Here is a 45,083-nt window from a genome sequence, read left to right as displayed (position 1 = left end):
AAATTGGCATTGAACATAGTGCACGCTGTTGAGTTCTCAAGGAACGGACGCACCCGAGTTGAACCCGACCCAAAGCCGAGCCAGCCCCCAGGGCAACCTGTCAAACATACCACCAAACCAGCCCGCCGAAAACACGACGACCACCACAACTCCGAAGAGCCACGATCAACTAGAAGGGGTATCTCATCCTAGACTTGAAATCACCGAGTCGCAATGCTGCGCCTTCGAGGTTATTTGGCTAGAACCACCACCACTCGACCAGACCCGCTCTCCCGCGCTTCCCGGCCGCCGCAGCGACAAGAGAAAATCTACGCGCACACCACCACAACCAGCAAATCCACCACACAACCCGGGCGTGTCGCGAACCGCGAACACGCACCCAGCACCGACGACATCCCCGATGAAACGCGGAATCCGGCCGACTGGGGTCGACCGGATCCGAGAACGTCGCGCTGGGCTCAGTTCACCTCGTCGGGGTGCGAGCTCACCCGGCCCTCGCGTTCGAGCGCGGTGATCGCCTGCATCTCGGCCTCGCCGAGTTCGAAGTCGAAGACGTCGAAGTTCTCGGCCATGCGGGCACGCGTCGACGACTTCGGGAACACGATGTGCCCGCGCTGGAGGTGCCAGCGGATCACGACCTGCGCGGGCGACCTGCCGTGGGCGGCCGCCGCGTCGGCGACCTCGGGCAGCTCGAAGAGCGGGTACTTGCCCTGGCCGAGCGGGCCCCACGCCTCGATCGCAATGCCGTGCTCCTCGGCGAAGGCGGTGGTCGCCGGCTGCTGGTGCGCCGGGTGCAGCTCGATCTGGTCGACGGCCGGCACGACGTCGCTCTCGCCGAGCAGCCGCTCGAGATGCGGAACGAGGAAGTTCGAGACGCCGATCGACCGCACCCGGCCCGAGTCGCGCAGCTCCTCGAACGCGTGCCAGGTCTCGACGTACCGATCGCGGGCGGGCGACGGCCAGTGGATCAGGTAGAGGTCGACGTAGTCGAGCCCGAGGCGCTCGAGGCTCGCGTCGAAGGCGTCGTGCACCGATTGCGTGCCCTGGTCGTCGTTCCAGAGCTTCGTGGTCACGTAGAGCTGCTCGCGAGGGATGCCCGAGGCGGCGACGGCCCGGCCGACCCCCTCCTCGTTGCCGTAGATGCGGGCCGTGTCGAGGTGGCGGTAGCCGACCTCGAGCGCGTCGGACACGATCCGCTCGGTCTCGGCCGGATCGACCTTGAACACCCCGAATCCGAGCTGCGGGATCGAGTGGCCGTCGTTGAGCTGGATGCGGGGAACCGTCATGCCCGCCATCCCATCATGCGGTCCCGCCGGGCGACAGGGTGGTTCGCTCCCCGCGAATCGCACGAGCGAGAAGTCGACGCGGAGGGGCGCCGACGATCGCGCCGTCCTACGATGGAGGGCTGATGACTTCGCCGCTCCCGATCCCCGCGATCACCTACCCCGCCGAACTGCCCGTCTCCGCGCAGCGCGAGGAGATCGCGCGCGCCCTCGAGTCGCACCAGGTCGTCATCGTGGCGGGCGCCACGGGATCGGGCAAGACCACCCAGCTGCCGAAGATCTGCCTCGAGCTCGGGCGCTCCTCCATCGCGCACACCCAACCCCGTCGTATCGCCGCGCGCACGATCGCCGAGCGCATCTCCGAGGAGCTCGAGGTCGAGCTCGGCGGGCTCGTCGGCTACCAGGTCCGCTTCACCGACCAGGTGAGCGACGCGACCCGCATCAAGGTGATGACCGACGGCATCCTGCTCAACGAGATCCACCGCGACCGCGAGCTGCGTCGCTACGACACGATCATCATCGACGAGGCGCACGAACGCAGCCTCAACATCGACTTCCTGCTCGGCTACCTGAAGCGGCTCCTCCCCCGCCGCCCCGACCTCAAGGTGATCGTCACGAGCGCGACGATCGACCCCGAGAGTTTCGCGAGACATTTCGAGGATGCCTCCGGCACCCCCGCGCCCGTCATCGAGGTCTCGGGGCGCACGTACCCCGTCGAGGTGCGCTACCGCCCCCTCATCGCGGAGGCGTCGGGCGACACCGGCGAGGACGCCGACGACGAGGGCGCCGCCGCGGAGGACAAGGACGTGCAACGGGGCATCCTCGATGCGCTCGACGAGCTCGACCGCGAGTCGCGCGGCGACGTGCTCGTCTTCCTCTCGGGCGAGGGCGAGATCCGCGACGCCGAGCAGGCGGTGCGCGGGCACTACGCGACCGCCGGCGGCGGTCGCGGCGGTGAGACCGAAGTGCTGCCGCTCTACGGCCGGCTCTCCTCGGCCGACCAGCACCGGGTGTTCGAGCCGTCGAAGGTCGCCGGGCTCCGCCGCCGCGTCGTGCTCGCCACGAACGTCGCCGAGACGAGCCTCACCGTGCCGGGCATCCGCTACGTCGTCGACGCGGGCACCGCGCGGATCAGCCGCTACTCGGTGCGCTCGAAGGTGCAGCGCCTGCCGATCGAGGCGATCTCGCAGGCCTCGGCGAACCAGCGCTCGGGCCGCTCGGGCCGCACGAGCGACGGCATCGCGATCCGCCTGTACTCCGAAGAGGACTTCGCGCGCCGCCCCGAGTTCACCGACCCCGAGATCCTGCGCACGAACCTCGCGGCGGTCATCCTGCAGATGGCCTCGCTCGGTCTCGGCCCGATCGAGGAGTTCCCGTTCCTCACCCCGCCCGACAGCCGCGGCATCCGCGACGGCGTCGAACTGCTGCGCGAGCTGGGGGCGCTGGAGGGTCTCGAGACGCGTCCTTCTTCGTCGGGTGCTCCTCGACCAGCGGATGTGGGGCCGAAGCTCACGAAGGTCGGCCGCCAGCTCTCGCGCCTGCCCATCGAGCCGCGCTTCGCGCGCATGGTGCTCGAGTCGAAGGCGCAGGACGTCTCGCGCGAGGTGCTCGCGATCGTCGCCGGACTGACGGTGCAGGATCCGCGCGAGCGCCCGCTCGACCGTCGCGAGCAGGCCGACGGCTTCCACGCGCGCTTCGTCGACCCGACGAGCGATTTCCTCACCCTCCTGAACCTCTGGAACCACCTCGAGGAGAAGCAGCGCGAGCTCTCGGGCAGCGCCTTCCGCCGCATGTGCAAGTCGGAGTTCCTGAACTACCTGCGGGTCCGCGAGTGGCAGGACCTCTACCGCCAGCTCGTGCGACTCGCGAAGCCCCTCGGGCTGCAGGTCGCGCGCGAGGCATCCGAACCGGCAGCGCCCGCTGGAGCGAAAGGCGACGGGATCCACAAGGCTCTGCTCTCGGGACTGCTCTCGCAGCTCGGGCTCCGCGACGACTCGAAGACGAGCAGCGGGCGCGGCGGTGCCGGGGCGGGGCGCGACGCAGAACGTCGCGGCCGCCGCCAGCAGTCCGAGTTCGTCGGCGCCCGCAACGCGCGGTTCGTCGTCTTCCCGGGGTCGGCGCTCGCGAAGAAGCCGCCGGCCGCGCTCATGAGCGCCGAGCTCGTCGAGACCAGCCGGCTCTTCGCCCGCACCAACGCGGCGATCGACCCCGCGTGGGCCGAACCGCTCGCGGGTTCGCTCGTGAAGCGCAGCCACAGCGAGCCGCACTGGGAGAAACGCCAGGGCTCGGCCGTCGCGTACGAGAAGGTCACGCTCTACGGGGTGCCGATCGTCGAGCGCCGGCGCATCCAGCTCGCCCGCATCGACGCGCCCTACGCACGCGAACTCTTCATCCGCCACGCCCTCGTCGAAGGCGACTGGCCGAACGAGATCCGGCGCGACCCGCTGTTCGAATTCGACCGTCGCAACCGCCGCCTGCGCGCCGAGCTCGAAGCGGTCGAGGAGCGCAGCCGCCGTCGCGACATCCTGTTCGACGACGAGGCCGTCTTCGACTTCTACGACGCGCGGATCCCGGCCGACGTGACCTCGACGAGGCTCTTCGAGACCTGGTGGCGCGAGGCGAAGAAGCAGCGCCAGGGCCTGCTCACGATGACCGCAGAGACGCTCGCGCCCGACGATGCGCCGGCGATCGACGATGGGGCGTTCCCGCCCACCTGGCAGCAGGACGATCAGACGCTGACCCTCCGCTACCGCTTCGAGCCCGGGGCATCCGACGACGGGGTGACCGTGCAGGTGCCGCTGGTGCTGCTCGCGCGCCTCCGGCCCGAGGGCTTCGACCGGCAGGTGCCCGGGCTGCGCACCGAGCTCGTGACCGCGATGATCAAGGCGTTGCCGAAGATGATCCGGCGCAACGTCGTGCCCGCGGCCGACTGGGCGGCGAAGATCGTCGCCGAGCTCGACGGCCAGGATGCCACGGCGCAGACCTCGTTCGCCGACGAGGTCGCCGGCGTGATCAGGCGACTGACCCACACGCCCGTCACGGGCGCCGACTTCGCGACGGATCGCATCCCGCCGCACCTGCAGATGTCGTTCCGGGTGGTCGAGGGGCGCGGCAAGCAGCTCGGGGTGGGCAAGGACCTGCGGGCGCTCCAGGCGCAGTTCTCCGACCGCGCGCGAGATGCCGTCGCCGGCACCTTCGCGGCGGGCGGCGGCGCGGGCGCGCAACGGCGACGCGGGCCGAGGGCCGTGGATGTCGCGGGCGGACCGGGCCCCGTGACCCCCTCGGCACTCGGCGGCCCGGGACTCGGCAGCGGACTCGAGCGCACCGGGCTCACGAAGTGGGACTTCCCCGAGCTGCCGCGCCACGTCGACACCGACGTCGGTGGCAACCGGGTGCGCGCCTACCCCGCCCTCGTCGACGACGGCGAGACCGTGAGCATCCGTCTGCTCGCGACGCCCGAGGACCAGGCCGCGACGATGCCCGGCGGCATCCGGCGCCTGCTCATGCTCGCGACGCCCTCGCCCGTGAAGTACGTGGAGCAGCACCTCACCGGCAACGAGAAGCTCGTGCTCGCGACGAGCCCGTACCCGAACACCGCCGCGCTGTTCGCCGACTGCCTCGTCGCGTGCGTCGACGACGTGCTGTACCGGGTGAAGGACGACGGAATGCTCTTCACGAAGCTCGAATTCGACACCGTGCGCGACCGGATCTCGGGCGTCGTCATGAACACGATGTTCGAGACCGTCTCGCTCGTCGCGAGCACGCTCGTGGCGCTCCGCACCGCCGAGAAGGCGGTGAAGTCGGCGACGAGCCTCGCCCTGCTCCCGGCGCTCGGCGACGCGCGCGCGCAGCTCGACGGGCTCGTGTTCCCCGGCTACGTGTCGCGCACCGGCCTCGAGCGGCTGCGGCACCTGCCGCGCTACCTCGAGGGCGTCACGATGCGCGTCGGCAAGCTCGAGCAAAACCCCGGCCGCGACCGCGTCTGGATGAACGAGGTGCAGGTGGCGCTCGCGCGCTTCGCCGACGCCGGCGGCACGATTCCGCTCGCGCCGCGGGCGCCCGTGAACCTCGTTCGGGCTCGATGGCTCATCGAGGAGCTGCGGATCAGCCTCTTCGCGCAGGAGTTGCGCGCGGCCGAGAGCGTGTCGCTGCAGCGCATCACGAAGGTGCTCGCCGCGAAGGGCTGAGCCCGAGTGGGCGGGAACGCCGAAGGCGGGCGCCCCCGGGCACCCGCCTTCGCGAGACGACGGCTACGCCCCGATGAGCCGCGCGGCGAGGAAGCCCTCGAGCTCGGCGAGCGGCACGCGCTGCTGCTCCATCGAGTCTCGGTCGCGCACCGTCACGGCATCGTCGTCGAGCGAGTCGAAGTCGACCGTGATGCAGAACGGAGTGCCGATCTCGTCTTGACGGCGGTAGCGGCGACCGATCGCCCCGGCGTCGTCGAAGTCGACGTTCCAGTACTGACGCAGTTTTGCTGCGACCTCGCGGGCGAGCGGCGAGAGCTTCTCGTTGCGGCTGAGCGGCAGCACCGCGGCCTTCACCGGCGACAGGCGCGGGTCGAGCTTCAGCACGGTGCGGGTGTCGACGCCGCCCTTCGCGTTCGGCACCTCTTCGACGTGGTACGCGTCGACGAGGAACGCCATGAGCGAGCGGGTGAGGCCGGCGGCGGGCTCGATCACGTAGGGGATCCAGCGCTCGTTCTTCGACTGGTCGAAGTAGCTCAGCTCCTTGCCGGAGTGCTCGGAGTGCGTCGACAGGTCGAAGTCGGTGCGGTTCGCGACGCCCTCGAGCTCGCCCCACTCTCCGCCGGTGAAGCCGAAGCGGTACTCGAGGTCGACGGTGCGCTTCGAGTAGTGCGAGAGCTTGTCTTCGGGGTGCTCGAACCTGCGCAGGTTCTCGGGGTCGACGCCGAGGTCGACGTACCAGTTCCAGCGGTAGTCGAGCCAGTACTCGAACCACTCGTCGTCGGTGCCGGGCTCGACGAAGAACTCGAGCTCCATCTGCTCGAACTCGCGCGTGCGGAAGATGAAGTTGCCCGGCGTGATCTCGTTGCGGAACGACTTGCCGATCTGGCCGATGCCGAACGGCGGCTTCATGCGCGCCGCCTGGAGCACGTTCGCGAAGTTCGTGAAGATGCCCTGCGCGGTCTCGGGGCGAAGGTAGTGCAGGCCGCCCTCGTCTTGCACGGGGCCGAGGTAGGTCTGGAGCATCATGTTGAAGTCGCGGGGCGGGGTCCACTGGCCGCGGGTGCCGCAGTTCGGGCAGGCGATGTCGCCCATGCCGTTCTCGGGCGCACGGCCCTTCTTCTCTTCGAAGGCCTCGAGCAGGTGGTCTTCGCGGAAGCGCTTGTGGCAGTGCAGGCACTCGACGAGCGGGTCGGTGAAGACGCCGACGTGGCCCGAGGCGACCCAGACCTGCTTCGGGAGGATGACGCTCGAGTCGAGGCCGACGACGTCGTCGCGGCGGGTGACCATGTAGCGCCACCACTGGCGCTTGATGTTCTCCTTCAGCTCGACGCCGAGGGGGCCGTAGTCCCAGGCGGAACGGGATCCGCCGTAGATCTCGCCGGCCTGGAAGACGAAGCCCCGGTGCTGGGCGAGGGCGATGACGGATTCGAGACGGCTGGGTGCGGCCACGGTGGCTCCAATGGTGCAGGCGAGCGGGGATTTCGCGCGAGGCGCGCTGGCAACCATCTTAGGCTGAGACGGATGCCTCTCCCCGACCTCCTCGTCTCCGCCATCGCGCTCGTGCGCGATCGGCGGGTGCTCATGGTGACCGCGCGCGACCGCGAGGTCTTCTACATGCCCGGCGGCAAGATCGATCCCGGCGAGACCGCCGCGCAGGCCGCCGCCCGTGAGGCCTGCGAGGAGGTCGCGCTCGAGCTCGACCCCGATGCGCTCGACGAGCTCTTCGAAGTCGTCACGCAGGCGCACGGCGAACCCGACGGCCGCCTCGTGCGCATGCGCGTCTTCCGAGCCGAGACGGATGCCTCGCCGCGGGCCTCGGCCGAGGTGGGCTCCCTGCACTGGGTGACGACGAGCGAGCTCGATCGCTGCCCGCCCGCCGGGCGCGAGGTGCTCGTCCGGCTCGCGGCGACCGGCCTGATCGACTGACATGGCGATCTCCGTCGCACACGTCCGCGGCTACCTGCGCTGGTCGCTGCTCGATTACCTCGATGCGGCGGGGCGCCAGCTCCGGGTGCTGACCCGGCCGAAACCGCCGGCCTCGTGGTCGCGCGGCGACCTCTCGAAGCCGACGATCGTGCTCATGCCGGGCGTGTACGAACACTGGTCGTTCATGTCGTCGATCGGCGACACGCTGAATGCGGCCGGGCACCGGGTGCGGGTCGTGCACGGCCTGGGCGCGAACATCGCCCACATCCCCGAGACTGCGGCCCGCGTCGAGCGAGCCCTCGGCCGTGTCCCGACCCCCGCGGCCGGTCAGGTCGTCGTCGCCCACTCGAAGGGCGGGCTCACGGGCAAGTGGATGCTCATGCGGGAGGATGCGGAGGCGCTCGGACTGCTCGGGCTCGTCGCGATCGCGACGCCGTTCAACGGCTCGAGCCTCGCGGCGTACATGGTCGATCCCTCGCTTCGCGAGTTCGATCCGGTCGGCCCGGTCATCGGGCACCTCACCGGAGGAGCATCCGCGAATTCGCGCATCGTGTCGGTCTACCCGGCGTTCGATCCGCACGTGCCCGAGGGTTCGGAGCTCGTCGGCGCCGTGAACGAGTGCGTGCCGGTCGCGGGCCACTTCAGGGTGCTCGGCGCACCCCAGACCGCGGCCGCGGTGATCGCCGGTATCGCCCACCTCGCCGCACAGGCCGCGTGACCCCGCCACGACGTCGGCGATCGCCACCCGATCGGACCGATCGCCGCGAAACATCCGAAGTCGTGGCGATCGCCGAAGCTGCGGCGCGCGCGGGTCGGTCAGCGGGCTGACGCGAGGCGGCGGAACGCGAGCGCGAGGCCGCTGGCGGCGATGAGCACGAACGCGACGACCGCCGAGCCCACGGCGGAACCACGTCCGTCTCATCTGGCCGCGGAACCGCGCGATCGGGGATCACCGCACGATCGGAGCGATCGGAGCGAGAACGTCCGAAGTCGTGGCGATCTCCGATTTCGTGGCGCTCTGTGGCTTGCTCAGTGCACGAACTCGAGCAGGTCGAGGCCGACCTGGCGCATGCCGTCGAGCACCGCGAGCCGCGAGGAGAGCATCGTGTCGGCGTAGTACATCGACACCGCGTAGGCGACGCTCGCGCGGGGGCCGCGCAGCACGCCGACCTCGCTGCGCACGCCGCCGTCGGTGCCGGTCTTGTTCATGAGAAGCAGACCGTGGTCGGGCGAGCGGTGCGCGAGCGGATCGAGACCGAACGCCGACGCGACCATCGAGAGGTCGGCGTTCAGCGAGAGCCAGCCCACGACGCGCTGCGACACCTCGGGCGACACGATCTCGCCGCGCGCGAGCGAGGCGAACAGCCAGGTCAGCTCCTTCGCCGAGCCGATCGAGAGCTGCGGCGCATCGTCGGGGCCGCGGTGGTCGCGCACGAGGTCGAGGAGGGCGGTGCGGGTGAGCCCGAGCGTCTCGGTGCGGGCGCGCACGGCCTCGAGCCCGATGTGGCGGATCAGCACGTTCGTCGCGAGGTTGTCGCTCGTCGCGCCGATGAGCGCGGCGAGGTCGGCGACCGGCAGCGACGGCGACTGGAGGTGCTGCCAGATGCCCGAATCGCCGACGGCGTCGCGCGGTGCACGGTCGAGCACGGTGAACGACTCGGCGCTCGCACCGACGAGCCTGGAGGCGACCTCGACGAGCAGCAGCACCTTGCCGATCGATGCCGTCGGCATCACGACGTGATCGTCGACCGAGAACAGCACCTTGCCGGTCGCGAGGTCCGTCGCCCGGGCCGACACCTGCACCCCGGCGAGCGCGAGCTCGCCGAGTGCCGCGAAGCCTCGGGCGAAGTTCTCGTTCGGCTCCTCCGTGCGGTGCTTGCCCTTGCGCAGGTCAGCATGACGTGCACGTCGCTCGGATCCCTGCGACGACGTCACCACGGTGCTAGCACGCTCTTCCTCAGACGGTCGGCGCTCCCCCACCGCGGGCTGCGGCGCGCACGAGTTGTTCGGATACTCGGACTTCGGATCGGTGATTACCAGATCGTCACCCGCTCGGCAGGGTCGAGCCAGAGGGCGTCGTCGGCAGTCACTCCGAAGCCAGTGTAGAACTCATCGATGTTGCGGACGATCTGGTTGCACCGGAACTCGTTCGGCGAGTGCGACCGAGGCGGGCGAGCTGTACGTGGATCTGCCCGAGGGTCGCTACTCCCTCGCGGCCGCAACGAGCCCCGGCGATGTCGACCTGGACGCCGATCGTGATGCCTCGTCGGCACGGCCTGACCGTCGGCGACGTGCGACGACGAACACGACGCCGAGCGCGAGCAGTCCGAGGCCGATCGGCAGCGCGATCAACGACGCCCCGGTGTCGGAGAGCCGTCGCGGTCCCTTCGTGCCGGATGTCGCGACGCCATCGGTTGCGCCCGCTGCGGTTCCGCCCCCGGGGTTCGATCCGGAACCGCTCCCATCGCCGCCTGGCTCACCCGGGTCCGCCGGGTCGACGGGTGCCGCCTCGAACACCGCAATGAGCATGGCATCCGACTCCATCGCCCGGCCTGCGTGGTTCCGCGCACTCGCGAGCACGTGCATCTCGAGTTCGGTGCCGGGTACGAACGCCTCGCCGGGGGTGAACGTGAAGGATCGCGCGATGGGGGCTCCGTCGGGCGTCTCGAGCGGCTCGATGGGGGTGATCGAGCCGGACACGGGCACACCACCCACCATCACCGAGACGGAATCGGTGGTCACGGATGCGGCCTGCATGAGCTGGCTGAACGTCAGCACCAGTTCACCGGTCGCGGTGAGTCCGGTCGCCGTCGGAGCGGCGAGCGGCACCAAGCCCACGTTCACGTCGACGTGCGGCGGCAGCACCTCGAGCACGTCGCTCTTCGCCGGCGCGTATCCCTCGGCCTCATAGCGCACCTGCCAGAACCCGATCGGCACGTCCCAGGCGTATCTCCCTTCGGCATCGGTCAGCACCGGATTCCACTGGCCATACCATTCGGCGTTCCACACCTCCCAGGGGCCCTCGGCCGTGGGTGCATGGAGCACGGTGGCAGTGACGCCCTCGAGTCGGTTGGCCTCGGCGCCCTCGTAGACGAACCCCGACGGGTCGTAGATGTATTCGGGATCCGCAATGGGCTGCCAGGCCTCCTGCATACGCTCCATCCGCTCCTCAGGAGTTTCACCGCAGTTCTTCTCGGTCCCGGTGACGTGTTCGTCGATCTGGTTGATCTGATGCTCGAGCAGCTTTCCCATCGTCTTGTCGCCGACGTAGGTCAAGGCGCTGTAGACGAACTCGGCGGCGGGGCCGGTATTCACGCTGGTGGCCATGGCGAGCGCGTTGAGTCCGTCGAGCGCCATGGACTGCTTGCCGACGTCGTCGACCGCGTCCTCCCAATACGACATGTCGTAGTCGTATTGGCAGGACGACTTCACGTTGTTGATCCGATCCTTCAGCTTGCTGAGGGCCTCATACTTGTCACCGGCCGTCCGAGCGCTCTCGGCGGCGTCGGCTTTGAACGCCCAATCGAGCGCCGTCTTGAAGCCAGGCCGGAACAGTGCGGTGGAGGCTGCCGCCCTGCCACTCGGCGTCATCGACACGGAGGCCGCCGACGCGACGCCCTCGACGGGCTCGAATGACGAACCATCGGCAGGGAGGATCACCTCCATCGAGCCCCCGTTGCCGCCGGGGGCCGCCTCGAACTCGAATCCGGCGATGGGCACGCCCGTCTGCTCCATCAAGCGCCGGTCGTCGTCGGTGAGTTCGACGTCGACCTCCTCGACGACACGGGTGAGCACGCCGACGACCGGCTCGCCGTCCGCCGGCGGGAGGCTCGGGAACAGTACCGTGATCCGCTCGCCCGTTCCGTTCTCGTTCGAAACCGGCGTCACGTCGGTGATCACGAAGTCGCGCATGCCGACAGGCATCAACTCGCGGATGGTCGCCTCGTCGGATGGCACGACCAGTCGCGGGTCGTCGAGCATGAGCGGTTCGGCGCGGCTCGTCACGTCGACCGAGATCGGGCCCTCGTTGCCGAGCCTCAGCGGAATCGTCGCCGTGAACCGGCCGTCGAGGCCACGAATCGCCTCGACCTCGTACGCTCCGAGCTTCACCACGGCTCCGTCCACCTGATCAGGACGATCGAACGTCAGGCCCACCGTGACGTCGCCATCGACGACGACGAACGGGAAGACCGCCACCCCGTCGCGCGGATCGAAGCGAATCGTGCGTCCGCTCGATCCCACGGCGTTCTGATGGACGGCGATCTCGGTAAGGGCGGGGGCCGTGGGATCATACTCGACCATGATCGTGTTCGAGAACATCGATCGTCCATCGCCGACGGCGCTGGCCTGGAACTCGTAGCCCCAGAACAGCCGGCGCTCGGGCAGATCGACTCTGGTCTCCCATCGTCCACCGGGGCCCGCGGTTGCGACACCCACCACAGTGCCACGCTCCGTGATGCTCACCTCGGCGCCTGCCGGGGCAAGACCGGAGAGCACGGCCGTGAACTCCGAGATGCGCTCCGGCCCGTGGATGGTGACTCCTGCGACGTCGACGACGGTGGAGCCGACGACATGCTCGCCGCCGGTTCCCGCGGAGACCAGCGCGGTCACGCGTTGACCGACTCCGACCGACGCATCCGCAGGCACGCGAAGCGTGACCCGCAGGACGCCGGTGTCGCCGGCAGCCAGGTCGCCCAGACGCACCGTCAGGCCGCCGAGCCCGGATCGAGCGGTTACCGGCGAACCATCGAGTATGGTGCCCGCAGGGAGCACCTCCCATCCCGCCGGCGTCGTGAGCCGAAGCTGTGCGCCGCGCACCGCGACGGTCGCCGCGAACTCGATGCGGATCTCCACGGTCTCGCCCGGAGCCGGCTTGTCGAGCGCCACCACGCTGTTCCCGTCACCCGTGAATGCGCCCACCACCTCGTTGATCACGATCTCACCGAGCTGAGTCACCGTGTCGTTCTCGACATCGACAGCCTTCCACGCCGCAGCGCGGCTCCCGGAGTGGTTGATCGCGATGACATACCTTCCGGCGGCGGGGAGTTGGGCGCTGAACGCGGAGCCGTTGCCTGAGATCGCCGTCGACCATTCCTCGCCCATGAGGGTCGCCGTCCACGAGCCGGTCAAGGGCTCGTGATTCCCGTCGAGGAGGGTCGCCTGGATGCCCGCCGGCCAACCGAGCCGGAGGTCGACCTCGTGAATCTTCGCCTCACCGGTAAGGGTGAACGGCTCACTGCACCCGGCCGGTCCCGACACCTGCACCGCGTCCGCGCAGATGCGAACCTCGGTGCCGACCGCACCTGAGATCGTCGCAGAACTCTCGTTGAAGGTTCCGAGCCGGACGGCGCTGGTGTCCGCGTCGACCTTGAGGTGGACCGAGGTCGACCAGTCGATGCCGACCGGCGGGCCCCATTCAGGCTCACCGGGTGGCTTCATGCGAAGATCGACTCGCACCGTCTCGAAGGCGAGCGGCTCGACGTCGATGAGCACATCGTTCGTCGCGTCGAGAATGTGCTGGCGAGTCGCCGATCCGCCGCTCGGCGTCGAGACGCGCAACGTCGACGCGCCGACGTACCCCTCGAGCGCGAACCGGCCGTCATCACCGGTGGTTGCGACGCGCACAAGGTTCTGCCCCGCGATCGTCTGCGAGAGCGTGACGGTCGCGCCTGCGATCGGCTCCCCGTTCTCGCGGATGATTCCAGTGATGATCGCAGCGCCGACCGGGGTCACCTCCACGACGACGTGATTCGCACCGGCCACGAGCACGACCTCGACATCGGGCTGAGCCTCGATCGGGAGCGCCGACGAGGTCACACGCACTCCGACGGTGTCGCCCCCTTGCCAACCACTGGATCGAGCGACGCCGAGCGAGTCGGTCCGGCCGCTCGTGGCGCCGTCTCGGCCCGAGACCTCGACGACCGCGTCACGCAGTGGCTCGCCGCCCGCAATCCGCACCTCGACGTCGAGCGTGGCTTCCGCGGCCAAGCGGAGTTCGACGAATGTCTCGGCGGCAGGGATCGCGCTGAGTCCCGTGCTCGACGCAGCCAGGCTGCCGTTGGCTCGGCGCACCTCTGCTCGAAGGTCGTCAGCCGGGGGCACCGGCACCGTCACGGTCGGCTCGGCAGTGAGCAGTTGCTGGTGGCTGAACTCGGCCGAGGCGCTCGCCACCGTGAGCACATCGCCGGCGATCGCCGCGCCGGCGAAGTCGAGGCGTAATGCGCCGCTCAGCGATGCAGGCAGTCCGGTGGCCTCCGCCGTCGCCTCATGCCCCTCACCGTCGTCGATGGCGACCGCGAGCGCGACCACGCGGTTCACGGGCCCCGCCACGAGCGGATGGCTCGCCGTGTATCGGCCGTCGGTCTGCTCCACGAAGTCGAGCGTCACGACCTCCTCGCCGAAGAGCGTGCCGAGCCGGAGTTCCGCCGTGACGGTGCGATCGGGCTGGCCGGTCACCTGTACCGCGAGCGTTGAACCGAGCGCCAGGTGGCCAGTCGAGAGCTTGGGAGCGCTCCAAGACACCACGGGCGCCGGCAGCGCCGGCGTCGCGACGGCGAAGGATCTGGTGAGCCGAACGGTCGTCTCGCCGCTCACGAGCTCGACACGATACTCGACATCGACACCCGCCGGAACGCCGGTGTCGACGAACGTGGCGGCCGCCGTCTCACCGACGGTCTTGCTCGCGCCGCCGACCGTGCGCACGACGCGATACGTCGCATCGGCCCCGACCGAGTCCCAGCGCAGCGTGACGCGTCCGTCGGCGGCGGCGGACCCGGTGAGCGCTGCGTCGCCGATCAGGACGGCGCCGGTTCGCACCTCGAGTTCGAGCGGGGCGCCGATCTGCCCCGCAATGTTCCTCGGTTCAACGGCGATGCGGTAGGCGGTGTCGGCGGCGAGCCCGTCGAGCAGCGTGGCGCGTGTGGCGGCCGGCACCGTGGTCACGAGCTGCCCGTCAACGCTCACGAGGTAGTCGTCGACGCCCATCGTGTCGCTCGCGGCATCCCATTCCACCCGGACGAACTCGGCACCCGCCTCGACGAGACGCACGGCGGATCCATCTGGCCAGACGGGCGCCGTGGCACTGCGTGACTCCGCCAGATACGCATTCCTCGGACCGGAACGCACGCCCGTGATGAGGTCGTTGTCGGTGTTGAACGTGATCCGCGCTCCGTCGGCGCTGATCTGCGGGGCGAGACTTCGCAGGGTCGAGGTTTCGCGGCCTCCGGGGAACGGATCCCCGCCGTCGGCGGGCGCCGACACCAGTTCGGCCGCTCCAGTCGCTGTATCGAAGGCGAAGACGTCCAGGCCGGCAGCCGGCCGCGCGACCACTGCCGCGAGTGCGGATCCGTCGGCGCTCAGAGTGAGTCCACCCACGAATCGGAGCCACCGCTCGGGCACCTCGAGTTCCCGCCGGTCGCCTGTCGTCCGGTCGAGGATCGTGATGGTGAATGGCACGTCCGCAGTCGGCCAGCTCTGCGGGCGGCTCGCCCACGCCACGACCGAGCCGTCGGCACTGAGACCGAGCCGCGCGGTCCTGAAGTATGGACTGGGCTCGCTCCCGACGTACGCGGCCTCCGACCACTCGAGGACCGGTGCCTCGCCCGTGATGTCGTACAGCGCAACGCTTCCCTCACCAGTCAGGTCGTGGAGCATCACCCGAGTGCCGTCGTCACTGAGTTGCGGGTACGGGTATCGCTGCACGTCGCTGGAGCGCGCCGGAGCGGGAAGTTCCATGAGCAGCTTCGTCGTCATCGTGGCGCCATCGCGCTTGGTCACGAAGAGCCGGCGTCCGTTGTCGTCGTTTCGGAGCAGCATCACGGATGCGTCTGCGCTCATGTCGACGAGCACGAGCTCGTTGAAGCGCGGCAGCTCAGGGGTGGTCGGTACCGGCGTCACCGTCTCGGACTCGGCGTCGTACACGTACGTCCAGAAGGATGCGTCGGTGCCGACCGCAGGCTTCGGCAGATTCTTCACGTTCTCGGTGAACGCGACGTAACGGCCGCCGGTGCTGACCTGCGCACGACCGGCCTCCCACGATGCTCCGATGCTCCCGCTCCCGTGGGGATACGCGTTCACGAGCCGACTCGCCTGCGTCTGGGTGTCGATGAGGAGCAACGCCCGGCCTTCGGCACGCGCATCGGACGTCACCAGGTAGCGGCCGTCGGGACTGATGGCCGTGGCATCCCACCCATCGCCGAGCGCCATCGCCTGCGTGAAATCGTACTCACCGATCTTGCTCAGCGACCACGCCGGCTCGGCCGCGACCGCGACGGGCGCCGTCACGAGGGTCGTCACCGCGACTGAAAGTCCGGCCACGATCCCGAGCGGGCGCCGCAGACGGAAGCGCGGAGCAGAGGACATGTTCGGGGCGGACTGGCGTGAATGTCGGCGCGCGCGCAACGGCATGATCATCAGACTCTCTGGCTGGAGAAATCGAGCATAGGACCGCCTCGGCGGCTGCCGATCCAAGGCGCGGCACCGTCAGAGCGATGTCCATCAGCTAATCAGTGCACGTCGCGCCATCCCACCCCCTGTTCGGGGCAGAAGGGGGTACGCCGGAAGAGTTGAAACTACCAGATCGTCACCCGCTCGGCAGGGTCGAGCCAGAGGGCGTCGTCGGCAGTCACTCCGAAGCCAGTGTAGAACTCATCGATGTTGCGGACGATCTGGTTGCACCGGAACTCGTTCGGCGAGTGCGGGTCGATCGCGAGCAGACGCACCACCTCTTCGTCGCGGCCCTTCATCTGCCAGGCCTGCGCCCACGACAGGAAGAACCGCTGAGCCGGTGTCAGGCCGTCGATCACGGGCGACTGGGCGACGCTGCCGCCCTGCGACAGCACGTACGCCTTCCACGCGATGGCGAGACCGCCGAGGTCGCCGATGTTCTCGCCGATCGTGAGGGCGCCGTTGACGTGCGGGGCTTCGCCGTCGGTGGATGCCTCGGCCGAGGCATCCTCGTCGCCGTCGACCAGCTGCGCCGGGACCAGGGCGTCGTACTGCGCGATGAGCGCCTTCGTGCGCTCTTCGAAGGCGGCGCGGTCGTCGGCTGTCCACCAGTCGGTGAGTCGCCCGTCGCCGTCGTACTTCGAGCCCTGGTCGTCGAAGCCGTGCCCGATCTCGTGCCCGATGACGGCGCCGATCGCGCCGTAGTTCGCGGCCGCGTCACGCTCGGCGTCGAAGAACGGGTACTGCAGGATCGCCGCCGGGAACACGATCTCGTTGAAGCCCGGGTTGTAGTACGCGTTGATCGTCTGCGGGGTCATGAACCACTCGTCGCGGTCGATCGGCTTGCCGATCTTGCCGAGCTCCCGGTTGAACTCGAACTCGGCGGTCGCACGCACGTTGCCGACGAGGTCGCCGGCCGTGATCTCGAGCGCCGAGTAGTCGCGCCACTTCACCGGGTAGCCGATCTTGGGCGTGAACTTCTCGAGCTTGTCGAGCGCCTTCGCCTTCGTGGCCTCGCCCATCCATTCGAGCGCCTCGATCGACTCGCGGTATGCGAGCACGAGGTTTTCGACGAGCACGTCCATCGCCTCCTTCGCGGTGGGCGGGAAGTGCCGGTCGACGTAGATGCGGCCCACGGCCTCGCCCATCGCGCCCTCGACGAGCGAGACGCCGCGCTTCCACCGCTCGCGCATCTGCGGGGTGCCGGTGAGCGTGCGACCGTAGAAGTCGAAGTTCGCCTCGACGAGGTCGCTCGAGAGGTACGCGGCGCTCGAGCGCACGACCTGCCAGGCGAGCCAGTCGCGCCACGCGGGCAGCCGCTCCTCCGTGAGGAGGGCGCCGAGCCCCGCGAGGAACGAGGGCTGGCGCACCACGAGCTCGTCGAAGGCGTGGGCGGGCACGCCCATCGCATCGCGCCAGATCGCGAGGTCGAGGGCGCCGTCCTGAGCCCGTCGAAGGGATGCCTCGTCGAGGACGCCCTGCCAGGGCTTCAGGTTGTAGGTCTTCTCGCTGTCGCGGGACTCGACGTTGTTCCAGTGCACGGCCGCGATGGCGGACTCGAGCTCGAACACGCGGGCCGCCCGCTCGGCAGGCTCGTCGAGTTGGGCGAGCCGGAGCATCCGCTCGAGGTGCGAACGATACGCCTCGCGAACGCTCTCGAAGCGCTCTTCGCGGAAGTAGCTCTCGTCGGGCAGGCCGATGCCGCCCTGCTCGACGAACACGAGGTAGCGCTCGGGGTCGCCGGGGTCGTTGTCGACGTACAGCTGGACGAAGCCCGCGACACCCTGCCGTTCGAGACTGCCGAGGGTCTCGAGCAGGCTCGCCACCGAGCTCACGAGCGAGACGTCGACGAGCTGACCGGCGATGGGCGTGACGCCGAGGAGTTCGGCGCGCTCCTCGTTCATGAAGCTCGAGAAGAGGTCGCCGACCTTGCGCGCCTCGGTGCCGGGCTCGGACTCCTGCGATTCGTGGATGATGTCGCGGACCGCCTGTTCGGCCTCCTCGTGCAACTCGATGAAGGAGCCGAAGCGCGCCTTGTCGGCTGGGATCTCGGTACGTTCGATCCATGCGCCGTTCACGTGGCGGAAGAGGTCGTCCTGCGGACGCACCGCCGCATCGAGTTCGTCCTGCTTGATACCGGAGGGGAGCGCGACGTCGGTCATCCCCCCAGCCTAAGCCGGGGTGGACGTGCTTGGATGTTCCCGACATGAACACGCTCCTGAACATCATCTGGCTGGTGCTCTCGGGCGTCTGGCTGTTCCTCGGCTACGTGCTCGCGGGCGTCGTCATGTGCATCCTCATCGTGACGATCCCCTGGGGCATCGCCTCGTTCCGCATCGCCGGGTACGCGCTCTGGCCCTTCGGCCGCACGGTCGTGCAGAAACCGACCTCGGGCGCGTGGTCGTTCATCGGCAACGTCATCTGGGTGATCCTCGCCGGCTGGTGGCTCGCACTCGAGCACCTCATCGCCGGCGTGCTGCTCTGCGTCACGATCATCGGCTCCCGCTCGGCATCGCGAACTTCAAGCTGGTGCCGGTGTCGCTCGCGCCGCTCGGCAAGGAGATCGTCGACGCCTGACGGCACGCAGCCGCCCGAGTCCCGTGCGCGGTGCTCGACGTGCGGTCGGTGACCCGTCGGTGGCCGCGCCTAGGCTTCAAGGGACATGAGCACCGAGACGCCCTCGCCCCGTACCGTCGACCGAGAGATCCTGCGTCTCGCCGTACCCGCGCTCGGCGCGCTCATCGCCGAACCGCTCTTCCTGCTCGCCGACACCGCGATGGTCGGGCACCTCGGGGCGACCCCGCTCGCCGGCCTCGGGCTCGCGAGCGCGGTCCTGCAGACGATCATCGGGCTCATGGTCTTCCTCGCCTATGCCACGACCCCGGCGGTCGCGCGGCTGGTCGGCACCGGCGATCTGCGGGGCGCGGTCGCGGCGGGCGTCGACGGGCTCTGGCTCGCCCTCGGCATCGGCGTGGTGCTCGCCGTCGCCGGGTGGTTCGCCGCGCCATGGCTCGTCGGCGTGTTCGGGGCGACGAGCGAGGTCGCGGCCGAGGCATCCGTCTATCTCTCGATCTCGATGGCCGGCCTGCCGGCCATGCTCGTGGTGTTCGCCGCCACGGGTCTGCTTCGGGGGCTCCAGGACACGCGAACACCGCTCTGGGTCGCGGGCATCGGCTTCGCCGTCAACATCGCGCTGAACTACCTCTTCATCTACGTGGCCGGGTGGGGCATCGCCGGCTCGGCGATCGGCACCGTCGTCGCCCAGTGGGGCATGGTCGCGGTCTACCTCGTCGTCGTCGCACGGCACGCCGCGCGAGCCGGTGCGAGCCCGTGGCCGCACCACGCCGGGGTGCTGCGGGGAGCCGTCTCGGGCGGCTGGCTGCTGCTGCGCACGGCGAGCCTGCGGGTCGCGCTGCTGCTCGCGACGTGGGCGGCGACCTCGCTCGGCTCGAACGAGCTGGCGGCGTTCCAGGTCGCCATGACGATCTACTTCACCCTCGGCTTCGCGCTCGACGCCCTCGCGATCGCCGCACAGGCGCTCATCGGCCGTGGGCTCGGGGTGGGCGACGTCGTCGCGGTACGGCAGATCCTGCGACGCTGCGTCGAATGGGGCATCGGTGCCGGCGCGATCCTCGGTGCGATGCTCATCGCGACGGCGTGGGTGCTGCCCGGGCTCTTCACGAGCTCCGCCGAGGTGGCCGCACTGCTGCCGCCGGCGTTCGTGGTGCTCGGCCTCTCGGCGCCGCTCGGCGGCCTCGTCTTCGTGCTCGACGGCGTGCTCATCGGCGCAGGCGACGCCCGCTACCTCGCCTGGACGGGACTCGTGAACCTCGCCGCATTCGCGCCGCTCGCACTCGGCGTCGTCGCGGTCGCCCCGGCCGGTGCGGCCGGGCCCGCCTGGCTCATGGCGGCCTTCGCGATCGGCTATCTCGCGGCACGCGCCGTGACCCTCGGCCTGCGGGCACGCGGCGACCGCTGGGTGATCACGGGCGCGCCGGCCTGAGCGACGAACGCCCGACAGGCCGAGGCGTCAGACCGGGGCGTCAGGCCGAGGCGTCTTCGAGCCATTCACGAGCCGCGGCGACGAGCGCGGCCACCCCGACGTCGAGCGTCGGGTCGATCGCCGGCGCGAAGTACGGGGAGTGGTTCGAGGGCAGGTCATCGGGCAAGCGCCCCGCAGCGAACGCCACGAGGTCGAAGCGCGCAGGATCGAACCCGCCGAGAAGCCAGTACACGAGCGGTGCGCCCGCCGCGGTCGCCAGCACCCCGACGTCCTCACTGCCCGAGACGACGCCCGGGTCGAACACGCGTTGCTCGCCGAGCGCCCCCCGCAGCGCGACGGCGGTACGCTCGGATGCCGCCGGCTCGTTGACCGTGAGCGGGAAGCGCTCCTCGAACACGAGCTCGGGCTCGCGCGGCGCCCCTGAAGCGGCCGCCTCGCCCTTCGCGATGCGTTCGATCGCGGCCAGGACCTTCTCGCGCACCGACTCGTTGAAGGTGCGCACGCTGAGGCCGAGCTTCGCCTCGGCCGGAATGATGTTGTTCTTGGTGCCGGTGTGCAACTGCCCGACCGTCACGACCGCCGAGTCGGTGGCGGCGACCTCGCGGGCGACGATGCCCTGGAGCCGCACCGTCATTGATGCGGCGAGCAGCACGGGGTCGACGGTCGCCTCGGGGCGCGAACCGTGCCCGCCCGTGCCGTGGACGAGCACCGAGAGCGAGTCGGCCGCGGCCATCGCCGGACCGGGGCGCAGGCCCACGAAACCGGCCGGCAGGGGTGCGACATGCTGGCCGAGCACGACGTCGGGCGTGGGCACCCGGTCGTAGAGTCCGTCGGCGACCATCGCCTCGGCGCCGCCGCCCTGTTCCTCGGCGGGCTGGAAGAGCACCACGAGCGTGCCCGACCAACCCGAGCGATCGGCCACGAGGCGTTCGGCCGCCCCGAGCAGGCACGTCACGTGCACGTCGTGCCCGCAGGCGTGCATGACGGGCACGTCGTTGCCGTCGGGGTCGACGCCGCGCGCGGTGCTCGCGTACAGGAGCCCGGTCGCCTCGAGGACCGGGAGTCCGTCCATGTCGGCGCGCAGCATCACCGTCGGTCCGGCGCCGTTCGCGAGCACCCCGGTGACTCCGGTGCCGCCGATGCCGGTCGTGACCTCGAGCCCGAGCGCGCCCAGGGTCTCGGCGACGATGCCCGCGGTGCGATGCTCCTCGAAGGAGAGCTCGGGGTTGGCGTGCAGGTCGCGGTAGATGGCTGCGAGGTCGAGAGACATGCCGTCAGCCTAGGACCGAGCGCCCGCCTTCCGGCGGAACGAGTGCCGTCAGCGCGTCAGCGCGTCAGCGCTCGGGTGCGGCCGTCGTGTCGCCCACGTGCAGCGTGCTCGTGAAACACACCGATTCGGGCGCCTCGCCCGCGAGGAGCCTCACCACGGCTTCGCCGGCGGCACGGCCCTTCGCGACCGAGGGCTGCACGAGCGTCGTCAGGTCGTGCTGCAACCCGTCGACGCGGATGCCGTCGAATCCGAGCACGCTGAGCTCGGCGGGGACGGCGATGCCGAGTTCCTCCGCGGCGCGGATCACTCCGGCGGCGAGCAGGTCGCTCTGCGCGATCACCGCTGTCGGCCGGGTCGACGGGTCGGCGAGGATCGCCCGGCCCGCATCGAGGCCCTCCTCGATCAGGCTCGCCGCGGCGACGTGGGCGGGGGCGCCCGGGAAGATCGCGCGGGCCCCTGCGAGCCGTTCGTTCGTGACGCTCGCGGTGCTCGATCGTTCGAGTTCGGGCGTCAGCGCGCCGCGAGTGCGTGCGGCGTCGACCGGCAGTGTCACGATCGCCACCCGTGAGTGGCCGAGCTCGCGCAGGTACTCGGCGCCGCGCCGCGTCGCCTGGAGGTTGTCGATCGAGATCTCGGGCACACCGTCGTCTGCCGAGCCCTCGATGGCGACAGCAGGGATGCCGCGGCGGCGCAGCGCCTCGACCGATTCGGTGAATCGCGGGCTGCAGCCGACGAGCACGACGGCGTCGACGGGTGCGCTCTCGATGCTCACCGCGTTGTCGCCGACATCGCCGGTGTCGGTGAGCAGGAGCAGTCCGGCACCGAGCGGTGCGATGCCCTCCGTGATCCCGTCGAGCATCTGGATCTTCACGGGGTCGAGGAAGGCGGTTCGGATGCGTTCCTCGAGCACCACCCCGACGATGCCCGAACGGCCCCGTCGCAGCGATCGGGCCCGCGGGTCCGGCCCGCCGTAGCCGAGTTCGGCGGCGGCGCCGAGCACACGCTGCTTCGTGGCATCCGACACGGGGCCCGAGCCGCTGAACGCGAGCGACGCCGTCGACGCGGAGACCCCGGCGTGGGCGGCGACGTCCGCCAGCGTCGGGCGGGAGGCGGCATCGGTTCTCGGCGCCGTCGCGGACTGCTCGGAGGATTCGGCAGATTCGGGCTGCATGCGCCCGAGTCTAGGCCGAATCGATTCGATCGTGCCGGATCGACCCGATGCGCCCCGGCTCGGAGGCGGCAGTGACCGGTCGACGAATCGGCCGGCCACTGCTGCGGGAATCACCCTGTGTACTTCGCGAGCGCGACCCGCACCTTGTCGGAGACGACGCCGGTGCCGCCGAGCACGACGATCCGGGTGATGGGCTTCTCGGAGTCGAGCGCTTCGAGTGCCAGAGCCGTTGCGGAGGGGATCGAATCCCGACCGACGAGCAGGATGGGCGCGCCATCGACGGCCGCGACCGGCGCGGCGGCAAGCGCGTCAGGGAGGCCGTCGCCCTGCGCGACATAGACCGTGGAAGCACCCGACGGGAACGCCTTCGCGACGATCGCCGCTGCGGTGGCGTACCGGTCCGTCCCTGCCCAGCGCGTCACTCCCTTGGTCGGATTCACGAGCGACTTCACCTGGCTGACGACGGTCGACGAGACCACCCCGGTGCCGCCGAGGATGACGATCTTCGCCGGCTTGAGTCGCTTCAGCTCGACGGCCGTCTCCTTGGGGATGCGACTCTTCTCGACGAGGAGCACCGGCCCGCCGACGCTGCCGGCCACCGGCGCCCCGGCGAGCGCGTCGGGCAACCCGGTCCCGTTGGCGAGGTACACGGTGCTCACACCGGCCTCGAAGCTCGCCCGCGAGATGCCGGCTGCGGTCTCGTACCGGTTGACTCCGGCGAGACGCGTCACGCTCGTCACGCCGGCGGCACGCGCGATCGCCGTTTCGAGCGACTTCGCCACGACACCGGTTCCACCGAGGATGACGACCTTCTTCGGGTCGAGCCGCTGGAGCTCGAGCTTCGTCTGCGCGGGGAGCGAGGTGGCTGCCGTCAGCAGGATCGGTGCCGCGTCGCGCCCAGCCACGGAGGCCCCCGCAAGCGCGTCGGCAAGCCCGGTGCCACCGGCGACGTAGACGGTGTCGACCCCGGGAGCGAAGCTCTTGCGAGACACCACCGCTGCCGTGTCGTACCGCGATGCGCCGGCGTATCGATCGGTCGCGGACTTCGGCGTGACGGCGGTGCTCGGGCTCGAGGCGACCGAGCTGCCCACCACGTTCCGGGCCTTCACGGTGAAGGTATACGCAGTGCCGTTCACGAGCCCCGACACCGTCGCCGTCTTCGTCGATCCGGACACCGTCGCCGTCTTGCCACCCGGGCTCGACGTCACCGTGTAACCCGTGATCGCCGAACCGCCGGTGAAGCCGGGTGCCGTCCACGAGACGATCGCCCGCGCATCGGCCGCGTCAGCGGTGACGCCGGTCGGCGCGTCGGGTGCACCGACGGGCGTGACGGCGGCGCTCGCATCCGATGCTCCCGAGGTGCCCTTCGCGTTCGTCGCCTTCACGGTGAAGGTGTACGCCGTGCCGTTCGCGAGCCCGGTCACCGTCGCCGTCGTGGCCGAACCGGACACCGTCGCCGTCTTGCCGCCCGGGCTCGACGTCACCGTGTAACCCGTGACCGGGGAGCCGCCGGTCGACGCAACCGCCCACGACACCGTCGCCTCGGCGTTGCCGGCGACCGCCGACACCGCCGTCGGCGCATCCGGCACCGTCGCCGGCGTCACTGCACCGCTCGCGCTCGACGCTGCCGACGACCCCTTCGCGTTCGTCGCCTTCACCGTGAACGTGTACGCCGTGCCGTTCGCGAGCCCCGACACCGTCGCCGTCGTCGCCGAACCGGCGACCGTCGCCATCTTGCCGCCCGGGCTCGACGTCACCGTGTAGCCCGTGATCGCCGAACCGCCGTTCGACGCCGGCGCCACCGACACCGTCGCCTCGGCGTTGCCGGCGACCGCCGACACCGCCGTCGGCGCATCCGGCACCGTCGCCGGCGTCACTGCACCGCTCGCGCTCGACGCTGCCGACGACCCCTTCGCGTTCGTCGCCTTCACCGTGAACGTGTACGCCGTGCCGTTCGCGAGCCCCGACACCGTCGCCGTCGTCGCCGAACCGGCGACCGTCGCCGTCTTGCCGCCCGGGCTCGACGTCACCGTGTAGCCCGTGATCGCCGAACCGCCGTTCGACGCCGGCGCCACCCACGACACCGTCGCCTTCCCGCTGCCTGCGACAGCCGACACACCGGTCGGTGCCCCCGGCACCGTCGCCGGCGTCACGGCGGCACTCGCCGCCGAGGCAACCGATGAGCCCTTCGCGTTCTGCGCTTTCACCGTGAACGTGTACGCCGTGCCGTTCGTCAGGCCGGCAACCGTCGCCGTCGTCGCCGAACCGGACACCGTCGCCGTCTTGCCACCCGGGCTCGACGTCACCGTGTAGCCCGTAATCGCCGAACCGCCGTTCGACGCCGGCGCCTTCCACGACACCGTCGCGTTCCCGTTGCCTGCGACCGCCGACACACCGGTCGGCGCACCCGGCACCGTCGCCGGCGTCACCGGAGCGCTGGCCACAGAGGGCAGCGAGACGCCCCAGCCGTTGGAGGCGTCGACGGTGAAGGTGTAGACGGTGCCGTTCGTCAGGCCCGGCACCTTCGCCGTCAGCGTCGGTGCGATCACCACGACGGACTTGCCGCCGGGGCTGGCGGTCACGCGGTACTCGTCGATCTCCGAGTTGCCCTCGCTCAGTGGTGCCTGCCACGTCACGGTGGCCGACGCGTTGCCGGCCGTGGCCACGACCGAGCGGGGCTCGCTCGAGGCGGCGCGCGCAGCGGTGAAGCTGATGGTGCGACTCGGCGAGGCCTGCTCGAACACGAGGATCTCGGCGTCCTCGTAGGACATCGTCACGCCGTTGCCCTTGATCCACCGGGTGCCGTCGCCCGTGTCGACCTGCACGCGGTAGCTGCCGTTCCGGATGTTCTCGAGCAGGTAGCGACCGTTTACACCGACGTTCATACCGCGATAGTCGCCGCTGTTCGCGGGATCGATCGGCGACAAGGTGAGGTGAACCCCCGAAGCGGCCTTCCCGTCGGGATCGAGCACGGTGCCGGCGATCGTGCGGCCGTTGGCCGCGAACGCGAGGTCGATTCCCGTGAGCGATGCGGTGCCCACCGTGATCGGCACGGTCTGGCTTGCGTCGAGCCCAGCGGCCCAGACGGAACCCTTCACCGTGTAAGAGCCGGCCGGCACTCGCAGCTTCCACGGGGTCGATCCGTTGGAGACGTCGAATGATCCCGCGACTTCACGCGCGTCGGCCGCCTGCACCCTGACTCGAGCCTCCTGGGGCCCGCCCAGGCCCGACACGCCGAGTGCGCCGCCGACCTCGATGCCGGGATCGAGCGTCAACGTGCCGACCTCATTCGTGCTGCCGGGGTCGAACCTCCGGGAGCCGTCGTGCCACTCGCCCCAGGCGAGTCCGCCGTCGACCGCGATGGTCGAGCTGCTGACGTACGGAGCCGGGGCCTCGACCCGAACGTAGAAGCGGTAGGGGATGGCTGTTGTGAGGGTGAAGGAGCCGTCAGCAGCGGTCACGGTCGACCTCGGCGCGGCGTCGCCCGCGTCACCCTGGTTGGCGCCCGTGGTGAGCTTTACGCCTGCGACCGGCGCACCGCCGCTGTTCACGACCCGACCGGTCACGGTCGACTCACCTGCCGCATTCGCTGCAGCGACCACGCCGCCGCCCGCGAGCAGCGCGGTGAGCGCAGTCGCGAGGGTCAGGCGTCGAAGCGCCCGCCCCAATTTCGAACGGATGTCGCGTGGACTCACATCGGAACGCATCGAACGCCCTCTCCCCTTTTCGTCGGGCACCGGGGTGCGCCGCGTACGGCGGCGCCCGAATCGGACGCACGCCTCCGTATCATACGTAACCGCGCGCCCTGGTCCTAGCCGAGGTCGCGAGCGCGGGTCATCCTACTCGGCGGGCACCGCGCCGACCGCGTCGCGCGCCTCGATGAAGGCCGCGACGCAGCGGCGGATCTCGTCGACGGTGTGCGCGGCCGAGAGCTGCACGCGGATGCGCGCGGCGCCCTTCGGGACGACCGGATACGAGAAGGCCGTGACGAACACGCCGCGCTGCTGAAGAGCGTCGGCGATGCGGGCGGTCAGGGCGGCGTCGCCGAACATGACCGGCACGATCGCGTGCTCGCCGGGCAGCAGCTCGAACCCCGCGGCATCCATCAGCTCTCGGAACAGGGCCGCGTTCGCATTGAGCCGCTCACGAAGCGAACCCGAGGTGGAGAGGAGCGTCAGCGCCTCGATCGTGCCGGCGACGATCGCGGGGGCGAGGGTGTTCGAGAAGAGGTAGGGGCGGGCGCGCTGGCGCAGGAGGTCGACGATCTCCTGGCGGGCGGCGACGTACCCGCCGGATGCGCCGCCGAGCGCCTTGCCGAAGGTGCCGGTGGTGATGTCGACCCGGCCTTCGACGCCGCAGTACTCGGGGGTGCCGCGGCCGTTCGCGCCGACGAAGCCGACCGCGTGCGAGTCGTCGACGAAGACGAGCGCGTCGTACCGCTCGGCGAGGTCGCAGATCTCCTGGAGCGGCGCGATGTAGCCGTCCATCGAGAACACGCCGTCGGTCACGATCACGCGGCGGCGGGCATCAGACGCTTCGGCGAGGCGAGCCTCGAGCTCGGCCATGTCGCGGTTCCTGTAGCGGAACCGGCGGGCCTTCGACAGGCGGATGCCGTCGATGATCGACGCGTGGTTGAGCTCGTCGGAGATGATCGCGTCATCGGGCCCGAACAGCGTCTCGAAAACGCCGCCGTTCGCGTCGAAACACGACGAGAAGAGGATCGTGTCGTCGTAGCCGAGGAACCCCGACACCCGTCGCTCGAGCTCGAGATGGAGCTCCTGCGTGCCGCAGATGAACCGCACGCTCGCGAGGCCGTACCCCCATTCGTCGAGTCCGCGGTGCGCAGCCGCGACGATGCGCGGATCGTTCGCGAGGCCGAGGTAGTTGTTGGCGCAGAAGTTCAGCACCTCGCGGCCGGCGACCTCGATCTCGGAGGACTGCGGTCCGTGGATGCCGCGCTCACGCTTCATGAGACCCGCGGCCTCGATCTCGTCGAGCTCGGCGCGCAGCTGCGTCTTCACGTCTCCGTACATCTCAGATCTCCGTTCTCAGATTTCGGTCCAGTCGAGGATGACCTTGCCCACGCCGCCGGAAGCCGCGACCTCGAAGGCACGGCGCCAGTCGCGCGCCGCGTAGCGGTCGCTGATGATGGATGCCACGCGCCCGCGCAGCTCGGAACCGGTCTGCAGCATCGCGCTCATCGAGTTCCACGTCTCGAACATCTCGCGGCCGTAGATGCCCTTGAGCGTCAGCATGTGGGTGACGACCTTGCCCCAGTCGATCGCGTAGGACTCGCTCGGCAGCCCCAGCATCGCGATGCGGCCGCCGTGGTTCATGTTCTCGATCATCTCGGGCAGCGCCTGCGGCGACCCGCTCATCTCGAAGCCGACGTCGAAGCCCTCGCGCATCCCGAGCCGGCCCTGCGCCTCACGCACGCGCTCCTTCGAGACATCCACGACGTCGTCGGCGCCCATCTGCCGGGCGAGCTCGAGGCGCGCGGGCGAGACATCCGAGGCGACGATGAAGCGGGCCCCGACGTGACGCGCGACCGCGATCGACATGAGCCCGATCGGGCCGCAGCCGGTGACGAGCACGTCTTCGCCGACGACCGAGAACGCGAGCGCCGTGTGCACGGCGTTGCCGAACGGGTCGAAGATCGCTCCGACCTCGGGGTCGACCGGAGCGTGGTGCACCCACACGTTCTCGCCGGGGATGACGATGTATTCGGCGAACGCGCCGTCGCGGTGCAAGCCCACCCCCAGCGTACGGATGCACATCTGCCGACGGCCGGCGCGGCAGTTCCGGCACATGCCGCAGACGATGTGGCCCTCGCCCGACACCCGGTCGCCGACCGAGACGTCGTGCACGAGCGGCCCGACCTCGACGACCTCGCCGTAGAACTCGTGTCCTGCGATGAGCGGCGTCGCGATGTTCGACGCGGCCCAGTCGTCCCACTGCTCGATGTGCAGGTCGGTGCCGCAGATGCCGGTGCGGAGCACCCGGATCTTCACGTCGGCGGGGCCGGGCGTCGGTTCGGGCCGTTCGACGAACTCGAAACCGGCGCCGGGGGCGGCTTTGTAGAGGGCCTTCATGACTCGAAAACTCCGTTGTTCGGCGCACGAGCCGCTGGGTACGGCGGCTCGTGCGTGTGGTCCGGTGGGTGCGCCGGATGACTCAGCCATCGTATCGGCGCGAGGTTCGCCACGATCTCGGAGATCTGCACGAATTCGGCTCGACGGGCCGGATTCGATCCGAAGATGCGGCTATCTCCGAGATTGCGGCGGCCTCAGGCCGATGCCGCCGCGGCGGGCTCGGCCTGGCCCGCCTCGAAGTAACGACGAGCTGCGGGTCGAGGGGCGGCACCTCGAGCGCGCCGCCTCGCGGCGTATCCCCGAAATTCTGTGTTCAGTATGTAGCGCGTAATGCGTGATATATGACACGATGACGGCGGCGTCTCGCGGATGAGGCACCGGTCTCCGGCTCGTGCCGGAGACAGCACAGGGTCGGGAACCCGAAGTGCCGGTTCTCCGACCGTCAGGCAGACAACCGATGGAGGTCAACGATGACCACGACGTTCCGACGACGGGGCGGGGCGGGGGCGGCAGTCGCACTGTCCCTCACGCTCCTGTTCAGTCTCTGCACCCCACTCGCGGCGAACGCCGCACCCCCCGCGGCCACGACGGCGAGCGGCGCCGCGCCGGCGTCCGAGATCGGCGCAGCGGACGCCGCAGGTTCGGGCGCGGGCGCGGGCGACGGCATCGGCGGCGACGCACTCGCCGCGACCGCCCCACTCACCGCCAATGAAGCCGTGCACCGCACCGAGGCCGGCGGCGAGGTCGAACTGCCCGAGCGGCCCTCCGCCGAGTCCGCGAGCCGCTCGAAGGCCCGCGCGGCGGCGGCCGAGTGCTCGACCGCCGCGTTCGCCGCCGTGCAGGGCCAGGCCCTCGTCGACCTGGTCCGCGCGAGCACCACCGACTGCGTGAACGAGCTGTTCTCCGTGAAGGGCGCCGAGGCGAAGGCGATCTTCGCGGAGTCGCAGATGGTGTCGGTCGCGAAGGCACTACGCACGGTGGCGCAGAGCTACCCCGGTGACAACTCCACCTCGGCGGCGCAGCTCGTGCTGTTCCTCCGGGCCGGCTACTACGTGCAGTACTACGACGCAGCGAACGTCGGCGCCTACGGCAGCGCACTGTCGAACGCGACCGCCGGAGCGCTCGACGCCTACTTCGGCAACGCCCGCTCGCGCGACGTGACCGATGCGAACGGCGAGATCCTGAGCGAGGCGGTCATCCTGATCGACAGCGCCGAGCTCAACGCGCGCTACCTCGATGTCGTCGAACGGCTGCTCACCGCCTACGACGTCGACTACGAGGCCTCCTGGTGGATGCGCAACGCCGTGAACAACACCTTCACCGTGCTGTTCCGGGGGCACCAGGTGCCGGCGTTCGTCGCGGCCGTCGCGGCCGACCCGGGCGTGCTCACCACGCTCCGCGATTTCGCCGTGGCACACCTCGACCTCGTCGGCGGCGACTCCGGCTTCCTGCCGTCGAACGCCGGCCGCGAGCTCGCGCGGTTCCTCGGCGACGACGCCGTTCGAGCGGCCGCCAAGCCGCTCGTGATCGACCTGCTCGGCCGTACCTCGCTCGACGGGCCCGCCGCTCCGCTCTGGATCGCGACCGCGACGGTCGTGAACTACTACGACGGCGGCGCCTGCGCCGCGTACGGCACGTGCGACCTCGCCGAGCGCGTCTCGGCGTCCGTGCTGCCGGTGCGCCACGACTGCTCGGCCGGCATCACCATCCGGGCCCAGGAGATGAGCACGCAGGAGCTCACGACGAGCTGCGAGAGCCTGCTCGCGCAGGACCGCTACTTCCACGCGGTCGCGAAGGACCCGGGCCCGGTGCCGAACGACGTCAACGACCGGATCGAGGTCGTCGTGTTCGACTCGAGCGCCGACTACGGCGACTACGCCGGTGCGATCTTCGACATCGACACGAACAACGGCGGCATGTACCTCGAGGGCGACCCCGCGGCATCCGACAACATCGCCCGCTTCATCGCGTACGAGGCCGAGTGGCTGCGCCCCGCGTTCGCCGTGTGGAACCTCAACCACGAATACACGCACTACCTCGACGGCCGATTCAACATGCACGGCGACTTCACCGAGAACATGCAGACCCCGACGATCTGGTGGGTCGAGGGCTTCGCCGAGTACATCTCGTATCACTACCGCGGCGAGGCGTACACCGCGGCTCAGTCGGCGGCGGCGCTCGGCACGTTCAAGCTGAGCGAGCTGTTCGACACCTCGTACGATCACGGCACCGAGCGGATCTACCGCTGGGGCTACCTCGCGGCGGCCTTCCTGCTGAACGAGCACCCGAGCGAACTGCAGACGGTGCTCGGCTCGTACCGCGCCGGCGATTGGGACGAGGCGCGCACGTACCTCATCGAAACGATCGGCACCCGCTACGACGCCGAGTTCGCGGCGTACCTCACCCGCTGCGCCGCCGGCGACTGCAGCGACGAGCTCGGCGGAGGCGACACCGAGCCGGTGAACGCGGCCCCGGTGGCCGCGTTCACGAGCAGCGTCGATGGGCTCCGGGTCGCATTCACGGATGCCTCGACCGACTCCGACGGCACGATCACCTCGTGGAACTGGTCGTTCGGCGACGGACAGAGCTCGAGCGAACGGCACCCCACGGTGAGCTACGCCACGGGCGGCGACTTCACGGTGACGCTCGCGGTGACCGATGACGACGGCGCGACCGCGACGACGACGAGCACGGTGAAGGCCGTCGGCGGCAGTGGGCCCGGCACCGGGCTGCCCGAGTGCGACAGCGCCGACACGCGCGTGCTCGAGAACGGGTGCGCGCGGTCGGCGCGGTCGGGCTCGGGCGGCCAGACCGACCACCTCCTCATCTGGGTGCCCACCGGAACCCCGCGCGTCACGGTCGAGACCTCGGGCGGCACCGGCGACCTCGACCTGTACTACAACTGCTACGGCTGGGCCGACCGCACCGCGCACGTCGCGCGCTCGACCGTGCCCGGCAGCACCGGCGAGCGGGTCGTGGTCGAGTGGCCGCAGCCCGGTTGGAACTACGTCGCCCTCACCGGTGTGACCGATTTCGCGGGGGTGAGCGTCACGGCGAGCTTCTAGGTTCCTGCTTCCCGTGCTCGTGCGGTCCGGTCCTCCGGGCCGCACGAGCCGTTCCGGGCCGCACCCGCCACCCGCACCCGCCCCCGTACCCGCCCCCCGCACCCGCCCCCTACCCGTACCCGTACCCGTACCCGTACCCGCCCCCGTACCCGCCACAGCCACGGATATCACCACGACTTCGGATGGGTTCACGCCGTGGCATCCGAAATCATGGCGATACCCGAAAGCATGGCGACGGTCGCCGCTGCTGTTATCGTGGTCGAATCGATTCGAGAGGCACGATCGCCTCGCTCCCGAAGACCCAGACGAGAAGCAGCCGATGACCGAACCCGCCAGCGCCGCCGCGCGATCGACCCGCCCCACGGGCGAGCTCATCGCGTGGCGCAACGCGATCTTCGCGATCTTCTTCCTGAGCGGGCTCAGCATGGCGAGCTGGGTCGCACGCATCCCCGCGATCCGCGACGACACCGGGCTGAGCACGCAGGGCGTCGGGCTCGTCATCCTGGGCGGCTCGATCGGCTCGGTGCTCGGCCTCGTCGCCGCCCCGTGGCTGCTCGCGCGGCTCGGCGCACGCGCGGGCATGATCCTGGCGCTCGTCACCGTCTCGGTCGGCCTCGTCTTCGTCGGCATCGGCGGTTCGGCGCTGCCGTCGGTGCCGCTCGTCGTCATCGGCCTCGCCCTCTTCGGCTTCGGCAACGGCGCCGTCGACGTGATGATGAACGTCGAGGGCGCCGAGGCCGAGCGCGAACTCGGGCGCACGGTGATGCCGCTCATGCACGCGTTCTTCAGCTTCGGCACGGTGGCCGGCGCGGGCATCGCTGCGGCCGCATCGGCGACCGGCATCCCCGTCTCGGTCCACTTCGGCGTCATCGCGCTCCTCATCGCCGTCGCGATCGTCGTCGCGGTGCGCTTCGTGCCGCTGCGCGCCGAGGTCGGCGACAACCTGCACACGGATGCCCCGCGCCCGCCCTTCACCGAGCGCCTCCGCAAGGACCTCGCCGTCTGGGGCGACGTGCGACTGCTGCTCATCGGCGTGATCATGCTCGGCATGTCGTTCGCCGAGGGATCGGCCAACGACTGGCTCGCTCTCGCCGTCGTCGACGGGCACGGTTTCGACGAGACGACCGGCGCGCTCATGTTCGGCGTCTTCACCGTCGCGATCACCGCCGCCCGGGTGGTCGGCGGCCCCCTCATCGACCGGTTCGGCCGCGTGCCGGTGCTGCGCACGCTGGCCGTCGTGGGCATCGCCGGGCTCACGCTGTTCATCTTCGGCACCGAGACGTGGATGCTCCTCGTCGGCACCGTGCTCTGGGGCGTCGGCTCGTCGCTCGGATTCCCGGTCGGCATGTCGGCCGCGGCCGATCACCCGACCGATTCGGCGGCTCGCGTGAGCGCCGTCGCGATCATCGGCTACTGCGCGTTCCTCACCGGCCCTCCGCTGCTCGGTTTCATCGGCGAGCACTTCGGCATCCTCAACGCGCTGCTCGTGATCCTCGGCCTCCTCGTGCTCTCGGCGCTCGCGGCGCCGGCCGCCCGCGAGCGCGCGCGCCCCGTGGCATCCGACCGCACGTAGACTCGTCGGGTGCGTCTCGTCATCGCCCGCTGTTCCGTCGACTACGCGGGGCGGCTGCAAGCCCACCTCCCGCTCGCGACCCGCCTGCTCATGGTGAAGGGCGACGGCAGCCTTCTCGTGCACTCCGACGGCGGCAGCTACAAGCCCCTCAACTGGATGAGCCCGCCCTGCACGCTCGCGACGAACGAGCCCGACGACGAGCAGCGCGAGGCCGGCGTCGTCGAGCTCTGGACGGTCACGCACAAGAAGACCGCCGATCGCCTCATCGTCTCGATCCACGAGGTGCTGCACGACTCCGCGCACGAGCTCGGCATCGACCCGGGCCTCCAGAAGGACGGCGTCGAGGCGCACCTGCAGAAGCTGCTCGCCGAGCAGATCGAGCTGCTCGGCGACGGGCACCGGCTGGTACGACGCGAGTACATGACGGCGATCGGCCCGGTCGACATCCTCGCGACGGATGCCGCGGGCGCCTCCGTCGCCGTCGAGTTGAAGCGGCGCGGCGACATCGATGGCGTCGAGCAGCTGACCCGCTACCTCGAGCTCATGAACCGCGACCCGCTGCTCGCCCCCGTGACCGGCGTGTTCGCCGCGCAGGAGATCAAGCCGCAGGCGCGCACCCTCGCCGAGGACCGGGGAATCCGCTGCCTGGTGCTCGACTACGACGCGATGCGCGGCGTCGACGACGGCGACTCGCGGCTGTTCTGAGCTTTACTCAGATTCTTGCGTCCTAGGATGTCACGGTGACCTCCCCGACCCTCTCCCCCACGCGCACGTGGTCGGCCGTGCTGTTCGATCTCGACGGCACCATCATCGACTCCGCCACCGACATCACGGGCTCGCTCGCGTACATGTTCGCCGAGATGGGTCTGCCCGTGCCATCTGATGAGAGCCTGCGCGCCTACGTCGGCCCACCGCTGCTCGACAGCCTGCGCATGACCGCGGGCTTCTCGGACGCCGAGGCCCGGGAGGCCCTCAATGTCTACCGCGCCCACTACGGCAAGCACCTGCTGAGCTCCCCGGTGTTCCCCGGCGTCGCCGGCGTGCTCGAGCGACTCCACGCCGCCGGCATCCCGATCGCCCTCGCGACGTCGAAGCCCGAGACGATGGCGCGAAAGGTGCTCGACCACGCCGGACTCAGCCGGTATTTCACCGTGATCACCGGGGCGAGCGCAGACGAAGAGCGCAGCACGAAGGCCGACGTCGTCGCCGAGGCGCTCCACCGTCTGACGGCGCAGGGCGTCGACACCGCGCACTCCGTGATGGTCGGCGACCGCGGCTACGACACGCTCGGCGCACTCGCCAACGGCGTGCCGACGATCCTCGTCGAATGGGGCTACGGCTCACCGGCCGAGGCCGGCGACGCGATGGCGGTCGTGCACTCGGCCGACCAGCTGCGCTCCCTGCTGCTCGGCTGAGGGCGGTGCCCGGGGCGACCGCGTCGGGTCAGTAGATCGAGCTCGGTCCGACGACCTCGACCGTGAACGTCACCGACTCGCCCGTCTCCGTGTTGTCGAGCGTCACCTCGGTCTCGCCCGGCGCAGTCGCGGTGAGCCCGGGGTCGAACTGCGCGCTGCCGTCGTCGCGGCCGGGTGTGAACTCCACGATCGCGGGGTCGCCGATGTCGGCCGTCCACGCCGCGTACGTCTCGTCGTCGCCGGTGAGATCGATGGTGCCGCCCTCGTCGACCTCGACCGTCGTGCCGTCGACCTCCCCGAGGTCGACGATGACGGGCGGAATCGACTCGGTGGGCGATGAGCACCCGGCGAGCGCGAGGCTGCCGACCGCCACCGCGAGCATCGCGGATGCCACGCGCGCACCCCGGGTGCGGCCGCAGGTCGTTCGATCGGATGCCACCGTGTTCCCCCCGCGTGTCGACCTCGAATTCTACTCAACGGCGATCTCCGGCGGAAGCGATCGCCGGACGCACTGCACGGACTCGTCGAATCAGCAGACGAATGTGCGGACTTCTCCACAGTTTCGGCTCAGGTCTTCCCCAGCCGGGCCCGTTAACGGCAGGATTCCGAATACGTCCGTCCACCGACGGGCGCCGTGCGTGTCTCGACGGTCACCTCCGCCGAGACACTCGAAGGGAGAAGCATGACTGGATTCACCAGCCGCGCGCGCAAGCGTGCGGTCGCGGTCGTCCCGGTGCTCGCACTCGCCGCCACCGGAATGGTGTCGTTCGGCGTGAGCACCGCAGCCGCGGCTGAATCACCGGTATCGCCGCCGGTGATCAGCGACTCGGAGTACTACATGAACTACGTCGCCCCCCGTGCGGAGGCCGTCGTGGGCGCCGATGACGAAGCCGCCTTCGACATCCACGGCAACAAGGTCGCCGCCCCGAGCGCCGAGGACGCGCTGGCGACCGCCATGGAGATCGACGCGAAGTTCGCCGCAGGCAACCCGCAGGCCGCGGGCGGCCTGGCGAAGCTCGAAAACAAGTCGAACGAGACCGGCAAGAGCCCGAAGCAGCTCAAGCAGGAGCAGCTGAAGGCGAACACGAACGCCAAGAAGCCGAAGAAGTCGCCCAACTACAAGCAGGCCGACGTCACCCAGGAGGCCAAGCTCCTCACGATCCTCGTCGAGTTCAACGACGAGGCGAACGACGACTTCACCGGCAGCTACGTCCCGACCGAGTTCGGTGCGACCACCTGCAAGCCCGGCAACGTCCAGAACGGGCCCCTTCACAACGGCATCCCGAACCCCGCCGACTACGAGCTCGAAGACAACAACTCGATGTGGGTGCCCGACTTCTCGTCGGAGCACTTCAACAAGATGCTCTTCACCGACGAAGGCATCACCGAGCGCGTCCGCACCGACCTCACGGGCCCCGACGGCAAGCCCGGCTTCGACATCTCGGGCTACACGATGAAGTCGATGTACGAAGAGATGTCGCGCGGCGCCTACACCGTCACCGGTGAGGCGACCCCGTGGATCACGGTCCCGCACTCCGAGGCTTACTACGGCGCCACGGTGTGCCACCAGAACGAAGAGGGCGTCTACGAGGCCGGTCCCATGCAGGACCAGCAGGGCCACCCCGACAACCCGAAGGGCCCCGGCCAGCTGCCGATCGACGCGGTCGCAGCCCTCGCGGAGGCGCAGCCCGACTTCCCCTGGGTCGACTACGACATCGAAGACCAGGGCGACCGCGACGGCGACGGCAACGTCAACGAGCCCGACGGCGTGATCGACCACGTCGTGCTCGTCCACGCGGGTGAAGACAAGTCCGGCGGCGGCGGCGCGCAGGGCACCTACGCGCTGTGGGCGCACTCCTCGGCCGTCCTCGGCGGAGCGACGATCCCCGGCACCGACCTCAAGCTGTCGAACTACATCGTGCAGCCCGAAGACTCGGGCGTCGGCGTGTTCGCGCACGAGTACGGCCACGACCTCGGCCTGCCCGACCTCTACGACACCTCGAACGCCGGCAGCAGCGACATCGACTTCTGGGACCTCATGAGCTCGGGCTCGCACTCGGGCCCGATCTTCCAGTCGATGCCGACGCACATGGGCCTCTGGGACAAGTGGGTGCTCGGTTGGGCCGACCCGCAGGTCGTGAACCCCGGTGACGACGAGACGACCGTCAAGGTCGGCCAGAACTCGCGCCCCCTCAAGGGCAGCGAAGACGGCGTGAAGGTGAACCTCCCCGACAAGACCATCAACCTCGCCGACCCGCACAGCGGCGAGAACATGTGGTACACCGGGGCCGACCAGGACTGGGGCGACATCCGCATCGAGCGCAAGCTCGACGTCGGCGCCGACGCGAAGTTCTGGATGTGGAACAACTTCGTGATCGAATCGGACTGGGACTTCGGCTTCGTCGAGATCTCGACCGACGGCGGCACCACGTGGACCGACCAGAAGGTCTACAACGCCGACGGCTCGGAGGCCACGACCCCCGACGGCTACCCCGACCCGAACGGCAACCTGCACGGCTTCGGCGACCGCAAGTACGGTCTCACCGGTGACTCGCACGGCTGGCAGAACCAGTACGTCGACCTCACGGCCTACGCCGGGCAGTCGATCGACCTCCGTCTCCGCATGGCGACCGACGCCGCCTTCCAGGAGCGCGGCTGGTTCGCCGACGACTTCTCGCTCACGAGCGGCGCCACCACGACGTGGAGCGACGACGTCGAGTCGGGCGAGAGCGGCTGGACGCCCAAGGTCGGCACCTTCGCCGACACCACCGGCCCCGGCTGGCGCATCGACACCGGCACCTCGATCAAGGCGCAGTACTACCTGGTCGAGTGGCGCAACTTCGACGGCTTCGACGAAGGGCTGAAGTACGGCTACAACTCCGTCTACAGTGACGGCGCGTGGAAGGTCGAGAAGATCGCCTACAACGCACCGGGCGCGCTGGTCTGGTACCGCGACACCACGTACGGCAACTCGAACCAGATCCTCTCGAACGAGGCGGCGCTGCCGAGCTATGGTGCGAAGGGCGGGCTCCTGCTCGTCGACAGCCACTTCAACCCGCTGCAGCGCACCGGTGCCGCGGCCGACGCCGACCCGTCGACGCTGAACGTGATGCCCTCGCGCGCCCAGTCGTCGAACGCGTCGTTCGGTCTCACGAAGACGTACCCGTTCACCGAGTGCTTCATCGCGTCCGGCAACGAGTACTGCACCGACACCGCGGCCCTCGACCCGGTGAGCACCTTCACCGACGACCGCGGCTGGGTGCCCGGCTTCGCCCTGAACGAGGCGACCGGTCAGCTCTTCTACCGCGACCGCGACGCGTCGACCGTGGTTCCCTCGGTCGGCAACGCCCAGTACAGCACCCCGCTGTACGACCTCGCCGGCAACCGCCTGCCCGACTACGACGGCGTCGACGCCGGCGTCGGACCGTTCGGCTCGGGCAACCCCGCCGACGACGGCGTGGGTTACGGCACCGTGATCCAGGTCAAGAAGGCGTTCAAGGGCAACACCGCAGCGCTGATCAGCATCACGCCCCCCGCGGCAGGCTGAGCGGCAACGCAAGAGCACGACCGCACGACCGGCGAGGCGTCGGCCCCTCAGGGGGTCGGCGCCTCGCCCGGTTCACCCCGCGGCTTACGCCTGGGCGAACCCGTCGATCACGCGCCCCAGCATCGTCGCGAACTCATGGTCGCCGTCGGCGTCCAGTGCAAGACCGACGGTCTGCTCGACGAGCGGATGGCGCGTCTCCGACCAGAGCGGCTGCTGCACGGATGCCTCGACCGGCGCCGTGCGGCGGGCCGCCTCGAGCGCCGACTGCCCCACGACGAAGGCCCGCACGGCGTGGCCGGCGCGAGCGGCGTCATCGACGCGGAGCCCTGCCTCGACGAAGCTCTCGATGAGCCGTTCGGCGAGCGAGAGCGCGTTCGGGCCGTCGAGCGGGCCGCTCGTGACGAGCACGATCGACCCCGAGTGCTCCGCGAGCTTCGCTCGCAGCGCGAGCGCGAGCGCGAGGACCCGGTCGCGCCAGTCGGGCGCCGAGACATCCCCGACGCCGGCGAGCAGGTGCTCGACCATCGACTGAAGCAGGGCGTTCTTCGACGCGAAGTACGTGTACATCGCCGTGGGGGTCAGCCCGAGCGCGCCGGCGACGCCCCGCACCGAGACGGCGGCGAAACCCTTCTCCTCGAGGATCTCGAAGGCGGCATCGACGATGTCGGACTGGCTGACGCTGCGCCGGGGGCCGGGCTTCATGTGCGGTGATGCTCCTCTGGGTCGACGATCAACGGTACTCGACCGCGAACGCGCGAGCGCGCGTCAGAACGGCCAGAAGAGCGGCACGAGCAGCACCGCGACCGCGAGGAACAACAGCGTGAACGGCCAGCCGAAGCGGGCGTAGTCGCCGAAACGGTAGCCGCCCGGCCCCATCACCATGAGGTTGACCGGCGTCGCGATCGGGGTGAGGAAGGCCGCGGCACCGACCACCGTCAGGGCCATCAGGAACGGGCGGGCCGAGACGTCGAGCGCCGCCGCCGCCGAGATCGCGATCGGCGCGACGATGAGCACGGTCGCCGTGTTGCTGATCAGCTGGCCGAGTACGACGACCAGCACGCAGATCGCGAGCAGCACGACGAGCGGCCCACCCGGCCCGGCGGCGCCGACGAGCGCGTCGCCGACGAGCTCGGCCGCGCCCGTGGTCGAGAACGCCGTCGACATCGGGATCATCCCCGCGACGAGGATGACCGTCGTCCAGGAGACAGCCCGGTACGCCCGTCCGAGCGGGACCACGCCGGTGACGATCATCGCTCCGGCAGCGACCAGCCCGGCGACGACGGGCGGCACCAGCCCGGTCGCGAGCAGCAGCACCATCGCGGCGAGGACGACGATCGCGACGATGCCGCGGCGCCCGATCGGAGCCGCCTGCCCGCGCACCGACGCGGGCGAATCGACGACCCTCACGTCGTCGCCCGCGGTGTTCCGCTCGAGATCGTCCCAAGTGCCCTGGAGGAGCAGGACGTCGCCCACCTCGACGTCCGCCTCGGGGGCGGTGAGTTCGCGTCCGTTGCGAGAGACCGCGAGGATCACGAGCTTGCCGCTCGGCGTCGTCATTCCGGGGAACACCCGCATGCCGACGAGTTCGGAGCGAGGCGGCACGAGCACCTCGGCGACCCCGTTCTCGGCGTCGATCGTCACCGCCCGGCCACCGCCGTCGGCGGCCGCGAGCACGGAATAGTCGTCGAGGAGGGTGCAGGCGTGGTCGCTGAGGTCGCGCGGAACGGTGGCGGCGCTGCGCGCCGGAAGCATCCGCTCGCCGAGCAGCATGGTGAGCAGCACGGTGCCGATCACCAGCGGGACGCCGACGATCGCGAACTCGAAGAAGCCGAATGGCCCGCCCGCCGACTCCGCCGCGAACTCCGAGACGATCACGTTGACGGGCGTGCCGGTGAGGGCGAGCATCGAGCCCGCGTGCGCCGCGAAGGCGAGCGGCAGCAGCAGCTGCGACGGCGGCAGGCCGATGCGCACGGCGACGACGACCGTCATCGGCAGGAGCGCCGCGACGGCACCGTTGACGCTGATGAGCGCGGTGAGCAGGGCGACGAGCACCATCACGAGCACGAGCACCTTCCGGCGGCTCGAGCCGCCGCGAGCTGCCACGATGCGGCCGAGCCGGGCGGTGACGCCCGTCGCGTCGAGTCCCTCGCTCACGACGAAGAGGGCGGCGATGAAGAGCACGGTCGGGTCGGCGAAGCCGGCGAGCGACTGTTCGAGGGTGAGGATTCCGGTGGCCCAGAGCGCGAGCGCGACGCCGATCGCGGTCACCGCGACGGGGATCCGGCTCGTCATGAACGCCGCCACCGCGACGGCGAGGATCGCGAACGTCGCGACAACTGGCTCCATGGCGCTCAGGCTAGCGGGGCAATACAGTGAAGGCGAGCGGATGCCGCGACGAAGCGCATCCCGGATGGCCAATGCGAAGGGGACGCAGCGTGACCGATCCAGGATCGACCGAGACACTGCCGAAGACCTCGTGGCTCCCACTCATCGTGGTGGTCCTCACCCAGATCCAGGCGTCCTTCGCCGTGAATGCGCTCACGGTCTCGATGGCCGGGATCACGAGCGACCTCGACACGCCCGCGACCTCGGTCGGCATCGCGATCACCGCGGGCACCTTCGCGATGGCGGCCTTCATCCTGCTCGGTGCCAAGGTCGGATCGCGCTTCGGCACCCGCGGGGTCTTCCAGATCGCCGTCGCCGTGCACGGCCTCGCGATGCTCGGGGTCGCGCTCAGCGTGAGTCCGGCGATGCTCTTCATCGCGCAGGCCTCGTCGGGAGCGGTGATCGCGCTCATCGCGCCGGCGCTGACGGTGTTCATCGCGACGAACTACCACGGCGAGCAGCAGGGCAAGGCGATCGGCCTGCTCGCCGCGGCCATCCCCGCGGCCGGTGTCCTCGCCCTGCTCGTCGCAGGCACCTTCGCGACCACGATCGGGTGGCGGTGGTCGTTCATCCTCATGGTGGCCCTGGCCGTCGTGAACCTGCTGCTGAGCTTCCTCGTGAAGAAGGTCCCCGCGCAGCCCGGGCTCACGATCGACTGGACCGGTGCACTGATCGCCGCCGTCGCCGTGATCCTGCTCAGCTTCGGATTCAGCGGCCTCGCGACCTGGGGCGTCTGGCTCGCGACGCCGCAGGCGCCGTTCGACGTGCTCGGCATCTCGCCCGCGCCGCTGCTCGTGATCGCGGGGCTCGTCGTCGGGCAGGTCTTCTTCTCCTGGCTGCGACGCCGGGCGCGCGAAGGCGGGCCGCGCATCTTCGACCTGCGTGTGCTCGCGACGGGCTCCGAGCGGGCGGTCACCGCCTGCATGGCGACCATGCTCTTCGTCGGGACCGCGGCGAACTTCCTCATCCCGCTGTACATCCAGGTGGTGCAGGGGCGTTCGAGCATCGAGACCTCGTTCTCGATCATCCCGTACACGTTGTCGATCTTCCTCGCCTCGACGTTCGTCGCCTACCTCTACGGCCGCTTCACGCCGCGAGTGCTCGCGACCGCCGGCTTCATCGTCGTGGCATCCGCGCTCACCCTGCTCGCGTTCACCGTGCGCGGCGAGTGGAGCCAGGGCTTCGTCGTCTCCGGGCTCATCCTGCTCGGTCTCGGGCAGGGAGCGATCGTCGCCCTCGTCTTCAACACGCTGCTCTCGGCGGCGCCGAAGCAACTCGCCGGCGATGTCGGCGCCTGGCGCGGTCTCGTGCACAACCTGTCTGGCTCGGTCGGCATCGCGGTCGCGAGCGCCTTCGCGGTGGGCACGCTCTCGACGATGCTGCTCGTCGGCGCGCAGGAGCACCCCGAGATCAGCGACGAGCTCATCGCGCAGGTGAACATCAACGAGGCGAACTTCCTGACGAACGAGCAGCTCGCCGCGATCCTGGCCGATCGGGCGAGCGGACCGGAGCTCGACGCCGCCCTCGCGGTGAACGCCGAGGCGCGATTGCAGTCGCTGCAGATCTCCCTGCTCGGGCTCGCCGCATTCTCACTGCTCGCGATCGTGCCGGCGACCCGTATGCCCGGGCGTCGAGAGGGCGACCTGCCCGAGAAGCTCGAACCGGACGACGACGACGAGATCGACCCCGTCGTCGACCCGACCCTCGACCCGGTCGTCGAACCTGTCGTCGAACCTGTCGTCGAACCGACCTAGAAGGAGGCGCGCGCATGACCCGCGACCCGCTCATCCCCGACGGCTTCACGCCGATTCCCTCGCTCGACCGCTCCGACACGGTGTCGGTCGCCGTCGTCGACGAGCTCGACGAATCCTCGCTCGAGGTGATCGGTGTGCTCGTCTCGAGCGACGGCGAACTGCCCGCCGGCATCGATCTCGACCGCGAGGCGCTCGCGCGCTCGGGCTTCGAGTCGAAGCCCGGGACGACGCTCGTCCTCCCCTACGGTTCAGGGCCGCTGCTCGTGCTCGTCGGGGTCGGTCCCCTCGCCGAGCTCGGTTCGAACGGCCTGCGCGACGCCGGCGCAGCCTTCGCCCGCGCGAGCGCGAAGTTCGCTCGCATCGGCCTGCGGGTGCCGTCGACGGGCAGCGCCGAGGCGGCCGGGGCGGCACAGGCGCTCACCGAGGGCGCGCTGCTCGCGCGCTACCGCTTCGACACACTGAAACGCGAAGCGAAGGACGTCGCGCTCGGCCGCGTCGAGCTGCGCATCGACGGCGCGGATGCCTCGCAAGCGGCCGCGGGCGTCGAGCTCGGTCTCGCCACGGCCCGCGCCGCGAACCTCGCCCGCGACCTCGCGAACTGCCCGCCGGGGCACCTGACCGCGACCGTGATGGCCGAGGTCGCCGTCGGGCTGGGCGAACGCTTCGGATTCGACGTCGAGGTGTTCGACAAGCGCCAGCTCATCGAGCTCGGTTGCGGGGGGCTGCTCGGCGTCAATCAGGGCTCGGCCGAAGAGCCCCGCATGGTCAAACTGCACTACACGCCCGACGGCGAGCCGACCGGGCATCTCGGCCTCGTCGGCAAGGGCATCATGTACGACTCGGGCGGCATCAGCCTGAAGCCGTCCGACCCGATGCACCTGCTCATGAAGATGGACATGGGCGGGGCCGCCTCGGTGCTCGCGACCTTCACCGCGCTCCGCGCACTCGGGGCGACCGCGACCGTCAGCGGCTGGCTCATGTGCACCGACAACATGCCCTCGGGGTCGGCGTACAAGCTCGGCGACGTCTTGACCGCGCGCGGCGGCACGACCGTCGAGGTGAAGAACACCGACGCTGAGGGTCGTCTCGCCATGATGGACGGCATCGTGCTCGCGAACGAGGACGGCGTCGACGCGATCGTCGACATCGCCACCCTGACGGGTTCGGCGCTCATGTCGCTCGGGCAGATCACGGCCGCGCTCCTCGGCAACGACGAGACCGTGCTCGGCGAGGTCGAACGGGCCGCGTCCGTCACCGACGAGCAGGTCTGGCGGCTTCCCCTCGAACGTCGGTACCGCAAGCAGCTCGATTCGGACGTCGCCGACCTCTCGAACCTCGGCGGCCCGTACGCAGGGGCGACGACCGCGGCACTGTTCCTCGATCACTTCGTCGGCGACACACCGTGGGCCCACCTCGACATCGCGGGAACGATGCAGTCGGATTCCGACGAGTCGTGGCGTTCGAAGGGCGCGACCGGTTTCGGCACGCGCATCCTGATCGAGGTGGCTCGGGGGTTCCGGGCGGGCGGGTGAGCGGGCGGGTCGCGTGCGCGTGCGCGTGACGGTCGTCGGCGATGCGCACGTCGAGGTGCACCGCGATGGGCGCGGCTCGCGAGAGTTCGTGGGCGGCCGCGGCGTCGATGCGGCGATCGGGCTCGCGGTCCTCGGCGACGAGGCGACGCTCGTCGCAGCGATCGGCGACGACCGAGACGGTGAACGAATCCGCTCCGTGCTGCACGACTTCGGCGTGCGCCTCGTCTCCGGCGGTGCGGTGCACGGCACGGCACGGGTGGTCGTCGATCGTCGCGACGGCCGTCGCAGCGTCCGATCCGAGGAGGTCGCCGCACCCGAGCAGACGGCTGCCCGCGGCATCCGCTTCGATAAGACGCGAGCGGCGATCGCCGTCGCCGACCTCGTCGTCGTGAGCGCGTTCGCTTTCGCGAACGACGCCCGATTCGACGAACTCGTCGCCGCGGTCGAACGCCCCGAGGCCCGGCTGCTCGTCGACGGCGACCCGCGACAGCCGGTCGACACCGTCGCCGCGGTCGCGCACCTTCTCGCTCACGGCGTTTCGAGGGGCTCGACCCAGGCGTGGGACGACGCGCTCGAAGCCGCGATGACGACCCTCGCCACGGCAGCACGGCCCGGTCGGCCCGCGCCGCGATCAGCGCAGTCGCCGACCGAGCGAGGCAGCTGAGGCGGCCGCCGTGTTCGGGTCGCCGGCCGTCGACCGCGTCAGCGGACGAGCCGAACGGTCATGACGTCCCAGGGCTCGAACGGCGCTTCGGTGCCGTCGGGTTCGAAGCCGTTCCGACGGTAGAAGGCCCGAGCCCTCGTCTCGCCGGCCATCGCCCACAGGTAGGCGGGCCGGTCGCCGATCGCGGCGTCGAGCAGCGCCTGGCCGAGCCCTGAGCCCTGGCGCGCCCCGAGCAGGTACAACCCCTTCAGTTCGAGGTCGCGCGGGGCATCGGGCTCGAGGGCGAGATCGACGGCGCGGGCGTCGGCGAAGCCGAGAATCCGCTCGCCTTCGACGGCGACGACGACCGTGCGCGCCGGGGAGGTGGCGTCGTCGAGCACCCTGCTCCACCCCTCGATGCGCTGGTCGAGGGTCCACGCCTCGATGCGCTCGCGCGTGACGAGACCCGATTCGATGTAGGTCGCCTGGTGGCTCTCCCAGTGCATCCTGGCGATGCCGAGCGCGTCGTCGGGTCGCGCTGTGCGGACGAACGGCGCGACACCGCTCCGGCCGGCTTCGTCGGAATGCGTCGTCATGGCCTGATCTCAGTCGAGGAGGCGCGCGCGAACGCGCACGAGATCGGATGCGGAGAGTCCGTTGTCGAGCAGGAACTCGGCGACGTCGAGGCCGTCGAGGAACTCGCCCAGTTCGCGCACCCGGCGCGAATCGAGCTCACCCGACCCGTCATCGGCGGCCGCCTCGCCGCCGATGACCGCGGTGTGCTCAGCGATC

The 45,083-nt window shown here is 70.1% G+C and carries 27 protein-coding genes and 2 pseudogenes (1 of these 29 only partly in view); 13 read left to right on the top strand and 16 right to left on the bottom strand.

The genetic code is table 11. The features are described 5' to 3' along the window. Positions 1–458: 458 nt before the first annotated feature. Positions 459–1,286: an aldo/keto reductase gene (locus H516_RS0107995; RefSeq protein ID WP_026378563.1), complete on the bottom strand. Its 828-nt coding sequence runs from the start codon at positions 1,284–1,286 to the stop codon at positions 459–461. 122 nt (positions 1,287–1,408) lie between these two features. Between H516_RS0107995 and hrpA the strand changes: the two genes are divergently transcribed. Further along, complete coding sequence (gene hrpA, locus H516_RS0107990) at positions 1,409–5,470, top strand: ATP-dependent RNA helicase HrpA (RefSeq protein ID WP_022889201.1); 4,062 nt, start codon at positions 1,409–1,411, stop codon at positions 5,468–5,470. 63 nt (positions 5,471–5,533) lie between these two features. Here hrpA and H516_RS0107985 read toward each other — a convergent pair whose 3' ends face one another. Then, positions 5,534–6,919: a glycine--tRNA ligase gene (locus H516_RS0107985; protein WP_022889200.1), complete on the bottom strand. Its 1,386-nt coding sequence runs from the start codon at positions 6,917–6,919 to the stop codon at positions 5,534–5,536. Between the two features lie 72 nt (positions 6,920–6,991). Between H516_RS0107985 and H516_RS0107980 the strand changes: the two genes are divergently transcribed. Beyond that, a complete protein-coding gene (locus tag H516_RS0107980) occupies positions 6,992–7,396 on the top strand; it encodes an NUDIX hydrolase (protein ID WP_022889199.1) in 405 nt (134 codons plus the stop codon). Between the two features lies 1 nt (position 7,397). Next, a complete protein-coding gene (locus tag H516_RS19085) occupies positions 7,398–8,114 on the top strand; it encodes an esterase/lipase family protein (protein WP_022889198.1) in 717 nt (238 codons plus the stop codon). 311 nt (positions 8,115–8,425) lie between these two features. On the opposite strand, the gene H516_RS0107965 is transcribed toward H516_RS19085, so the two are convergent. The 4 genes and pseudogenes from H516_RS0107965 to H516_RS0107955 form a co-directional block, all read right to left on the bottom strand. After that, entirely contained in the window at positions 8,426–9,334 is a 909-nt protein-coding gene (locus H516_RS0107965) for a serine hydrolase (protein ID WP_026378562.1), read from the bottom strand. A gap of 95 nt (positions 9,335–9,429) precedes the next feature. Further along, positions 9,430–9,555 (bottom strand): annotated as a pseudogene (locus H516_RS21690) (M13-type metalloendopeptidase); the annotation flags it as partial. Between the two features lie 43 nt (positions 9,556–9,598). Continuing rightward, positions 9,599–15,712, bottom strand: coding sequence for a carboxypeptidase regulatory-like domain-containing protein (locus H516_RS0107960; protein WP_157432183.1), 6,114 nt, complete (start codon positions 15,710–15,712; stop codon positions 9,599–9,601). Between the two features lie 254 nt (positions 15,713–15,966). After that, entirely contained in the window at positions 15,967–18,003 is a 2,037-nt protein-coding gene (locus H516_RS0107955; RefSeq protein WP_022889195.1) for a M13 family metallopeptidase, read from the bottom strand. Positions 18,004–18,047: 44 nt separating this feature from the next. Here H516_RS0107955 and H516_RS20920 point away from each other — a divergent pair. Both H516_RS20920 and H516_RS0107945 read left to right on the top strand, forming a co-directional pair. Further along, a pseudogene (locus H516_RS20920) lies at positions 18,048–18,418 on the top strand (YccF domain-containing protein). 85 nt (positions 18,419–18,503) lie between these two features. Continuing rightward, positions 18,504–19,844 (top strand): MATE family efflux transporter, encoded by a 1,341-nt coding sequence (locus H516_RS0107945; RefSeq protein ID WP_022889194.1) that lies wholly within the window; start codon positions 18,504–18,506, stop codon positions 19,842–19,844. Between the two features lie 40 nt (positions 19,845–19,884). On the opposite strand, the gene H516_RS0107940 is transcribed toward H516_RS0107945, so the two are convergent. The 5 genes from H516_RS0107940 to tdh form a co-directional block, all read right to left on the bottom strand. Then, positions 19,885–21,114, bottom strand: a complete 1,230-nt coding sequence (locus H516_RS0107940) for an amidohydrolase (protein ID WP_022889193.1) — start codon at positions 21,112–21,114, stop codon at positions 19,885–19,887. A gap of 64 nt (positions 21,115–21,178) precedes the next feature. Further along, a complete protein-coding gene (locus tag H516_RS0107935; RefSeq protein ID WP_022889192.1) occupies positions 21,179–22,285 on the bottom strand; it encodes a LacI family DNA-binding transcriptional regulator in 1,107 nt (368 codons plus the stop codon). A gap of 110 nt (positions 22,286–22,395) precedes the next feature. Further along, complete coding sequence (locus tag H516_RS0107930; RefSeq protein ID WP_084620462.1) at positions 22,396–25,992, bottom strand: fibronectin type III domain-containing protein; 3,597 nt, start codon at positions 25,990–25,992, stop codon at positions 22,396–22,398. Between the two features lie 132 nt (positions 25,993–26,124). Further along, the gene (locus H516_RS0107925; RefSeq protein ID WP_022889190.1) at positions 26,125–27,318 is read right to left on the bottom strand and encodes a glycine C-acetyltransferase; all 1,194 of its coding nucleotides are present in this window, start codon (positions 27,316–27,318) and stop codon (positions 26,125–26,127) included. A gap of 15 nt (positions 27,319–27,333) precedes the next feature. After that, positions 27,334–28,377: an L-threonine 3-dehydrogenase gene (tdh, locus tag H516_RS0107920; RefSeq protein ID WP_022889189.1), complete on the bottom strand. Its 1,044-nt coding sequence runs from the start codon at positions 28,375–28,377 to the stop codon at positions 27,334–27,336. Positions 28,378–28,847: 470 nt separating this feature from the next. Here tdh and H516_RS0107915 point away from each other — a divergent pair, with 470 nt between their 5' ends. The 4 genes from H516_RS0107915 to H516_RS0107900 all read left to right on the top strand — a co-directional run bounded on the left by H516_RS0107915 (position 28,848) and on the right by H516_RS0107900 (position 34,430). Beyond that, positions 28,848–31,442, top strand: a complete 2,595-nt coding sequence (locus H516_RS0107915; protein WP_022889188.1) for a collagenase — start codon at positions 28,848–28,850, stop codon at positions 31,440–31,442. A gap of 319 nt (positions 31,443–31,761) precedes the next feature. Continuing rightward, positions 31,762–33,015: an MFS transporter gene (locus tag H516_RS0107910; protein WP_022889187.1), complete on the top strand. Its 1,254-nt coding sequence runs from the start codon at positions 31,762–31,764 to the stop codon at positions 33,013–33,015. A gap of 9 nt (positions 33,016–33,024) precedes the next feature. Beyond that, entirely contained in the window at positions 33,025–33,720 is a 696-nt protein-coding gene (gene nucS, locus H516_RS0107905; RefSeq protein WP_022889186.1) for an endonuclease NucS, read from the top strand. 35 nt (positions 33,721–33,755) lie between these two features. Further along, entirely contained in the window at positions 33,756–34,430 is a 675-nt protein-coding gene (locus H516_RS0107900) for an HAD hydrolase-like protein (RefSeq protein WP_022889185.1), read from the top strand. Between the two features lie 28 nt (positions 34,431–34,458). Here the strand turns inward: H516_RS0107900 and H516_RS0107895 are convergent, their stop codons facing one another. Then, on the bottom strand, positions 34,459–34,869 hold the full coding sequence (locus H516_RS0107895) for a hypothetical protein (protein ID WP_157432182.1): 411 nt from the start codon (positions 34,867–34,869) through the stop codon (positions 34,459–34,461). Positions 34,870–35,112: 243 nt separating this feature from the next. Between H516_RS0107895 and H516_RS0107890 the strand changes: the two genes are divergently transcribed. Next, entirely contained in the window at positions 35,113–37,977 is a 2,865-nt protein-coding gene (locus H516_RS0107890; RefSeq protein ID WP_022889183.1) for an immune inhibitor A domain-containing protein, read from the top strand. An 84-nt stretch (positions 37,978–38,061) separates the two neighbouring features. Here the strand turns inward: H516_RS0107890 and H516_RS19075 are convergent, their stop codons facing one another. Together H516_RS19075 and H516_RS0107880 are read right to left on the bottom strand one after the other, a co-directional pair. Further along, positions 38,062–38,679 (bottom strand): TetR/AcrR family transcriptional regulator, encoded by a 618-nt coding sequence (locus H516_RS19075; RefSeq protein WP_022889182.1) that lies wholly within the window; start codon positions 38,677–38,679, stop codon positions 38,062–38,064. Positions 38,680–38,742: 63 nt separating this feature from the next. Continuing rightward, positions 38,743–40,323: an SLC13 family permease gene (locus H516_RS0107880; RefSeq protein WP_022889181.1), complete on the bottom strand. Its 1,581-nt coding sequence runs from the start codon at positions 40,321–40,323 to the stop codon at positions 38,743–38,745. An 89-nt stretch (positions 40,324–40,412) separates the two neighbouring features. Here H516_RS0107880 and H516_RS19070 point away from each other — a divergent pair, with 89 nt between their 5' ends. The 3 genes from H516_RS19070 to H516_RS19065 are packed head-to-tail and all read left to right on the top strand — an operon-like array spanning position 40,413 to position 44,312. Further along, the gene (locus tag H516_RS19070) at positions 40,413–42,116 is read left to right on the top strand and encodes an MFS transporter (protein ID WP_022889180.1); all 1,704 of its coding nucleotides are present in this window, start codon (positions 40,413–40,415) and stop codon (positions 42,114–42,116) included. Between the two features lie 14 nt (positions 42,117–42,130). Next, positions 42,131–43,648 (top strand): leucyl aminopeptidase, encoded by a 1,518-nt coding sequence (locus H516_RS0107870; RefSeq protein ID WP_022889179.1) that lies wholly within the window; start codon positions 42,131–42,133, stop codon positions 43,646–43,648. Between the two features lie 13 nt (positions 43,649–43,661). Further along, positions 43,662–44,312, top strand: a complete 651-nt coding sequence (locus H516_RS19065) for a PfkB family carbohydrate kinase (RefSeq protein WP_022889178.1) — start codon at positions 43,662–43,664, stop codon at positions 44,310–44,312. Positions 44,313–44,350: 38 nt separating this feature from the next. Here the strand turns inward: H516_RS19065 and H516_RS0107860 are convergent, their stop codons facing one another. Further along, positions 44,351–44,887 carry a GNAT family N-acetyltransferase gene (locus H516_RS0107860; protein WP_022889177.1) on the bottom strand — a complete coding sequence of 179 codons (537 nt, stop codon included), beginning with the start codon at positions 44,885–44,887 and terminating at the stop codon, positions 44,351–44,353. A 9-nt stretch (positions 44,888–44,896) separates the two neighbouring features. Further along, positions 44,897–45,083, bottom strand: partial view of a tyrosine-protein phosphatase gene (locus H516_RS0107855; protein ID WP_084620453.1) — the end only. Its footprint extends 539 nt past the window's final position; 187 of the gene's 726 nt are visible here — the last part of the coding sequence; its start codon lies beyond the right edge, outside the window; its stop codon occupies positions 44,897–44,899.

The sequence above is a fragment of the Agromyces italicus DSM 16388 genome (genome assembly GCF_000421545.1).
GTDB lineage: Bacteria > Actinomycetota > Actinomycetes > Actinomycetales > Microbacteriaceae > Agromyces > Agromyces italicus.
The sequence above is the reverse complement of the archived record's forward strand: the minus strand, read 5'-3'. Positions and strand labels throughout refer to the sequence as shown.

Bases quoted from the DNA above. Each gene is read 5' to 3' on its own strand.
- H516_RS0107915 (WP_022889188.1), top strand. From the start codon at position 28,848: ATGACCACGACGTTCCGACGACGGGGCGGGGCGGGGGCGGCAGTCGCA.
- H516_RS0107870 (WP_022889179.1), top strand. From the start codon at position 42,131: ATGACCCGCGACCCGCTCATCCCCGACGGCTTCACGCCGATTCCCTCG.
- H516_RS0107860 (WP_022889177.1), bottom strand. From the start codon at position 44,887: ATGACGACGCATTCCGACGAAGCCGGCCGGAGCGGTGTCGCGCCGTTC.
- H516_RS0107980 (WP_022889199.1), top strand. From the start codon at position 6,992: ATGCCTCTCCCCGACCTCCTCGTCTCCGCCATCGCGCTCGTGCGCGAT.
- H516_RS0107925 (WP_022889190.1), bottom strand. From the start codon at position 27,318: ATGTACGGAGACGTGAAGACGCAGCTGCGCGCCGAGCTCGACGAGATC.
- H516_RS0107955 (WP_022889195.1), bottom strand. From the start codon at position 18,003: ATGACCGACGTCGCGCTCCCCTCCGGTATCAAGCAGGACGAACTCGAT.
- H516_RS19085 (WP_022889198.1), top strand. From the start codon at position 7,398: ATGGCGATCTCCGTCGCACACGTCCGCGGCTACCTGCGCTGGTCGCTG.
- H516_RS0107910 (WP_022889187.1), top strand. From the start codon at position 31,762: ATGACCGAACCCGCCAGCGCCGCCGCGCGATCGACCCGCCCCACGGGC.
- H516_RS0107995 (WP_026378563.1), bottom strand. From the start codon at position 1,286: ATGACGGTTCCCCGCATCCAGCTCAACGACGGCCACTCGATCCCGCAG.
- tdh (WP_022889189.1), bottom strand. From the start codon at position 28,377: ATGAAGGCCCTCTACAAAGCCGCCCCCGGCGCCGGTTTCGAGTTCGTC.
- H516_RS19075 (WP_022889182.1), bottom strand. From the start codon at position 38,679: ATGAAGCCCGGCCCCCGGCGCAGCGTCAGCCAGTCCGACATCGTCGAT.
- H516_RS0107940 (WP_022889193.1), bottom strand. From the start codon at position 21,114: ATGTCTCTCGACCTCGCAGCCATCTACCGCGACCTGCACGCCAACCCC.
- H516_RS0107935 (WP_022889192.1), bottom strand. From the start codon at position 22,285: ATGCAGCCCGAATCTGCCGAATCCTCCGAGCAGTCCGCGACGGCGCCG.
- H516_RS0107930 (WP_084620462.1), bottom strand. From the start codon at position 25,992: ATGCGTTCCGATGTGAGTCCACGCGACATCCGTTCGAAATTGGGGCGG.
- H516_RS0107890 (WP_022889183.1), top strand. From the start codon at position 35,113: ATGACTGGATTCACCAGCCGCGCGCGCAAGCGTGCGGTCGCGGTCGTC.
- H516_RS0107880 (WP_022889181.1), bottom strand. From the start codon at position 40,323: ATGGAGCCAGTTGTCGCGACGTTCGCGATCCTCGCCGTCGCGGTGGCG.
- H516_RS0107945 (WP_022889194.1), top strand. From the start codon at position 18,504: ATGAGCACCGAGACGCCCTCGCCCCGTACCGTCGACCGAGAGATCCTG.
- hrpA (WP_022889201.1), top strand. From the start codon at position 1,409: ATGACTTCGCCGCTCCCGATCCCCGCGATCACCTACCCCGCCGAACTG.